General features: G+C 44.7%; 46 protein-coding genes and 3 tRNA genes (2 of these 49 running past the window's edge). 22 read left to right on the forward strand and 27 right to left on the reverse strand.

All coding sequences use genetic code 11. From position 1 onward, the window contains the following. Positions 1-244: the end of a 2,3,4,5-tetrahydropyridine-2,6-dicarboxylate N-succinyltransferase gene (dapD, locus tag G3R49_RS14385; RefSeq protein ID WP_130602063.1), read on the forward strand. The gene continues 581 nt to the left of window position 1, outside the view; only the last 244 of its 825 coding nucleotides appear in the window; its start codon lies beyond the left edge, outside the window; its stop codon occupies positions 242-244. A gap of 67 nt (positions 245-311) precedes the next feature. Here dapD and G3R49_RS14390 read toward each other — a convergent pair whose 3' ends face one another. Further along, the gene (locus G3R49_RS14390; RefSeq protein ID WP_167870154.1) at positions 312-2,795 is read right to left on the reverse strand and encodes an ABC transporter permease; all 2,484 of its coding nucleotides are present in this window, start codon (positions 2,793-2,795) and stop codon (positions 312-314) included. Then, positions 2,795-3,550 carry an ABC transporter ATP-binding protein gene (locus G3R49_RS14395; RefSeq protein WP_130602059.1) on the reverse strand — a complete coding sequence of 252 codons (756 nt, stop codon included), beginning with the start codon at positions 3,548-3,550 and terminating at the stop codon, positions 2,795-2,797. Before G3R49_RS14395 ends, G3R49_RS14390 begins: the two co-directional genes overlap by 1 nt. Before the next feature lie 43 nt (positions 3,551-3,593). On the opposite strand from G3R49_RS14395, the gene G3R49_RS14400 reads away from it, so the two are divergent. The 4 genes from G3R49_RS14400 to G3R49_RS14415 all read left to right on the forward strand — a co-directional run bounded on the left by G3R49_RS14400 (position 3,594) and on the right by G3R49_RS14415 (position 9,891). After that, positions 3,594-4,172 carry an arylesterase gene (locus tag G3R49_RS14400; protein WP_130603573.1) on the forward strand — a complete coding sequence of 193 codons (579 nt, stop codon included), beginning with the start codon at positions 3,594-3,596 and terminating at the stop codon, positions 4,170-4,172. 218 nt (positions 4,173-4,390) lie between these two features. After that, positions 4,391-5,458: a DUF3083 family protein gene (locus tag G3R49_RS14405; protein ID WP_130602057.1), complete on the forward strand. Its 1,068-nt coding sequence runs from the start codon at positions 4,391-4,393 to the stop codon at positions 5,456-5,458. 419 nt (positions 5,459-5,877) lie between these two features. Further along, positions 5,878-8,526, forward strand: a complete 2,649-nt coding sequence (locus tag G3R49_RS14410; protein ID WP_167870155.1) for a parallel beta-helix domain-containing protein — start codon at positions 5,878-5,880, stop codon at positions 8,524-8,526. 138 nt (positions 8,527-8,664) lie between these two features. Next, positions 8,665-9,891, forward strand: a complete 1,227-nt coding sequence (locus G3R49_RS14415; RefSeq protein WP_167870156.1) for an SO2930 family diheme c-type cytochrome — start codon at positions 8,665-8,667, stop codon at positions 9,889-9,891. 98 nt (positions 9,892-9,989) lie between these two features. Here G3R49_RS14415 and G3R49_RS14420 read toward each other — a convergent pair whose 3' ends face one another. From G3R49_RS14420 to G3R49_RS14430, 3 genes are all read right to left on the reverse strand, one after another. Further along, entirely contained in the window at positions 9,990-11,006 is a 1,017-nt protein-coding gene (locus tag G3R49_RS14420; protein ID WP_130602051.1) for an AraC family transcriptional regulator, read from the reverse strand. A 64-nt stretch (positions 11,007-11,070) separates the two neighbouring features. After that, on the reverse strand, positions 11,071-12,081 hold the full coding sequence (sohB, locus tag G3R49_RS14425) for a protease SohB (protein ID WP_130602049.1): 1,011 nt from the start codon (positions 12,079-12,081) through the stop codon (positions 11,071-11,073). Between the two features lie 163 nt (positions 12,082-12,244). After that, entirely contained in the window at positions 12,245-14,749 is a 2,505-nt protein-coding gene (locus G3R49_RS14430; protein WP_167870157.1) for a VolA/Pla-1 family phospholipase, read from the reverse strand. A gap of 259 nt (positions 14,750-15,008) precedes the next feature. Here G3R49_RS14430 and G3R49_RS14435 point away from each other — a divergent pair, with 259 nt between their 5' ends. Then, the gene (locus G3R49_RS14435) at positions 15,009-15,746 is read left to right on the forward strand and encodes a YciK family oxidoreductase (protein ID WP_130602047.1); all 738 of its coding nucleotides are present in this window, start codon (positions 15,009-15,011) and stop codon (positions 15,744-15,746) included. A 124-nt stretch (positions 15,747-15,870) separates the two neighbouring features. On the opposite strand, the gene G3R49_RS14440 is transcribed toward G3R49_RS14435, so the two are convergent. The 6 genes from G3R49_RS14440 to pspA all read right to left on the reverse strand — a co-directional run bounded on the left by G3R49_RS14440 (position 15,871) and on the right by pspA (position 20,531). After that, positions 15,871-16,251, reverse strand: a complete 381-nt coding sequence (locus G3R49_RS14440; protein WP_167870158.1) for a helix-hairpin-helix domain-containing protein — start codon at positions 16,249-16,251, stop codon at positions 15,871-15,873. Positions 16,252-16,581: 330 nt separating this feature from the next. Beyond that, positions 16,582-17,727 (reverse strand): TIGR01620 family protein, encoded by a 1,146-nt coding sequence (locus tag G3R49_RS14445; protein ID WP_167870159.1) that lies wholly within the window; start codon positions 17,725-17,727, stop codon positions 16,582-16,584. 8 nt (positions 17,728-17,735) lie between these two features. Then, positions 17,736-19,163, reverse strand: coding sequence for a YcjX family protein (locus G3R49_RS14450; protein WP_167870160.1), 1,428 nt, complete (start codon positions 19,161-19,163; stop codon positions 17,736-17,738). A 48-nt stretch (positions 19,164-19,211) separates the two neighbouring features. After that, on the reverse strand, positions 19,212-19,604 hold the full coding sequence (gene pspC / locus G3R49_RS14455; RefSeq protein WP_130602039.1) for an envelope stress response membrane protein PspC: 393 nt from the start codon (positions 19,602-19,604) through the stop codon (positions 19,212-19,214). Beyond that, positions 19,591-19,830, reverse strand: coding sequence for an envelope stress response membrane protein PspB (gene pspB / locus G3R49_RS14460; RefSeq protein ID WP_130602037.1), 240 nt, complete (start codon positions 19,828-19,830; stop codon positions 19,591-19,593). Before pspB ends, pspC begins: the two co-directional genes overlap by 14 nt. Before the next feature lie 17 nt (positions 19,831-19,847). Next, positions 19,848-20,531 (reverse strand): phage shock protein PspA, encoded by a 684-nt coding sequence (gene pspA / locus G3R49_RS14465; protein WP_167870161.1) that lies wholly within the window; start codon positions 20,529-20,531, stop codon positions 19,848-19,850. Positions 20,532-20,705: 174 nt separating this feature from the next. Between pspA and pspF the strand changes: the two genes are divergently transcribed. From pspF to fabV, 7 genes are all read left to right on the forward strand, one after another. Then, positions 20,706-21,782 (forward strand): phage shock protein operon transcriptional activator, encoded by a 1,077-nt coding sequence (pspF, locus tag G3R49_RS14470; protein ID WP_167870162.1) that lies wholly within the window; start codon positions 20,706-20,708, stop codon positions 21,780-21,782. 180 nt (positions 21,783-21,962) lie between these two features. After that, positions 21,963-23,537, forward strand: a complete 1,575-nt coding sequence (locus G3R49_RS14475; RefSeq protein WP_245335378.1) for an ABC transporter substrate-binding protein — start codon at positions 21,963-21,965, stop codon at positions 23,535-23,537. Then, entirely contained in the window at positions 23,537-24,568 is a 1,032-nt protein-coding gene (locus tag G3R49_RS14480) for an ABC transporter permease (protein ID WP_130602029.1), read from the forward strand. The genes G3R49_RS14475 and G3R49_RS14480 overlap by 1 nt, the downstream gene beginning before the upstream one ends. Next, positions 24,555-25,445 carry an ABC transporter permease subunit gene (locus G3R49_RS14485; RefSeq protein ID WP_130602027.1) on the forward strand — a complete coding sequence of 297 codons (891 nt, stop codon included), beginning with the start codon at positions 24,555-24,557 and terminating at the stop codon, positions 25,443-25,445. Before G3R49_RS14480 ends, G3R49_RS14485 begins: the two co-directional genes overlap by 14 nt. Positions 25,446-25,447: 2 nt before the next feature. After that, entirely contained in the window at positions 25,448-26,458 is a 1,011-nt protein-coding gene (locus G3R49_RS14490) for an oligopeptide/dipeptide ABC transporter ATP-binding protein (RefSeq protein ID WP_167870164.1), read from the forward strand. Continuing rightward, positions 26,439-27,224 (forward strand): ATP-binding cassette domain-containing protein, encoded by a 786-nt coding sequence (locus G3R49_RS14495; protein ID WP_167870165.1) that lies wholly within the window; start codon positions 26,439-26,441, stop codon positions 27,222-27,224. Before G3R49_RS14490 ends, G3R49_RS14495 begins: the two co-directional genes overlap by 20 nt. Positions 27,225-27,330: 106 nt before the next feature. Then, positions 27,331-28,533, forward strand: a complete 1,203-nt coding sequence (gene fabV, locus G3R49_RS14500; protein WP_167870166.1) for an enoyl-ACP reductase FabV — start codon at positions 27,331-27,333, stop codon at positions 28,531-28,533. Positions 28,534-28,644: 111 nt separating this feature from the next. Here fabV and G3R49_RS14505 read toward each other — a convergent pair whose 3' ends face one another. Both G3R49_RS14505 and G3R49_RS14510 read right to left on the reverse strand, forming a co-directional pair. Beyond that, complete coding sequence (locus G3R49_RS14505; RefSeq protein ID WP_130602021.1) at positions 28,645-29,091, reverse strand: tetratricopeptide repeat protein; 447 nt, start codon at positions 29,089-29,091, stop codon at positions 28,645-28,647. 382 nt (positions 29,092-29,473) lie between these two features. Then, on the reverse strand, positions 29,474-31,249 hold the full coding sequence (locus G3R49_RS14510) for a flavocytochrome c (RefSeq protein ID WP_167870167.1): 1,776 nt from the start codon (positions 31,247-31,249) through the stop codon (positions 29,474-29,476). A 369-nt stretch (positions 31,250-31,618) separates the two neighbouring features. Between G3R49_RS14510 and G3R49_RS14515 the strand changes: the two genes are divergently transcribed. From G3R49_RS14515 to G3R49_RS14525, 3 genes are all read left to right on the forward strand, one after another. Next, a complete protein-coding gene (locus tag G3R49_RS14515; RefSeq protein ID WP_167870168.1) occupies positions 31,619-32,692 on the forward strand; it encodes a porin in 1,074 nt (357 codons plus the stop codon). A 223-nt stretch (positions 32,693-32,915) separates the two neighbouring features. Beyond that, complete coding sequence (locus tag G3R49_RS14520; RefSeq protein WP_130602015.1) at positions 32,916-33,821, forward strand: LysR family transcriptional regulator; 906 nt, start codon at positions 32,916-32,918, stop codon at positions 33,819-33,821. Continuing rightward, the gene (locus G3R49_RS14525; RefSeq protein ID WP_167870169.1) at positions 33,818-35,050 is read left to right on the forward strand and encodes a DUF819 family protein; all 1,233 of its coding nucleotides are present in this window, start codon (positions 33,818-33,820) and stop codon (positions 35,048-35,050) included. Before G3R49_RS14520 ends, G3R49_RS14525 begins: the two co-directional genes overlap by 4 nt. A 26-nt stretch (positions 35,051-35,076) precedes the next feature. Here the strand turns inward: G3R49_RS14525 and G3R49_RS14530 are convergent, their stop codons facing one another. From G3R49_RS14530 to G3R49_RS14540, 3 genes are all read right to left on the reverse strand, one after another. Next, complete coding sequence (locus tag G3R49_RS14530; RefSeq protein ID WP_167870170.1) at positions 35,077-36,039, reverse strand: helix-turn-helix domain-containing protein; 963 nt, start codon at positions 36,037-36,039, stop codon at positions 35,077-35,079. A gap of 196 nt (positions 36,040-36,235) precedes the next feature. Further along, positions 36,236-36,847, reverse strand: coding sequence for a hypothetical protein (locus G3R49_RS14535; protein ID WP_167870171.1), 612 nt, complete (start codon positions 36,845-36,847; stop codon positions 36,236-36,238). A gap of 91 nt (positions 36,848-36,938) precedes the next feature. After that, on the reverse strand, positions 36,939-38,909 hold the full coding sequence (locus G3R49_RS14540; RefSeq protein WP_167870172.1) for an alkyl sulfatase dimerization domain-containing protein: 1,971 nt from the start codon (positions 38,907-38,909) through the stop codon (positions 36,939-36,941). A 214-nt stretch (positions 38,910-39,123) separates the two neighbouring features. On the opposite strand from G3R49_RS14540, the gene G3R49_RS14545 reads away from it, so the two are divergent. Then, entirely contained in the window at positions 39,124-40,020 is an 897-nt protein-coding gene (locus G3R49_RS14545) for a LysR family transcriptional regulator (protein WP_167870173.1), read from the forward strand. Positions 40,021-40,261: 241 nt separating this feature from the next. On the opposite strand, the gene G3R49_RS14550 is transcribed toward G3R49_RS14545, so the two are convergent. From G3R49_RS14550 to G3R49_RS14590, 9 genes are all read right to left on the reverse strand, one after another. Then, the gene (locus G3R49_RS14550; RefSeq protein WP_167870174.1) at positions 40,262-42,133 is read right to left on the reverse strand and encodes a SurA N-terminal domain-containing protein; all 1,872 of its coding nucleotides are present in this window, start codon (positions 42,131-42,133) and stop codon (positions 40,262-40,264) included. Positions 42,134-42,339: 206 nt separating this feature from the next. Further along, positions 42,340-42,627, reverse strand: coding sequence for a nucleoid-associated protein HU-beta (gene hupB / locus G3R49_RS14555; RefSeq protein WP_348633934.1), 288 nt, complete (start codon positions 42,625-42,627; stop codon positions 42,340-42,342). 244 nt (positions 42,628-42,871) lie between these two features. Continuing rightward, positions 42,872-45,223 carry an endopeptidase La gene (gene lon / locus G3R49_RS14560; protein WP_167870175.1) on the reverse strand — a complete coding sequence of 784 codons (2,352 nt, stop codon included), beginning with the start codon at positions 45,221-45,223 and terminating at the stop codon, positions 42,872-42,874. Between the two features lie 145 nt (positions 45,224-45,368). After that, positions 45,369-46,646 carry an ATP-dependent protease ATP-binding subunit ClpX gene (gene clpX, locus G3R49_RS14565; protein WP_167870176.1) on the reverse strand — a complete coding sequence of 426 codons (1,278 nt, stop codon included), beginning with the start codon at positions 46,644-46,646 and terminating at the stop codon, positions 45,369-45,371. A 125-nt stretch (positions 46,647-46,771) separates the two neighbouring features. After that, positions 46,772-47,383 carry an ATP-dependent Clp endopeptidase proteolytic subunit ClpP gene (gene clpP / locus G3R49_RS14570; RefSeq protein WP_130601993.1) on the reverse strand — a complete coding sequence of 204 codons (612 nt, stop codon included), beginning with the start codon at positions 47,381-47,383 and terminating at the stop codon, positions 46,772-46,774. Positions 47,384-47,473: 90 nt separating this feature from the next. Next, on the reverse strand, positions 47,474-48,778 hold the full coding sequence (gene tig / locus G3R49_RS14575) for a trigger factor (RefSeq protein ID WP_130601991.1): 1,305 nt from the start codon (positions 48,776-48,778) through the stop codon (positions 47,474-47,476). Between the two features lie 305 nt (positions 48,779-49,083). Further along, a tRNA-His gene (locus tag G3R49_RS14580) sits at positions 49,084-49,159 on the reverse strand. Positions 49,160-49,167: 8 nt separating this feature from the next. Continuing rightward, positions 49,168-49,244: transfer RNA gene (locus G3R49_RS14585), tRNA-Arg, on the reverse strand. A 91-nt stretch (positions 49,245-49,335) separates the two neighbouring features. Next, a tRNA-Pro gene (locus G3R49_RS14590) sits at positions 49,336-49,412 on the reverse strand. A 286-nt stretch (positions 49,413-49,698) separates the two neighbouring features. Between G3R49_RS14590 and folD the strand changes: the two genes are divergently transcribed. Beyond that, entirely contained in the window at positions 49,699-50,553 is an 855-nt protein-coding gene (gene folD / locus G3R49_RS14595) for a bifunctional methylenetetrahydrofolate dehydrogenase/methenyltetrahydrofolate cyclohydrolase FolD (protein ID WP_167870177.1), read from the forward strand. A gap of 414 nt (positions 50,554-50,967) precedes the next feature. Here folD and cysS read toward each other — a convergent pair whose 3' ends face one another. Then, positions 50,968-52,347 (reverse strand): cysteine--tRNA ligase, encoded by a 1,380-nt coding sequence (cysS, locus tag G3R49_RS14600; RefSeq protein WP_167870178.1) that lies wholly within the window; start codon positions 52,345-52,347, stop codon positions 50,968-50,970. 149 nt (positions 52,348-52,496) lie between these two features. Between cysS and G3R49_RS14605 the strand changes: the two genes are divergently transcribed. Together G3R49_RS14605 and G3R49_RS14610 are read left to right on the forward strand one after the other, a co-directional pair. Next, positions 52,497-52,991: a peptidylprolyl isomerase gene (locus G3R49_RS14605; RefSeq protein WP_167870179.1), complete on the forward strand. Its 495-nt coding sequence runs from the start codon at positions 52,497-52,499 to the stop codon at positions 52,989-52,991. 3 nt (positions 52,992-52,994) lie between these two features. Further along, positions 52,995-53,714, forward strand: a complete 720-nt coding sequence (locus tag G3R49_RS14610) for a UDP-2,3-diacylglucosamine diphosphatase (RefSeq protein WP_167870180.1) — start codon at positions 52,995-52,997, stop codon at positions 53,712-53,714. A gap of 3 nt (positions 53,715-53,717) precedes the next feature. On the opposite strand, the gene G3R49_RS14615 is transcribed toward G3R49_RS14610, so the two are convergent. Further along, positions 53,718-54,488, reverse strand: a complete 771-nt coding sequence (locus G3R49_RS14615) for a tRNA-(ms[2]io[6]A)-hydroxylase (RefSeq protein WP_167870181.1) — start codon at positions 54,486-54,488, stop codon at positions 53,718-53,720. Positions 54,489-54,905: 417 nt separating this feature from the next. Here G3R49_RS14615 and G3R49_RS14620 point away from each other — a divergent pair, with 417 nt between their 5' ends. Continuing rightward, positions 54,906-55,502, forward strand: coding sequence for a Yip1 family protein (locus tag G3R49_RS14620; RefSeq protein WP_130601979.1), 597 nt, complete (start codon positions 54,906-54,908; stop codon positions 55,500-55,502). 359 nt (positions 55,503-55,861) lie between these two features. Further along, positions 55,862-57,671, forward strand: the 5' portion of a protein-coding gene (locus G3R49_RS14625) for a TonB-dependent copper receptor (RefSeq protein ID WP_167870182.1). Its footprint extends 197 nt past the window's final position; the window shows 1,810 of its 2,007 coding nt (coding positions 1-1,810); it begins with the start codon at positions 55,862-55,864; its stop codon lies beyond the right edge, outside the window.

Below are 57,671 nucleotides of genomic sequence, written 5' to 3' on the forward strand. Positions count from 1 at the left end.
TGTGGTTGAAGAAGGAAGCGTTATCTCAATGGGCGTATACATTGGTCAAAGCACTAGAATCTTTGACCGTGAAACCGGTGAAATCCACTACGGCCGCGTCCCTGCTGGCTCTGTGGTTGTATCTGGTAACCTACCTTCAGCTTGTGGCACATACAGCTTGTATGCAGCAATCATCGTTAAAAAAGTTGATGCCAAAACGCGCGGTAAAGTTGGCATTAACGAGCTACTGCGTATCGTTGACTAATTAAACCTGCAAAACCAAAAAAGAGGCCAATCGGCCTCTTTTTTAATTTGAATTTTAGATTCAATCGTTAACCCGCTTTTAGCAGATCCGCGCAAGACTGATTAAGCAGTTGGCGACAACGCCACATACCGAGTGTTGCAACAACGATTGCGCCAGCAAGTGGAGAAATCCCCCACCAAGGCCAGTGCATATAAACCACTAGCTCAAACACCTGAGTTTTCAGCATGTACAAGGCAAACTCAGCAACAATCACAGCCAAAAGGCCTGCAATTGCGCCTAGCAGCGCAAACTCAAACCCGGTTGCGGTGCGCAGCAGCCAGCCAGAGCCGCCAAAGGTGCGCAGCACAGCAAGCTCACGTTGACGTGTTGCCATGCCAGCTTCAGTTTGCGCAATCAGTACCAAGGCACTTGCCAGTAATACTAATGCCAATACCAAAGACAATGACAACGATACCTGATCAATAATCTGCCGTAACTGCTCAACCATAGCACCAACATCAATCACAGAAATAGTTGGGAATTGCTGAATAAGCTGCAGTACAACCTGGTTAGCAGTCAACTGACTGCCCTGCGCTGCTAACTTTGCGTCGTCTAAATGAAAGCTCGCCATCGAAGTATATGAAAAATCCTGCAAGGCTTTAGGGCGGAAAATCATAAAGAAATTTGGCTGCAAGGTTTCCCACTGCACTTGACGGAAACTTGCTACTTTAACTTCAACTTTTTGATTTTCTAAGCTGTAGGTCAAAGTATCACCTAGCTTCAAGCCTAAACGTTCTGCAACTTCTGACTCGACTGACACTTCATCATCAGCTTGATTCCACTTACCCTCAACAATGTCATTATTCGGCGGTAAGGTTTCTCTATAGGTAAGATTAAGCTCACGTGAGATCCCCACACGTCCTTCAACACCGTTTTTCTCTTGCTCGCGCGAAATAAGCTCTTCACCATTGATATGGGTTAAGCGTCCGCGGATCACTGGATAAATATCGGTGGCCAATATTTGATGCGAGTCTAAAAACTGGTTTAGCGGCTGAGTATCTTCCGGTGCAATATTAACCAAAAAATAGTTAGGCGCGTTTTCTGGCAGCTGCTTTTGCCACTCATTAAGTAAGTCCTGACGCAGCGCAAGAATTGTCAGTAGCAATACCAATGCACTGCTAAAGCCAACCAGCTGCACAGCATTTTGCCGTGCGCGGCGTCTAAGCCCTGCCAAAGCTAGCTGCAATGGGTTTGTGGTTCGCATGCCCACACCATGCCCAAGCCTAATGAGTGCAAAGCCCAATACACTCAACAATGCGCCTAGCAGCAACACAGCTGAAACTACCGTCATAGTGAGTGGCCAACTTTGCGAGTATAAATACCCAAGTAGCGCCATTGCCGACAAGCTAAGTAACAGATGCAGCCACATGCCCGCCTGAATACCCTCAAGCTGATTTTGCAACACCCGTAGTGGCGGAATGGATAACAGCCTTAGTAACGGATAAGCAGAGAACATAAAGGCGCTAATTAGGCCGGTTGTCACGCCGAGTAACACAGGGCGCAGATAAGGCGGCGAGTAAGCGGCAATTTCTGTAGGCAAGAACCCATTAATGACACTATCAAGAATGAAGCCACCAATTAGACCTAACACCACACCAAGGGCTGTCACCAACAATAAGTGCATGGCAAAAATCTGCCTGATTTGCTTGCCCGATGCACCAAAGGTTTTCAGCATGGCAACCACATCATAATGGCGCTGACAATAACGCTGCGCCGCAATACCAATGGCGGCGCAGGCAAGTGCAATACCCAACAAACTGGCCAGTAATAAGAAGCGCTCAGCGCGTTTAACGGCGCTCGCGATAGGTGAGTCACCACTTTGTACATCGACCCAGCGCTGTGAGTTATTTAGCATCGGCTTAACGGCTGTTTCAAACTCTGCAAGCACCTCGGCATCACCACTAAACTGATAGCGATAAGTTACGCGGCTACCAGGTTGAATAATACCGGTCGCAGCCACGTCGGCTAGGCGAATAAGCAGCACAGGAGAAGACGCAAATGGGTTAAATCCACCGTCAGGCAAACGGCTGATCTCTTCGCTCATAGCAAAGTTGACTTCACCCAGCTCAATTTGTTGTGGGTAACCTAACAGGCCTCCAAGGCGGTTCTCATACCAGGCTTCTAGCTGACCGGGTAAAGCTTGCGTCTCACCTTGAGTAAGTTCAATCGCGCCTTTAAGCGGGTATTTATCTCCTACCGCTTTAATCGTCACTAACTGAAAGTTATCGCCGGCATAAACCATGGAGTTAAACTCCATATTCGTCACATGCTCAAGACCAAGCTCAGTCGCTTTAGTTAAAATGCTCGGGTCAATTTCAATTGGAGAATTAATAATGCGGTCAGCAGCGATAAAGTTCGCCGCTTCGCCATTAATTGCCACCTGCAAACGCTCACTAACGCGAGCGAGCCCGCTTACAGACAATACCGCCAGTGTAATCGCCAGCACAATCAACACTAACTGCCCTTGTGCTAGCTCACGTTTAAATAATCGCCATGCTAATTGCCACGCCATTACACCGCCTCCGCTGCAACAGCTTGCCCTGTCGTATCTTGCTCGTTTGCTGCTTGAGACTCGGTTGTTTCAGTCAGCACGCCGCTATCCATGGTTAGCTGACGAGCACAACGCTTGGCAAGATGTAGATCATGGGTAACCAGTACCAAAGTGGTGTCAGACTCCTGGTTTAATGCAAACAGCATATCGGCAATTTTATCGCCATTAGCGCTATCAAGGTTACCTGTTGGTTCATCGGCAAATAACACCTTAGGCTCGCAAATAAACGCGCGGGCAATTGCCACCCTTTGTTGCTCGCCACCTGAGAGCTGTTTCGGTAAATGGGTTAATCTGTGCCCTAAGCCAACGCGCTCTAGCATTTGCTCAGCTTTAGTTTTGGCATCGTTAACGCCTGCAAGCTCTGCCGGCAGCATCACGTTTTCCAGCGCGGTTAAGGTATCGACCAGCATGAAAGATTGAAAAATGAAACTGACTTTTTGCTTACGCAATGCGGCTTTTTGCTCTTCATTAAGGTTAGAAAGCCCAACACCATCAAGCATAATCTCGCCTTCAGTGGGTGTGTCTAGGGCGGCAAGCAACCCAAGTAAAGTTGACTTGCCAGAACCAGAAGGGCCGAGAATCGCCACACTCTCGCCTTGCTTGACATCCATATTAATGCCCTTGAGGATAGTAAGCTCTCCCTCTTGGGTTTCTACAGATTTTTTGAGGTTAGTAACGCGAATGGCACTTGCAATTAACTCACTGTTAGTCGACATACAATCCTTCTTTGTTTTATCTATTAAGCGTTTAGCGCTGGCTATGGCTGTCATCTTAAGCCTGATAGCTCCAACCCATGCTGCCACGATTTTAATCTTAGGTGATAGCTTAAGTGCTGGATACGGCATCGATGAAGATCAGGGTTGGGTATATTTGTTACAGCAAAACCTACCTCAACATCAAGTCATAAATGGCTCGGTGAGTGGCGAAACAACGGCAGGCGGATTGCGCAGACTGCCTAGCCTGCTTGACTCTAGCCAAGTTGACCTTGTGGTCGTTGAGCTTGGAGGAAATGATGGCCTGCGCGGCTTCAACCCTAAACAACTGAAATCAAATCTTACAAAAATCATTGATACCTCAATTAACGCAGGTGCTGAGGTATTACTTACCGAAATCATGGTGCCGCCAAACTATGGGCCGCGTTACGCTAAAATGTTTAATCAGGTTTATCATCAATTAGCTGATGATTATGACCTAACACTGGCACCATTTTTTATGCAAGAAATAGCACCTAACAAAGATTTAATGCAGCGCGATGGCATCCACCCCAATGCCAGCGCTCAACCGCAAATCACCCAATGGATGCAGCCCTATATCGAGCAGGTACTTGAGGCTAAATAAGCTCAGGTTGTATGCAATTCCCCCTACTTTGCTTGAGTCACTTGCCTTATATTTTGGCCGTGATTCAAGTTTCAATTTTGTCATCAAGTTGTCAATATCTTTACAAAAGTCATATTATTTTAAGGTTAATCCAGTAACATACGCTTAGCTTTTATATTGCTACACAATGTTTCGGCTAACCCTCACGTACAAGGGTCTCACGACTAAAAGGAAATAACATGTCAGTCAGTCGTCAAAAGAAAGTCTATTTACCGACCACGGCGCGAAAGAATCAGTACATTACCGTTGGCTTCCCACTTACCGATGAATTTTTGAGTCACTATAAAAGTATTGATGACTGTTACCGTGAATTCAGCAACCTAGTATTTAGCAAAGCCGAAGAATTTGAGCTCTACAATGTCCACGTTGTGGCAAGCGATAAATTGCCAGTAGTGCGTTTTCATACTGACTCATACTACTTCTCAACCCCTGAGCAGCTCAGGTTGTTTTACAACCCGGCGCACCATGAGGCAAACCGTTTATATACCACGCCAAATCATCGCGCTAAAAAGCTCAAAGTTGTGTTTTTATCAACGGGTGAAGACTTACGTAACAATGCTGCGCGCTTCCACGCGAAAATCCAGCAATTTACTAAAGCACTGATGGCAGAGCTACCAACTGTGCAGCTTGCGACTAAAATCCGAGATCACCAACATATCTCTTATGATTTCTTCGCCAAAAATAAAGGACGTAAAGAAACGTACGCTTACAAGCTTAGAAAGCTCAACAGTCGTTATCAACGCAGAGAATGCCAGCTACCTGAAAGTGTTAGCAGTCTCAACTATGTGATGATTACCCTACCAGTTGACCGTAAAATCAAGCGTCAATTCGTCACCGATAACGTCACTGACTATAACGAAAGCTATCAGCTAGTGAGCGATAAATTTGTAGAAGCAGCCAAGTCAAAACAGCTTAATCGTGTGGCTGTGATAGCCAATGATAAATTCCCGTTAGTTCGTAACAGTAAATACGATGAACTAACTAGCACTGACGAATTGCAAATGATTGGTTTTGATCCAGCTGACAACAACCCTGACCCGGTTTGTCATTGGGACGGTAGCCAGCTCGTTGAAGCGTTACGTTTTGTGATTGTAGCGGGTAAGGATGACGTGATTGATGAAGGTTATGGCCGCTTTATGAATCAGGTTGAAGATGCTCTGCGCAAATTTATTGGCGAATTTGATTTCGACAAAGAGCACATCGACTTAACTGTGCGCTTCCACCAGCATTTAAGTTACAAAGCTTAATCTAATGGCGCAATAGCGCGGGCAACTCAGCCTTTTGGCTAGTCGCGACAAGTTCGTAGCAATACGTTAGTTGCGATAAGAATGTAGTGATAATCTTCGAAGCCGACCTGCACAGGTCGGCTTTTTGTTTGACTATCAGAAGTTTGACAAACGCGGCACGTCACCCATGTTTCCCCCCTCGAGCCCTCTACGATCTTGCAAGCTCCCCCTCACATATTCGCCTGACATTTACCTCCTGACACACAACCCTTACAAAAAGTGTGGCCACTTTTCACATTGATCTAAATCACATTCCCAAGGCATGTTGTTACTTAAGTGTTAAATGGCATTTACCTGTGCCTGCAGCTTTAACATTGTCTCTCTACAAATAAAAACTAAAGCAAAAACAAATAGCAGATAATAAAAAAGCAGGAGATGCTATGTTCAACAATAAATTAGCCTGGCTAATACCTACCATGGTTGCCACGGCTGTCAGTGTGGGGCTGACAGGTTGTGGCTCAGATGATGACGATACGACCAAAGTGGACACCCCTGTGGTTCAGCCACCAGTATCGGGTCCAACTTTCCCTGAAGGTGCAATTATGGTTGACCCTGGCGACAACCTCACCATCAGTATTCAAGAAGCATTGATTAACGCCCAGTCAGGCGATGTTATCGTACTGCCAAAAGGTAACTTCAAGATTGAGTCAACCTTACTGTTTGACGGTGATGTCGACGGTGATGGTACCTTTGCGAAAAACATTACCATTATGGGTTATGGTCAGGATGAGACGATTTTAGACTTCTCCGAGGCAAACTCTGGTGATGGTATCTTTGTGCAAAACGCAGTTAATATCATCATTCAAGACTTATCGGTAAACGAAGCGAAAAACAACGGTATCAAGCTTAAAAATACCAATGGCATTATTCTGCGCCGCCTAGCTACAATTTGGGAAGGTGAGCTTGATCAAGACAATGGCGCGTATGGTCTCTACCCAGTTGAATGTCAAAATATCCTTATTGAAGACACCTATGTACGTGGTAGTGCTGATGCCGGTATCTATGTGGGTCAATCTGAGTACATAGTCGTTAGACGTAATATCGCCAAAGAAAACGTCGCCGGCATTGAAATTGAGAACTCAAAGTACGCCGATGTTTACGACAACGAAGCCATGGGCAATACCGGCGGTATCTTGATTTTTGATCTACCGATTAACAACCATAGATACGGCTCAAGCGTCCGGATATTTAATAACAAGGTTTACGATAACAACACCTTGAACTTTGCTAACGCGTCGTCAAACCCTGCAGGGGTACACATTGTGCCACCGGGAACAGGCGTAATTGTACTATCGACTGATGATGTTGAGATCTTCAACAACGAAATAACTAACCACGACACGGTTGGTCTAACCGTTTCAAGTTTCTTTATTGCTGAGCCTGACATTAGCACCTTTGTCGGTAACTATGGCCAACCAGGTCAAGCCATTGAAGATGGCTGGCGCCCAACACCGCGCAATATCTTTATCCATGACAATAAAATCGAAAACTATGGCAGCAAGCCAAAAGGCTATTTGATTGAAGATGTGATTAAAGCTTACCTGTTTACCCACGGCAGCATGCCAGGCATCTTATATGACGGTCTAGGAGAAATGCTTTCCAATAACGGCACTGCCGCTTACCTTGGCCTACAAGAAATGCCATTTGCGCAAGATGGTAGCGAGAATGTCTGTGCGCAAAACAATGGTGATGTAAGTTATGGTCGCCTGTTTGCCAACAGTAATACTGACATGAACGTGCCTGATACCTTGTATGAGGCAAAGCAAGCAGAAATCATGAACTGCTCGCAAGTTAGCCTTCCTGTTCATACCGTTACCTTCGGAGAGGAGATCTTTGGTTGCGGCGTTGATGATGATACCGAAGGCTGTGATGGTGGCGTACTTATTGGCGGTGGCGGCACCATTGGTGAAGGTGAAGGTGGCCTAGAGGGCGATGGCGACCTAAGCCTTTGTGAAACTACCAGTAGCGAAGTTAATTGGTCAGCACTGACTGGTGCAAACTGCCCGAAATTGTCAGACTACAACCTGTTTGCCGATACGAGCAATCCAACTGCCGCGCCAAACTCAGGTGGCCTACCGTATGATTTGAATAGTCCGCTATTTACCGATCATGCATCTAAGTATCGTTTTGTATACGTACCTAATGGCCAAAAAGCGAGCTTTGACGCAAACGAGGCATTTGACTTCCCAGTTGGTACCGTCATTAGTAAAACATTTGCGTTACCTGCGAATACCAATAATCGCGGTTTTGCTAACGAAGATTTAATTGAAACTCGCTTGCTTATCCGCCGTGAAACAGGCTGGAGCGCATTGCCTTATGTTTGGAATGCTGAAAAGTCAGATGCCATGCTGGCAAAAGCCGGTGCGATTCAAGGTAAAACACTCACGCACAAAGGCGAAACTTTTGACTTTGATTACGTGGTTCCTAGCATGAACCAATGTAAGCAGTGTCATCAGTTCAAAGCCAATGAAGACAGCAATGCTGTGTTTATGCCGCTAGGGCCAAAAGCGCGTCATTTAAATCGCACATATGCCTATAGCGATGGCAGCATGAATCAGCTGAGTAAATGGCAAGCTCATGGGATTTTAGACGGTGTACCTGCGCTAGATACAGTAGATAAAGTACCTGAGTTCCTCGATGACACTATGCTTGATTACGCCTCTATGTCAGATGCAGAGTTAATGAACACAGCTAAAGGTTACCTAGATATCAACTGTGCTCACTGTCACCGCCCAGAGGGTAATGCATCCAACACAGGTCTTAAGCTTGAATACTTTAGAGCTTATGACGAAGATGCAGGTTTCTCTCACGGTACCTGTAAGTCACCAGTTGCATACGGCGGCGGCAGTTTAGGGTTTGATATCGTGCCGGGCAGCCCAGAGGAGTCGATTTTACACTTCCGTATGGCAAGCAATGACCCGGGTGATCGCATGCCAGAGATTGGCCGCAGCCTATCTCATGAAGAAGGCGTAGCGCTCATTGCTGAGTGGATTAAACGCCTACCAGCGGCGTCATGCTCACCGCAATAAAATAAATCACACTTGAGCTGACATAAGTGTTCGCAGCCGCCTTGTTTATCCCAACAAACTTGGCGGCTGCTTTTATCTAATTGCGGTAATTCAACAACCTAACCCATTTCCTCAGCTTGATGCCTTAGGGATCAATATATGCAAAACCTTCAGCTAACTCGTTTTACCCTTTACCTAGTCGCTTTATTCACCCTCTCAATTGTACTCACAGGGTGTGGCGGAGGAGGCGATGGTACTGCTGACACGCCAAGCGCCGTCTCACCGCCAGACAACAGCGCGGGTGACAATAGCGGCGACACAGGTAGTGGCAATAACAGCCTGTGTGATGTGAATGCGACTAGCGTTAACTGGCAAGCGCTGATGCAAGAAGACTGCGACAGTCTTGCAGGCTATGGATTATTTGCAAGCCCCATTGAAGTGACCAAGGCACCTAACGCACCTGGGCTCGCCTACAAGCTCACTACTGAGCTATTTTCCAATTACGCCAGCAAATATCGCTTTATCTTAGTACCAGACGGGCAAAGCATGCAATATTCGCCTAACTCAGTATTTGAGATGCCCCAAGGCACAGTACTCGTTAAGACCTTCGCCCTCCCTTTCGACACCCAAAAACTAGGTGCAGACAATGAGGTCAAAATCGAAACCAGGCTGCTTATTCATCGCGATTCAGGTTGGCAAGCACTGGCATATCAATGGAATCAAGAACAAACTCAGGCCAATCTAACTGTCGCTGGCGCAAATGTCAGCCACACCATGAACCATCAAGGCCAACAACTTAGTTTTGACTACCATATTCCCAGTAAAGCTGAATGTAAGATTTGTCATCAATCTTCTCTGGGCGAGCAAAGTAAAATCATCCCTATTGGCTTAAAAGCACATTTGCTCAATATGAGTCTTGGGAGCAATCAGGAAAACCAGTTACTACACTGGCAACAAACTGGCCTGCTCGAGATGCTTCCTGACATAGCGCAAGTCGCGCAAGCTTACGGACTAGATGATGAGTCAGCCTCGCTAAGTAGTCGCGCAAAAGGCTACCTAGATGTTAACTGCGCCCACTGTCACAACCCAACAGGGTTTGCCAGCATCTCAGGCTTGCGACTGGGCTTTGATGTTGATCATACAAGCTTTGAATATGGCATTTGCAAACAACCTCCAGGCTGGGATGGCGGCCCAGATGGGCTAGCTTATGACATAGTACCCGGCAATGGTAAGCGCTCTATTGTTCATAACCGCCAGGTGTTGTCTGAACCTAAAGATAAAATGCCGCCCCTAGGACGTGAAATCGTGCATACAGAAGGCGTTGACTTAATTGAGCGTTGGATAGACAGTTTGTCGCCGTCACTGGGCAGCTGCGTTGATGGTTAGTGATTTGTAGTAGCATGGCACTAACAGCGTCTTGCTGCTGACATAAAGCGCTGTGCTGCTACCATTAAGCGCTATGTTTTCAGATAACAAAGGTGTGTTTACGAGTTTAGTCTCAAGAAGTGCCCAGGCGGTAATCCGAGCCAGTGTTTGAAGCTTTGACGAAAATGGCTAGGGTCACTATAGCCAAGCAGTTCAGCGATTTGCTCTACCGTGAGTTTATCTTCAAGAATGAGTTTTATCGCTTGCTGGCTTCTGGCTAGGTCAACTAACTTCTGGTAACTGCTACCAGCTTGAGCTAGCTTGCGCCTTAAACTTCGATCGCTCATGTGCAACTCAGTCGCTGCTTCACCTAGCGCAGGTATCGCACTAATATTGCCCTTAATTAAATAGAGCACCTCGTCGATAAGTGATGGCTCAAGCGAAGCTGCTGATTTATCCGGCGAAGCATTAAAGTCATAATTAAGCGGCGTATCTAGGGTGTTCAGCGCGACAGCCCACTCAAAAAACTCACAACCATGCTGCACCCTCGCCCCTGTATAATCCTTAAGAAAGTGATGCTCTAATTCTTGCTGGGCTAAATGAATATCGGTCAACTCGATGGGCACATCAACAAGCTGGCGCGCCAGTGAAAGCAACGAGCACACAGAGTGCTGAAACTGAAACGCAAATGTCTCGGTATCCGCCTTGCCCGTGTTTAACCAGCGACACCAAAGCTTACCTTGCTCGACTCTAACAACATAGTCGCTAAAACTGCCCACAAGCTCTGGGTGCTTGAGTGCAAAACCAAGGCACTCGTTTAAACGGGTAAACCCGCGCAAATGTGGCAACAGTACATCTAAACTTTCAACAGTATTGGCTGCACCAAGCCTAGCGCCAATATCAGTATCTTTACTCAAGGTTCTCAGTGCTTCAAGGGCATACTCAACTTGCCATACATAGACAAAATGCACACTGTTAAGCTCAGCAACGCCTAAACCAATTTGCTGATATACATCAAGTACAGCACTCTCACCAAGCTCGGTTTGAATAAACTGCATCAGATTTCGAAGCTCAAATGCGGGATAACATTGATCGCCAAGCATTTTATTCGCTTGATATCCGGCGGGTACAGGCATGAATAGTTCCTTGAAACTAGGCTGAGCAAGCTCAGCCTAAAGTAGGTAAACAGCACATTCAGACTTAAAGCGTGTTATTACGCTCTGCGAGTCGATTGAAAATGGCATTGATACTTAACGATGCTCCATGAGCAATCTTATCTGCCAGCTTCTTTTTAGTTTGATATTTGATGCGCAGCACTTGATGTGTTTTTGCAAATTTAAGCAATAAGTCGTCACTGGTTGCAATTTCATCCACAAGGCCAAGCTCAATTGCTTGCTGACCATACCAATGCTCACCAGTAGCCACTTTGGCAATGTCCATATCAGGGCGGTATTTACCCACAAACTCTTTAAACAGCACGTGGGTTTCTTCAAGCTCTTGCTGGAATTTGCCGCGACCTTCATCTGTATTCTCACCAAATACCGTTAAGGTGCGTTTAAAATCACCCGCTGTGTGCTGCTCATAGTCAATATCATGCTTTTTCAATAAGCGGTTAAAGTTGGGCAACTGAGCAACCACACCAATAGAACCAACAATGGCAAACGGCGCTGAATAAACCTTGTTAGCCACACAAGCCATCATATAGCCGCCAGATGCTGCTACTTTATCAATACAAATCGACAGTGGAATATCAGCACTACGCAAACGGTCAAGCTGACTTGAAGCAAGACCATAGCCGTGCACCATGCCACCACCACTTTCTACATTAACCAGAACTTCGTCGTCTTTGTCGGCAATGGTCAAAATAGCCGTAACTTCTTCACGCAACGATGCCACTTCGTGAGCATCAATACTGCCTTTAAAATCGACCACAAACAGTTTCTTGCGTGCTTCTTCCTGCTTATCTTGCGCTTTTTGCTCTTCCTTACGCTGTTTTTGGTACGCCTTGAATTGCTTCTTAGTTAATAACTCTTCTTTCAAGCCATCAGTTAACTCTTCAAGCTGCTCTGATACATCAGTGAGCTTCAATTCGCCCTTATCAGACTTTTGCTTAATACTTGATGCTAAAGTCACAATGACTACCGCTAATATAGCTACCACTACAGTCACGGCTTTCGCGAGAAACATGCCGTACTCTGATAAAAATTCCAAACTTGACTCCGTTAACTAATAATCATTTCTAATATCTGAACCAGCCGACATACTAGCAGCTATCACTAGGGACATAAATAATGGATACGTTTTGCAACAAAATAGTACCCTAGACACGAAAAAGCCCAGCATAGCTGGGCTTTTGATTATTGTGTTCTACGCATTAACCGCCACAACTTTGAAGCACGCTAGTATCGCTTACCACAACCGTCGCTGAACCTAAGCCAGCAGTTTGCGCGAAGCGTGAAACTTGCTGCTGCATTTCGATGGTAGCTGCTTCAGCTTTGCCATCTGTGACACCAGGGATTTCACTTGGGCTAACCAGTGAACTATGGTGACCTTTTGCAAAGCGTACTGCGCTTGAACCTGCAGCAGTGCTATCAGCACAACCTAAGCCTAAGCCTGAAATTAATGGCTCAGTACCAGATAGCGGGAAGCCTTCTACGCGATTAGGTAGAACTTGATCTGGTAGGTTAGTTGCATCACCCACTACTTCAATTAAGTGAACAGGAAGGTTAGTTGCCGCTAACTGAGTTGCATGGTTAATTGGATCTGCACCATCTACCGCAGTTTGCACTGCAAGTGCAAATGATGGGATAAAGCCAGCATACACTGCGTTAACCAAGGCTTCGTACTCAGGTGTGCCTGGTTGATAACCGGCAGTATTCGCTTCATCAACCAAAGCTTGGAACTCTGCAGTGCCTAAAACGGTTTGATAAAGGATAGGACCGAAGGTCTCTGAACCGACGAACGTACCTGCAAGGCCACCAGAAGGAGCAACTAATGATGCCGCATTAACTGCGTATGCATTTGGCAGTGCAGTACCCGTCGCAGGGTCAACTAGACCAGTACTTGCATAGGTAGAAGTTGTCGAGCCAACAATTGCACCTAAGCTAAGACCTTGCAGGCTAACTTTACCGATATCAAACATCTGCGGCGCACCGGCTTGCGCTAGTTGCTGATACAGACCTGTTAATAATAAACGTAGGCCTAAGTGATCCATTGTTGCTTGGCGGAAGTTATCACGTACAGTCAGCGTACTTGCGATATTGACGAATACTAGTGGGTTACCATTAGCAAACTCAGCTTCTTTACCAATACTTGCAGCAAACTCTGGTGACGTTGCAGACATTTCATAAATGCCGTCGCCATTAGCATCATAAGAGCGCTCGCCATGAAGCGGCATATCAATAGCAATTGTCGCTATACCTGCTGCTGCATACATACCCGCATAGGCTAGAGACATTTCTTTACCGCCGCCTAAACCGTGCATTGCGATGGTTGCAGGCCAGCCGTTTGTAGGTGCAGTAAATTGCAGGCTATTAGCTGTATTGAACGCCTCAACCTTCGCTGCATTTGGCATAGAGATAAGTACGTTCACTTCTTCGTAGTGAGTCACTTTAGCTACTGGGTTGAATTTAGTCAGATGCTTAGTTGCATCGACTGGATTACCGTCATCTAATTGCCATTCATAACCGACTAACACTGCTGGGTTGGTAAGTGCCTCACTTGGGTCGATACCATAACCCGACGCTTGCTGGATGAAGTTTGACTGTGACAATGTGCCTGCTTCAAGCGCTGACAAAACGGCAATTGGGCTATCACCACGCGCCATCCAACGACCATTTGGTGCAGTTGGCGCACCATCTACAATCGGGATAACACAGTCAGTCGATGAACAATCACCATAAATTGGTAGATTGATTTTCGCTGTATACACATCAGCAAGATCAGACAATACATATGCTAGACCATCAGTTGGTGATAAACCTGCAGCTTGCGCCACGGTAACCACGCCACCAAAGCCGTTGTCCATCGGCATCGGAGGTTGAACAAATGAAGGTGTATAACGTGGATCGCCAGCCATTAGCAACTTAGTGGTTTCATACACATCTGCCACTGCTTGCGTGGTAAATAAACCAGCGTAAGTAATAGATGCTGCATCAACACCATGCGCTGCAGCCATGCCCTTTTCGTAACTGTTTACTAGACCTTGTAAGAACAACTGATCTGGCGTTTCAAGGGGCTTAGTATCGATATCAAGCTTCAACAGGTTATAGGTCGTTGATGGCTCAATTGCGCGGCCAAGCGAATCTTCAATTAAGCGCGTCGTCGCATAGATATAAGATTGATTTGGTTTAAGCGCTTTTAGTGGAATAACGGCAATGGTGTCACCCACAGCTTGCGTCACAAAATCAACGCCAAACTGCAGCTCGGCGCCGACTTTACAAGCTGACACACTCAGAGCGCCGGTACACTCAGGGTCTGTTGACAATGGACCACCAACGGTTGCTTCAAACATACGCACCGCACCTGGCTGTTCAACAGAGGCTTTGCTCAGTGTTAATGGCGTACCGTTATTGTCGGCTAAGTCCAATTCAATAGAGATTGGTGAAGTTGTCGACCAACCGTCAAGCGCGCCAATTGCGAGTAAAGGGTCAAGGTAATCGGTACCATCTTCACCTGGCATGTTAATCGTGCCATCAGTGGTGCCGTTAAAAAGTAGGTCATTTGGAACGGGTAGTTCACTATTGGCAGGATCGAACACCATGTGAGAAGAAGGCACTAAGGTTTCAGTATTATTTCTTGCTTTGTTGAAACTGTCTTCTGAGCAGGCTGTGAGTCCAAGAGCAGATGTTATTGCAACACCCAACATGAGTCTTTTCATCTTTTTTCCCCAAATCTTGTTGTAATTGTTTTGTTTCCCCAAAAAATTGGTCACAATAGTGCAACTCTATGACCAAAAGGACATATTTTTATCCTTATTAGCACTCAAGTTAACGCAAAATTAGCGACTTAGCTACAAGTTTGTTACATAAGAACCGGCTTGCTGTGCTTTTTTATCAGTCATTTGTTTTAAACAGTTGTTTATCGCGATTGTAAATATAGATTTGATGGGCTTTTGAGCCCTTAGGAATGATTTGAAGATGTTGGAATTTCAAGCAACAAAAGATTTGTTAATTAATAAAACGATCCTAGTAACTGGCGCTGGCGACGGTATTGGTAAAGCCGCTGCGCTGAGTTATGCCAAATATGGTGCAACGGTTATCTTGCTAGGTAAAACAGTGAAAAAGCTTGAAACTGTCTACGACCAAATCATCGCTCAAGGCTCACCACAACCGGCAATTATTCCGCTCGATTTAAAAGGCGCAACTGAGCAAAATTATAAAGATATGGCTGAAACAATTGAGGAGCAATTCGGCCATTTAGACGGCGTATTGCATAACGCCTCACTGCTAGGTGCGCTTGGGCCATTTGAGCATCTAGATGCTAAGTCACTAGAAGATATTATGAAGGTCAATGTCACAGCGCCTGCCATTATGACCAAAGCATTACTGCCAGTACTACGTAAAGCGCCAAATGCATCAATTATCTTCACCTCAAGTGGTGTTGGCCGTAAAGGCCGTGCATTTTGGGGGCCATATAGTTTCTCTAAATTTGCCACAGAAGGCATGATGCAAGTACTTGCTGATGAATGTGATGAAACCTCGGTTCGCGTTAACAGCATCAACCCAGGCGCAACCCGCACCGAAATGCGCGCTAAAGCTTACCCAGCTGAAGATCCGATGGCACTAAAAACACCAGAAGACATTATGCGTACTTACTTGTACTTGATGGCAGATGACTCAAAAGCGGTTAACGGTGAGGCGCTAAGCGCTCAGTAACGCATATTCTCCCGCTGCATTTAGCGCTAAATTAAATGTACAAAACATAAAAAAACCGAAGCGATATGCTTCGGTTTTTTACTTGTTGGCAAATATAGTTTGCTTAGCTTAACGCATATGCAAGCTACAAACTGATGCGCTGGGCATTTTGAGCGATGAGTTTCTCACCTATACCTTTCACCTGCGTGAGTTCTTGCTTACTCTTAAACTTACCGTGAGCTTTACGATACTCAACAATCGCTTTGGCTTTCGCTTCCCCAATCCCTTTTAGCGTTTGCAACTGGGCGACACTAGCCTTATTGATATTCACTGATGCAAGCTTTGCATCGTTAACTGCAGACTTCATCTCTTTGCTGGCATTGGCAGGCACTGCTGCTTGAGCTGATTTTTTGAGCTGCGTAGATTGAGTTGCTTGTTTCTCTGAGCCTGCTTGAACGCTGGCCGTATAAGTCATCGCGCAGCTTAAAGCTAAAGCCAGCGCACTAGTGATCAAAAGTGATTTCATTATGTCTCCTAATATCCTTTAGTTAACACTGCTCTGTAATCCTTATCCCTGAGCGGTGCAATTTTTATAGCTCGATAATTTTGAGCCAAAGTGAGTGAGCTGAACTGAAAAGCGTTATATTAAGCAAACACTAATACAAGCCAGCAGCAACTAAAGTTAGACGACATTTTTGAAAGTGCAAATTACCGCACGCCAAACCAAAAAAGATAAAGAACCTACCTTCCAAATAAGGTTGCTTTGCTTTACCCCACAAAAGGGGCCTAGTCTAACTGGCTTAAGTTATCATCTTGAGTTGCAAATTATTAAAGCAGCCATATATGGAAAGCTAAGCTAGCGCGCCAGCTTATCGCTATCAGGCTGCTTGTTATCCACAGAGCTCGTGGCAGATAAACTCTCTTTGGTAAAAGCTTTAAGTTCAGAAAGCAATTGCTGATAAACCTTACGCAGCTTGGGTCTTTTGTTTTCGCTAAACGCTACCGGTCTACACAAGCCCATTGCTTGATAGCCTAAACGCGCGGTAAGCAAGCCGCCACCTATGCCCTGCGCTACTCGCGTAGATAACTTACCAGTGACTTCCATTGACATCATTTGCGTGCCCAAATCGGTGACAACTTCGCTGGCACCCGCGTAAATAATGTTCGTCACAATGGCGCGAATAAGCTTAATACGGCTCCAGTAGCCTAACTCTATGCCATAGATTTGCGCGATTTGACTGATCATTTTCTGGTTGCGCCACAAAATAATTGCCATATCTAGCGCTGCAAGCGGGCTTGCAGCTAACAATACAGCGGCTTCTGCAGCAAAGCGGCTCACCACTTTAGATGCTTTGGCATCTCGTTCTTCAACTACTACTGATTCAAATAACGCGAGTTTTTCCGCATCATTATGCTCCGCAGAAATGCTTGAGGCATATTTGCTTACTGCCACAGACTGGCCATATTGCTTAAGTAAATTATTAATAAACTTATCTGCTTCGCCAGTTTGTACGCTTTGCGATAAACGCTGCGCAACTTGTTGATGTTGGTCGATTTCACGTAGCTGTTTTAGCTTGCGATACTCAATCAAGGCTCCCCTTCCCGCCCAGGCTGAGACAATTGCGAGTACAAAAGCATAAAAGCCAAACAACCAAGGGCTTTGTGAAGCTGCAGTAACAAGCGCCAATACCGTTTGCACCACGACTAAACTGAGTAAGCTCAATAAGGTTAATTTAGTTAGTTTAGATACGCCCTTTACTGGCGTCACCATTTCAGGAGGAATGTGCTTATCTAATGTTTCAATAAGTTGCTGCTCACTGACAAACTCATCGCCAGTAAATGCTTGTTGCGGCTTTAAGCTGTGATTAGTGTCAGCAGCTTCATCGGACATCAAATGACTTTTGCTCTCTGTGGCCGAATTTGAAGAGGCTTTAGCTTTAGTTTCAGCCTCATCTAAAATGACCTGGTCATTGGACTCAAATACTTGTTGTTTTTTAATCATCGCTACACCTATAACAACTTGTCGCCGAGCAGGTACTCAAGTAAATGATCAAGACGAATGTGATCAAAGTGACCGTCGCTGCTAGCTGGCTGCGGGTTAAACTCAGTAAAGTTGAAACCTTGCTGTTGCCAAAAGTCAGTCTTAGGTAACCGACTTGGCACCTCGCCCGGATACACTGTCAAACTTTGGTTATCTCTAGTGAATCCATTCACCACTTCTTGTTGACCATTTGCGGTTTTCACCATGCCATGTTTAGTGGCCTTAATGGCGCTAATCGCCATGGTTTCGACATCGCAACCCTCAAATGTCGCCAGATGATGGCTTTGTTTTAGCATGTCATTGAGAAGCTTGAGCAGATTACCTTGCTGATCGCGCGTCACTCTATCCACCTGACTGGCACAAAAAAGTAACTTATCAATTTTGGGTGAAAACAAACGCCGCAATAGGCTCGATTGACCAAACTGGAAACTTTGTAAAATGTGGTTAAGCGCCTGCCCCATGTCATCAAATTGACCACGACCTTTGTTTAACGCGCTCAAGCAATTGACCAATACCACTTGCCGATCAAACTTTGAAAAATAATCTTGATAAAACGGTTTCACCACCTGTGATACATATTCCTGATATCGCTGTTTAAGCACTTGGTAATAGCTGTCGCTAGCGTATTCATTAGCCTTTTGATGCTCGCTATCGCTTAACGCTAACAATGGAACAAAGGCGAGTAATGGTGTGTTTTCAAACTCTCCCGGTAATAGCATTCTTCCTGGCTGCGCATTATAAAAGCCTTTGTTTCGCACCAGATCCACCAGCAAAGTTTGATACAACTCGGCAAGCTGCTTCAACACTTGTTCATCAGCCTGCTCATTAAGTGGTAATTGACTTGCCTGCTGGGTAAAGGCTTCATAATACTCGCTTTGCTTAAGCAGCTCAGTGCGGCTAGCCTGAGTTAAACACCACTGACTAAAGCTTAGTTGCATCATAGGTAAATCAAGCAACCATTCACCCGGATAATCAATAATGTCAACATACAAAGTCGCGGTATCGGTGAGCTTGGCTAATACCCCTTGCTCTGGGCGATAGCGAATAGCTAAACGCAGCTCAGTAATATTGCGGGTCGATGCCGGCCATGTCGGGTTATCTAACTGCAGACTTGTTAGCGCGCCATGATAATCAAAGCTGGCGATACCTAAATCGGGTTGCAGGGTTTTCTTAACCCCAAGCAGTCGTGACTCACGACTGACTTGCCAAAGCGGTAGCTTATTTTGTGAGGGGCCACAGCTATTAAGCATTTGATTGACAAGGCCAGTAATAAATGCAGTTTTTCCTGCGCCAGAAAGGCCTGTCACCGCAAGGCGCACATGGCGGTCTGTGGTGCGATTGATAAGAGATTGAGTTTGAGCAGTCAGTTTATTTAGCGAGCGGTCAAGCAGACTCATTAAGATACCTATAAAAACAAAGGGCGGATAAACCGCCCATTAGAATGACTATAGATTGTCGATTTGCCGTTTTAGATCAAAGTTGTCTGAGGTGACATGACGCTCCAATCTTTGCAGGCGGATCTCCAACTGTCTGAAATTACGATTAACATCAAACAGCGCTTTCTTTGCTGGTTCACCAGCTTGCCATACCTTCTTTTTTAACTCGATATCTGAAGCTTGCTTTGGCTGCGCCTCAGAGGGTTTGGTATCAAGTATCATCCACAATGCAATATAAATGATAAATACAAAGCCCGAGCCACCTAACAAGAAGATAGAAACAGCTAATACGCGCACTAACCAGGTTTCAAAGTTGAAGTAGTCAGCAATACCTGCGCAAACACCGGCAATCTTCCCTGATGTCGGGTTACGGTAGAGTGTTCTACCATTAGTTGTGCTCATGTTTTGCCCTCCACTCTGGAGACTCAGAATCTAGAATCGCTTCTAATGTCTCAATGCGTTGACCCATTTTATCTGCTTGGTCAATTAGCTCGTTTAACTGTGCAAATTCTTCCTCTGTGAGTCCCTGGCTCACTTGTCGCTTACTGCGATAATGAAGAATCAACCAAATTGGCGCCACAACTACTAGAAAAATGATAATTGGGGCAATAAGTAGATCCAGATCCATAACTCACCTCGAAAAAATTAAGCTTCAGTTTTAGTTGATTTTTTAGATTTCACCTTGGCTTTAAGTGCTGCCAACTCGTCATTGATAGAGTCTTCAGCTTCTAATGCAGCAAACTCATCGGCTAAGGTGTTCTTCTTACCTACATCGTAAGACTCAACTTGCGCTTCTAAACCTTCAACGCGGCGCTCATATTGCTCAAACTTAAGCATCGCATCATCAATTTTGCTTGAATCAAGCTGCTTTTTTACTTCAAGGCGCGAAGTCGCAGTTTGATTACGCATAATGATGGTCTTTTGACGAGCTCGCGCATCATTTAGCTTCTCTTGTAGTTGTGCAACTTCGTCTTTTAGACGCGTGATATGCTCTTCAACTACTTGTAGCTCCATTTCTAATGTTTCAAGCAAGGTTACGGTTTTTTGCTTTTCCATTAGTGCCGCTTTTGCTAAATCTTCACGGTCTTTCGATAGTGCTAGTTCAGCTTTTGATTGCCAGTCTTGAACCTGCTGTTGCACTTTACCAATGCGGCGCAGTAGTTCTTTCTTTTCAGCTAACACTTTTGCTGAAGTTGAACGCACTTCAACTAAGGTGTCTTCCATTTCTTGGATGATAAGGCGAACCATTTTTTCTGGATCTTCAGCCTTATCGAGTAAAGCGCTGATATTTGAATTTACGATATCTGCAAAGCGAGAAAAGATTCCCATAATAAGTTCCTCAGGTTATGTTGATGTCGTAAAACTTAATTCATTAACCGTGCCAAGTTTTAGTATCCAATTAAAATCAACATGTTAGGTGATATTTAAAGTTTTTCTTTCAATTGTACGGTTAGCCATCTATTATGATTTTCACCACTTATTAGCGTAAAAGACTAACACCCAGTGAGTAAACAATTTCAACAAGATAACCTCATCGGCCAGTCCAATGCTCTATTAGAAGTACTAGAGCATGTGTCAAAGATTGCCCCTCTGTCTAAACCCGTTCTAATTATTGGTGAACGTGGTACGGGTAAAGAGCTAATAGCAGAAAGACTACATTATTTATCAGCAAGATGGGATCAAAGTTTTATCAAGCTGAACTGTTCATCATTAAGCGAAAACTTACTTGAAAGTGAGCTATTTGGTCATGAATCAGGTGCGTTTACTGGTGCTAAAGGTAAGCACGAAGGCCGCTTTGAGCGCGCTGATGGCGGCACGTTATTTTTAGATGAATTAGCAAACACGTCTGGTTTGATCCAAGAAAAGCTACTTCGGGTAATCGAGTACGGAGAGTTTGAACGTGTTGGCGGCAGCAAAACAGTGCAAACCGACGTGCGCCTTATATGCGCGGCCAACGAAGACTTGCCGTCACTAGCTGAAAATGGTGAGTTTCGTGCAGACTTACTCGACCGCCTAGCTTTTGATGTGATCACCTTGCCGCCGCTGCGTAATCGCACCGAAGATATTATGGAGCTTGCCGAATACTTCGCAATCAATATGGCACGTCAACTTGGATTAGACTTTTTTGGCGGATTTAGCCCGCTCGCCACTGAGCAGCTAATGATCCACTCCTGGCCTGGCAATATTCGTGAGCTTAAAAACGTCGTTGAACGCAGCGTTTACCGTGAAGGCTCAGAAGGGCAAGAGATCCAAAACATCGTCCTCGACCCTTTTGCCTCACCATATCGACCTAAAAAACGCGTCAAAACCATCGAGCGCCAAGCGCAAGCTCCAGTTGCAGTAACAGAAACCAACGAACCGGCTGCAACAACTCAAGAGCCAAACGAAAAACAACAAGCGCCAGCAGTCAGCTTCCCGCTGAACTTTAAAGAGCACACAGAGCAGCAAGAAATAGACTTACTGCAACAGGCCTTAGCTGAAGGACAATTTAATCAAAAGAAAACTGCCGAGTTACTGGGGCTAAGTTACCACCAGCTGCGCGGGATTTTGAAAAAATACAACTTGCTAGATAAAGCATAACTGTCACTATCTATAACATTACACAACTGCAGCTTTTAACAGCAATAAGCAAATTAATATGGGGGCAATTGCCCCTATGTTGTTTACACTGTTAGAATAACTGCCTTAACGTATACAAAACGCACGCGCATGCTAAAGCTATTCAAACCTTGGTTGTTTTTTATTTCATCTGCCGGCCTGATGCTGACATCTGGCTGTAGTGAACCACAACTTCCTACGGGTATTGTTTATTGCAGTGAAGGTAACCCAGAGAGCTTTAACCCCCAGTTAGTGACCTCAGGTACAACGATTGATGCCACTTCACATCAAATTTATAACCGTTTAATTGGCTACAGCGCAACAACTAAAGAGTTTGAGAGCGAGCTAGCTACGCGCTGGCAAGTGTCAGATGACGGCCTCAGTTACCGCTTCTGGTTAAGAGAAAATGTCACCTTTCATGACAACAATCATTTCTCACCTAGCCGTTACTTCAATGCCGATGATGTCCTATTCTCATTTGAGCGTGTTATCAACTACAACCACCCTTTTCATGATGTGAGCCGCACTGGCTACCCTTATTTTCAAAGTATTAATTTATCTGGCTTAGTCAGCCGCATTGAAAAAGTGAACGACTTTGAGGTGGTGTTTCATTTAAATCGTAGCGATGCCAGCTTTTTGTTTAACCTTGCCACAGATTTTGCGGTGATTCTGTCCGCTGAATATGGTCAATACCTACTGGATAATCAGCGCGCCGAAGAGCTCGATTTTTTCGCCATTGGCACAGGACCGTATAAATTACATCAATACGTTAAGAACGATCATATTCGCTTTAAGCCCCATGTGAGTTTTTGGGGTGAAAAGGTCGCCGCTGAGCAACTGGTGTATGACATCACCACAAATAGCACAGCGAGACTAACCAAGCTAATCACTGGCGATTGTAACGTATCAGCACTGCCCAAACCTGCTGAGCTTGCTGTGTTAAAGCAGCAACAAGATATTCGTGTTGATAGCTCGCCAGGGCTTAATGTAGCGTTTTGGGCATTTAACACCCAAAAGCCGCCGTTTGATGATTTGCGCGTGAGACAAGCATTATCCCATGCTATTGATAAACAAAAAATCCTCGATTTGGTATATAACAACACCGCAGTTGAAGCGACCGGCTTACTGCCACCCGCCTCTTGGGCTTACTCAAAAATATATGAGCCTAATGAGTACAACCCGCAAAAAGCCAAAGCCTTATTAGATGAAGCCAACGTTAAGCAACTTAATATCGATATTTGGGCCATGCCTGTGGCGCGAGCCTATAACCCCAATGCAGTTAAGATGGCAGAGTTAATGCAAGAAGATCTGGCGCAAATTGGCGTGAGCACTAACATCATCAGCTATGACTGGAGTGTATTTACCCAAAAACTCAGCGAGGCTAACTATGATTCTGTGCTGATTGGCTGGAACGCTGACAATAACGACCCAGATAACTTCTTTAGCCCAGTACTGAGCTGCAGCGCCCTGCGCTCTAATAACAACTATTCACGCTGGTGTGACAATGGCTTTGATCACCTGCTATCACTGGCAAGCAGCCTAACCAAGCAGCCAGACCGAAAAGTTTACTTTCAGTCAGCCGAAGCGATTATTGCAGATAGAGTACCGATTGTTCCTATTGCTCACGCGCAAAAAATGGTGCTACACAACAAAAGCATCACTAATTTACAGATAAGACCTTATGGCGGCATTTCGTTTGCCAATGCCTCACAGGACATTGTAGAGGAACAGCAGTAATGTGGCGTTATTTGTTTAGACGCATCAATTTGTTTTTCGCGACTTCGCTAGTATTGCTCGGCGTGTTGTTTGTAGCTACTGGCTTGTTTCCTGTCGAAAAGCCAACTGCATTAAGCGGTATCACTGCACCTAATGCCGTGCAGCTTGAGCAAATAACCCATGACTACCAACTAGAAAGCGGCAGTTTAAACCAATTTATCGCTTACATTTCCCAGCGACTTTCTGGCAACCTTGGAGTGTCGGTTAACTCACAACAAGATGTAGCAGCTGAGCTAATTAGCGTGCTACCCGCTTCGTTTGAGCTTGCTTTTGTTGCCGGCCTCATTGCCATGGTGTTTGGCGTACCGCTGGGTATGTTCGCCGCACTGACCAAAAACAAATTACTGCAAAGATTGATTTTAACCCTTACTTTAACCGGCTACTCAGTGCCGGTGTTTTGGTTAGGTTTAACCCTGCTACTCTGGTTTGGCGTTAACCTTAATTGGCTGCCAACGTCAGGGCAAATCAACTTGCTTTACGATATTCCGCCAGTCACCGGCATCATGCTTATCGACACCTTATTGCTAGATAGCAACTATGCAATGGCGGCATTTAAAGATGCAGTGATGCATCTCATTTTGCCCGCTATCACCTTAGCGGTACTGCCCTTCACTATGGTAACGCGTATCACCCGTCAGGCGCTGAAAACCGTGATGGAGCAACCCTACATTCGCGCAGCCGAGGCTCGAGGCTTACGAACATCACGCATTCTTATTCGCCATGCGCTGCCCAATGCGCTCATTCCGGTACTCAAGAGTATTGGTCTCATGCTAGGCACCTTTGCCAGTTACGGCATTATTGTTGAGATGATTTTCTCTTGGCCTGGGGTTGGCAACTGGCTCATTTCTGGTATTTATCAGCGTGATTATACTGTCATTCAGGCAGGCATTTTGTCGGTATCGCTACTGATTATTGCTATGAGCATTTTGATTGAGTTTATCCATGCGGCGATTAACCCTGTAAGTCGAAAGGAGTTGTATGCGTCTAATTAGTCAACTCCATGAAGAGCGCAAGATGACGCCACTCGGGCGCATTTGGCAAGCCTTCGTTGACAACCCATTTGCACTGGTTGGCTTATGGATTGTTGGGTTTCTTGTTCTACTAACCATACTTGCGCCATTCATTGCGCCATACTCTCCTGAAGCGCAGCACTCACATGCTATTTTGATGCCGCCATCGTGGGACCAAACAGGCTCAGTAGAGTTCTTTTTTGGAACGGATGATTTAGGTCGCGATATTTTTAGCCGCGTATTACACGGTGTGCAGCTAACCTTTGGTATGTCGTTACTCATAGTATTGGTATCACTCACTATAGGCTCCATTATTGGTGCTATTTCAGGCATGATGACCGGGCTTAAGTCGAGTATTTTAGGCCACCTGTTTGATGCACTATTGTCTATTCCATCACTTCTGATGGCGATACTGGTCGTTGCTGTAATGGGACCAGGGTTAACCAATGTGTTTTGGGCTGTGGGAATCGCACTCGTGCCGCAGTTTATCCGCGCAATTCATCAGGCGGTTCATGATGAACTACAAAAAGAGTACGTCACCGCAGCAAGGTTAGATGGTGCCAATACTTTTGAAATATTTTGGTATGTGATTATGCCCAACGTTTGGGACGTACTAATTATTCAAGTCACAATGGCAATCTCAGCGGCGATTTTGGATGTTGCCGCGTTGGGCTTTTTAAGCCTCGGCGCTCAAGCACCAAGCCCTGAATGGGGAGCAATGATGGCACAAGGATTAGATAACCTGTTACTGGCTCCTTGGACGATTACCATTCCAGGGGCTGCGATTTTAATTACCGTATTATCCATTAACCTGGTTGGTGACGGGCTTCGCTCGGCGCTGGCACCTAAAAGAAACTAGTTATGCCACTACTGGATATTCGCAACTTAACCATTGAGCTAGATACCGACGAAGGTGTGGTAAAAGTGCTCGAAAAAGTCAGCCTAACCTTAAACAATGGCGAGGTACATGGACTTGTGGGCGAATCTGGCTCAGGGCGCACCCTTCTCGCTAAAGCGATCCTTGGGGTGCTCAGCCCTAACTGGCGCATTAAAGCTGATCGCATGATGTGGAATGGCAACAATCTCATGGATATGAGCTCAAAAGAGCGCCGTATGCTAATGGGCAGCGAAATCGCTATGATATTTCAAGACCCTGTTGCCAGCCTAGACCCAATTCGCAGTGTTGGCAGTCAGTTACTAGAGGCAATCAAACCCAATAAGGCTCTGCCCTTTTGGAAACGCAGCAAGGATGTGCAACAAACTGCTGAAAAATGGCTGCATAAGGTAGGGATTAAACACACTAAGAAGTTGATGAACCGCTTCCCCTGGGAGTTATCGGACGGCGAATGCCAAAAGGTAATGATTGCCATGGCAGTTGCTAACCGCCCTAAACTGCTGATTGCCGACGAGCCGACCAATTCCATGGAAGTCAGTATGCAGGCGCAGATTTATCGCTTACTGTCACAGCTAAACCAACTGCAAGATGTGTCAATTTTATTGATCAGCCATGAGCTGGAAACGCTGACCAAATGGTGCGACAAACTGACCGTGCTCTATAGTGGTCAGGTAATGGAATCAGGTCCAACACAAGCCATCGTTGAGCAGCCATACCATCCATACACCTATGCGCTACTTAAGAATTTACCTGAGCATACTGGTAAAATGCGCCATAAAGCTCTGCTTCCTAGCTTGCCGGGTTCATCTGCATCGTTGCATCATTTACCCGCAGGATGCCGATTAGGACCTCGCTGCCCTGAAGCCCAGCGCAAGTGTGTGCAGCAACCTTACTTAAGCCATCAAAAAGATCGCTACTTTGCCTGCCACTATCCGTTAAACAACGAGCGTGATGAATATGACCAGCCCCTTACTTAAAGTCACTAACCTTAGCAAACAGTTTTGTACCGGGTTTAAGTGGTTTAAACGTCAGCACTATCAGGCACTTGAGCCAATCTCTTTTGAGCTTGGTCGCGGTGAAACCTTGGCAATTGTCGGTGAAGTAGGCTCAGGTAAAAGCACGCTGGCACGCATTTTAGTTGGCGCCGAGCAGCGCACCAGTGGTGAAATTGTATTTGAAGATGAGTCATTAGGCTCACGCGATCTCAAGCAGCGCTGCCGCTTAATTCGGATGATCTTCCAAGACCCAAACACATCGCTCAATCCTAAACTGACGATTGGTGACTTACTTGATGAGCCACTGAGGTTTAATACTGAGCTCAATGTGGCTGAGCGCCGCAAGCAGGTTATCGAAACCCTGCGTAAAGTAGGGTTGCTACCAGAGCATGCCGACTTCTACCCGCACATGATTTCCGAAGGACAAAAGCAGCGCGTAGCAGTAGCAAGAGCATTGATGCTCAACCCTAAAATCATCATTGCCGATGAAGCTTTAACCGCGCTGGATTTATCGGTGCGCTCACAAATTATTAATCTACTACTTAAGCTGCAAAAAGACCTCGGTCTGTCATACATTTTCGTATCGCATAACCTCAGTATTATTCGCCATATTAGCGATAAAGTGATGGTGCTAAAAAATGGCGAGCTAGTCGAGAAAGCGCCAACAGAGCAGCTTTTTACCAATCCGCAGCATGAGTACACCCAAAAGCTTATTTTTGAGCAGACCCAGCGCTTACAAAGCCGATAAACTGCTCCAACCACTCATGGAAACGGCTTGAAAAATCAAAAATTAGTGCCATTTATGTCACTAATTGCTTAACCTAGAGCCAATTTTAACGGGAACACTAAAAACTATGATTATTAAACCTCGCATTCGTGGCTTTATTTGTACCACAACGCATCCATTAGGCTGTGAAGCCAACGTTAAACAACAAATTGAAACCACCAAAGCGAAAGGCAAAATCGCTAACGGCCCTAAGAAAGTACTGGTTATCGGCTCATCTAGTGGCTATGGTCTTTCTTCTCGTATTGCTGCGGCATACGGCAGCGATGCAGCCACTATCGGTGTGTTCTTTGAAAAACCTGGCACAGAGAAAAAGCCAGGCACAGCTGGTTGGTATAACTCAGCTTACTTCGACAAGTTTGCAAAAGCTGACGGCCTATATTCTAAAAGCATCAACTGTGATGCATTCAGCCATGAAGCCAAAGACAAGGTTATTGAGCTAATCAAGCAAGACCTAGGTCAAGTTGATATGGTGGTGTACTCACTAGCATCGCCAGTGCGTAAAATGCCTGACTCAGGTGAAGTGATCCGCTCATCACTAAAACCAATTGGTGATAAGTACACAGCAACAGCGGTAGACACCAACAAAGATACAATTATCGAAACCTCTGTTGAGCCTGCAACGGAGCAAGAAATTGCCGATACCGTTACCGTAATGGGCGGCCAGGATTGGGAATTATGGATGTCAGCCCTAAGCGATGCTGGCGTATTAACCGACAACTGTAAAACCGTTGCTTACAGCTACATCGGCACAGAGATCACTTGGCCTATCTACTGGCACGGCGCACTAGGCAAAGCCAAAATGGACTTAGACCGCGCCGCAAATGCGTTAAATGATAAGCTAAGCAAAACTGGCGGCAGTGCCAATGTAGCAGTGCTTAAGAGTGTTGTGACTCAAGCAAGCTCGGCTATTCCTGTTATGCCATTGTACATTGCGATGGTATTTAAGAAGATGCGTGAAGAAGGCCTACACGAAGGTTGTATGGAGCAAATCTATCGCATGTTCAATGAGCGCTTATACCGCGGTGACGGTCAAGCGGCAGAGGTTGATGATAGCAACCGCCTACGCCTTGATGACTGGGAGCTACGCGATAATATTCAGCAACATTGCCGCGACCTATGGCCACAAGTTAACACTGAGAACCTAAGTGAGTTAACCGATTACGTAGAGTACAAAGAAGAGTTCCTACGCTTATTCGGCTTTGGTGTAGAAGGTGTTGATTACGAAGCTGACGTTAACCCAGAAGTGGATTTCGACGTAATTTCGCTGTAAAGTTGAGTGTTATGAATACAAAAACCAAGTGCTTGCACTTGGTTTTTTATTGCTTGTTGGTCAGAGAAGCGCATAGGCTCAACTAAATGACTTCTGTTAAGTAAAACACATCTAAATAATAAACTTTTCTAACGATTCTTTGGACTCAGCCATCTCATTTTTTGCAGATTCAATATAGTCTAGATAAACATCGACACTTTGTTGCCAATGTGGATTTAGCTTTATTGTCTTTAAAAAATACTCTTTTGCTTTCTCATATCTAGATTTATGGTAATAACATAAGCCTATATACCAATGTGCCTCAGCATTATTAGGCCGTTTTTTTAAAAGTCTACGGCAATTTCGAAACAGCTTTTCATATTCAGCCTGCTCAACCAATACATCTGCATCCTCAAGCTCCGCAGGAACACAGTCTTTACCAAAGAACGATTTCTTCAGCATGGCAAAAACAACCGAAAAATACGTCCAACAAAGAAAAATGGTTATGTATGTCATCCATTTAGATAAACTCTCTACAGCCTCAACAAGAGCAGATAAATCACTTGATTCCACGCCCATCAAACACCCCTAGTTATAAACATAAGTTATTGATATAAAATAATTAGCAGTATCTACCAACGTTAATAAGTTATCAATACTGTAAAAAGCCAGAATGATGAGTTCTGGCTTTGCAGGAATATATGTATGGGTGAAACTCTTGAGGAAAAAGCGCCAGCTGATGAGGCTGGCCCTTTTGGGAGCAGGTTAAGCTAAGTAGATGAAGACTCAACTTAACCAAAACCTGTTGCCAGGTTAAAAACGATGTGACACTACAATCCATTGTAGGTTTTAGTTTGAGACTGTAACTCATTTTGTATAACGATTTGGCTGACACCATTTGTATAGGGGATAGATAAACAGTGCCAGCCCTATCGTTAAACCTTTACACTCGTTTCCGAGCTTACTTCTTCTCTAGTGCGAACTTAGCGGCGTTTTCACCGGCTTTACGGCCAAATACCACCGTATCTGCAATGGCGTTGCCACCTAAGCGGTTGTAACCGTGTAAACCACCCGTTACCTCACCTGCAGCGTATAAACCGTCCATTTTCCAGCTTTGTAGGTTTAATACGTTAGCGTCAGTATCAACTGCGACACCGCCCATAGTGTGGTGAATACCAGGAGCCACTTTCACTGCGTAGTACGGAGGCTTACTTAAGTTCAGCGGCATGTCTTCACGACCAAAAGCTTCATCTTTACCCGCAGCTTGATACTTGTTGTATGCAGCAGCGGTTTTCGGTAAGTCTTTCATGTTAGTGATTTTAGCTAGCTCTTCGATAGTGTTGGCTTTGCTTAGCATGCCTAAGTGCTCATAACCACGTACCATCTTTTTCTTCTTAACTAGCTGCTCATCAAACACTAACCAAGCATATTGATCTTTTTGCTTCAAGATAGCGTCAGATGCACGGTCACGGGTGGTTAGCTCACTGATAAAGCGCTGACCATCAGTGTTCACCATGATTGCGCCTACACCACGTACGGTTTCAGAGATAAGAATACGACTGTCTTTACCAATAGTTGGGTGGGCTTGTACCCAGTCAATATCAGTCATCGACGCGCCAATTTCTTTGGCAAGTAACACACCGTCACCGGTTGCAGTTACGTTGTTAGAACTTGTCATGTCTTTCATTGTTGGGCGGTAGTAAGCAACCATTTGCTTATTCATACCGTAGCCGCCTGTCGCAAGTACTACAGAGTCAGCAGCTACCATGTTGTAGCCAGAGTGGCGACCGTGAACAACAACACCCGCAATAGACTTATCGTCGTTTAACACAATTTTCTCAACGCGAGAGTTAACGCGTACAGGGATATCACGTTTGTCTGCCGCTTTACGCAAAGTATCGATAATGTGTGGGCCTACAGATGCGCCGCCAGATGGACGGTGAGTACGCTCAACACGTGCACCACCTGAACGTTTCAAGTCATCCATGTTGGCGCCTAAAGACTCTAACCAAGCCACAGCCTCAGCTGATTCTTCAGCAAGAATTTGCACAAGTTTAGGGTCATTTTGGTAACGACCACCTTTCATTGCATCTTCAGCGTACCATTCAACCTTATCTTCAATGCCTTTCTTCTTCTGTTGTGGTGTACCTACTGCGTTGATACCACCAGCAGCTAGCATTGAGTTACCACCTGTGTAAGGTGCCTTTTCAAATAGCACTACGTTGGCGCCAGCCTCTTTGGCACTGATTGCAGCATTAAAACCAGCTGAACCACCACCAACAACAATCACATCAACGGTTTCAACAGGGCCGCGCTCAATTGCTTTACGAATTTGTTCTTGGTTCCAGTCACCGTCCCACTTTTTCTTCGCTTTGCTATTAGCAAATGGCATTTCCATTTCGAAGTTATGGCAGTTGTTACAGGTCAACTCAGGCTTAGCGTGAGCTGTATGACAAGAAGTACAGTTGATTTCGCCAAGGTGAGATGTGTGCGGGTCAAAATGCAGTTTGTCATTCGCAAGCTCGCTATAACCGCCATGACAATCACGGCACTGCGCGTTTTCGTGAGTTTGGCTGTCAGTAATTGTCTTTTTAATATCTTTTAGCTTGCCTTCAACGTGACACGATTGGCAGTCGCCCATATCGCTGTGGAATTTAGCTAGGTTAACGTCTTTCGCCATTGCACCACCTGATAACAGTACGGCGGCAATTGCTGACACTAAGTATGCTTTTCTCATATTGTGTGTTCCTTTGCTCATCAAAATAAAATTAGTTTTATTGTTCTTCGATGGCGGAAAGGTTACTCACAAAGGAGTATCAAAACTTGGGTGTAAATCACATTCGCCTTGTGGTTCAGCTTTTATGAAACAGTCTTAAAATATCCTTAAAACGGTACGATATCCGTTTTCGTGTGACACATGTTCAAAATATTTTTTCCATACATCTCTAACATTTACCCCAACAAACGCATCGAGCTTCCTGTCACCAGTGACAAGCCCAAAAGCGCTAAGGGAAACCATTTCTCTAGCCGTTGATGCAAAACACAAGACTTAAAACAAAAGGATCCTCATTAAGGGGTAATCCAATTTTTCAAAGTGGAGATGAGTATGAACAAATCAATTAATCGAGTAGCGATTGCAGTAATTGGAGCGTTAAGTGCTTTTTCAGGTGCAGCAATGGCAGACTCACCACAAATTTATGGCCGCATGGAAATTGCGGTCACCAATTCAGACAATGGCTTTACTACACAAAATGGTAAGTCGGGGACTGTGTTAGAAAACAACTTCTCGCGTCTTGGTGTCAAAGGCAGCGAAAAAATCTCCGATGGTTTAGAAGTGCTATATCGCATGGAATTTCAAGTAAATAGCGCGCACTTAGAAGGTGACAGCAAGGTATTTAAACCGCGTAACACCTATGTTGGATTAAAATCTGATGCAGGTACGGTCTTAATTGGTCGCAACGACACTGTGATGAAAACATCAAAAGGCACTGCTGAAGCATTTGCTTTAACCAACGCTGCTTACAACCGTATGATCGCAGGTCAAGACCGCAAAGCAGACGGCATTACCTATTACTCACCAAAAATTGCTGATCTTATTACCATTAATGCCACCTACTTGATGGATGATAACTACGCAGAATATGATGACAACGGCGCTCGTACTGATGTAAATGAAAAGCAATATGCTGTGAGCTTGGTTGGCGGTGACAAAAAGCTTAAAAAGCAACCGTACTACTTCGCTGCAGCTTATAACACAATTGGCGGCGTGGACGCATACCGTGGTGTTGCCCAGTACAAAATTGGTCAGCTAAAGCTCGGTGGTTTGTTCCAAAATACTAAAAGTCAAACCGTTGAAACTAAAGAAGGTAACTCTTACTTCTTTAGCGCAGTTTACAACCTTAATGGCGTTAACCTTAAAGCTGAAATCGGTAAAGATGAAGCAGGTTTTGGTAAGTACTTCAAAAACAATACCGCAACGACTAGTACCCAATATAACAATGCAACCGACGTAGACATTAACTCATTGGTGATTGGTGCAGACTACCGTATTGCGAAATCGACCATGATATTTGGTCACTATGCTCAATATGACGGTGAATATCGTGATACCAACACAGGCAATATGATTGAGCTAAAAGACGACAAAACCTTCACTGTTGGCGTACGTTACGACTTTTAAACCTAAGTCTATAGCCTCAGCCATTGTAGTGCTTAAAGACTTGCTGCTAGGCGGCAAGTCTTTCTGTTACTACTTTTTGTCACTACTTTCTGTCACGAATAGTACCAAAGCCTTAGTTTATTTACGTTTAATGACCTGGATTACAAAAATCCACATCCAATTACAGTTTGACTGCACCTTAGCGCTAAAATATTAACAACTCATAAAGTTAGCCATACAGCCCATGAAACTGACACTGAAACAACTTTCAATATTTAAAGCTATTCACCAGCACGGCCAAATATCAAAAGCAGCCAAAAGCTTGCATCTTTCGGTACCTGCGGTAAGCATGGCATTAAAAGAGCTTGAAGGGTTTCTTGGCTGTCGGTTGTTTGAGCGTAACAGTAATGGCCTAACGATAAATGACAATGGTGCAGTTATGCTGCCCTACGCCAATGAGATGTTATCCAAAGGCTCGCAAATTGAGCAAATGTTTGCAAAGGGGCAAACCATCAGTGGCAGCATAAAAGTGGGGTGTAGTAAAACCGCAGGCAACTATGTGCTATCGCGCAAGATCCCTCAGTTCAAAAAGCGTCACCCATCGGTTGATATTAAGCTACACATACATCACAGCATTGATGTGGAGAAAATGGTTTCCGAAAGAGAGCTTGATTTGGGCTTTGTCGATGCCAAACCTGGACTTAAAAACTTGGCTCATGAGCACTGGATTGAAGATAGACTGTGTATTGTCACCAGCTGCGATAGTCCGCTTGTGTCAGAAAACATCACGCCAGAGCTGCTTTCGCAAGAACTGTGGGTGATGGACGAAACGATTTCAGTATCAAGACTGCGTAATATTCAACTGCTTCGCAGCGCAAAAATTACCATTAACCAAGAGCTGTCAATGAACACCATGGGCGCGATAAAACGTGCTATCGGCACAGGTATTGGCGTCAGCGTGCTACCTTACATCGCAGTGAAAGAAGAGATTAAACGCGGTGAGTTAGTTGAGCTAAAAGTCAATAATTGGGACTTTAAGCGTAAATACTGGTCGATTACTCGTGACGACGAGGCAAAATCTGAATTGCTTGAACAATTTATCCGCTTTTGCCAGCAAGAAGCCATTAACGAAACAAACGATATATCGTGATTACACAAGACCCTATTATTGTTGGCTTACTCGCAGCCTTAATTGGCGCAGTTTTTTACGCCAGTAAGTCCACTCATCCATACCTAGTCAAGTTCTTTAAAATCTTTCCTGTGATGGTGGTGTGTTATGTCCTACCTTCACTGCTAAATACCTTCGAAGTAGTCGACAGCTCAAACAGCTCACTCAATCAAGTGTCATCCAACTATTTAATGCCAGCCTGCTTGACCTTGTTAATTATTAGCGTTGATTTAAAAGCTATCTTACTGCTTGGGCCTAAGATTGTTGCCTTGTTTCTAATTGGTAGTTTTGGGGTCATTATTGGTGGCCCATTAACCCTATGGATAATGTCTCATATCGCGCCAGAGCACTTGCAGTGGCAAGGTGCAGGCGCTGCCTGGAAAGGCATGGCAACCCTTGCAGGTAACTGGGTAGGGGGCACTGCAAACCAACTGGCAATGAAGCAGGTTTATCAAGTTGATGACGGCATTTTTGCTATTATGATTTCGGTGAATGTGTTGTTCTCAGCTATTTGGATGTCAATCCTACTTACCTTGTCTAAGCACAGTAATCGCCTTGACCATCAGCTCAAACTGGACTCCCAAAGCCTACAACGACTGATCAATAAAACTGAACTGCAAGCGCCTAAAGCCAGTGTGATTCCTGAGCTTAATCACTACATCTATATCTTCGCGGTAGCTTTTGGCGTGACTGGCGTTAGTCATTTTCTCGCAGATAAACTGGCACCTTTTATTGCCAACCATTACCCACACTTGAGTAAATTCAGTTTGACGTCTGAGTTTTTCTGGGTGGTGATTAGTGTTACGACCCTATCGCTGCTGCTATCGACAACTAGGCTACGTAACCTGGAACACGCCGGCGCATCTAAAGTTGCTAGTATTATGCTGTACTTTCTCATTGCCAATATGGGATTGCAGATGGATCTCGCCATGATAGATGACTTCCCTATCTACTTTTTGCTGGGTTTTATCTGGCTAAGTATTCATATCGCATTTGTGGTCATTGCAGGGCTAATAATGCGCGCACCGATCGCCTACATGGCGCTTAGCAGTCAATGTTGTATTGGCGGCGCAGCTTCATCGCCAGTGGTCGCGCTTGCATTTCACCGCTCGTTGGCACCAGTGGCTATTTTGTTTTCGGTATTCGGCTACGCCTGGGCAACCTATATGGCATGGTTATGTGCCGAGATGATGCGCCCTATCTCTCCATAAACAAAAATTCCCTAGAAAAAAGCGCCCTAGACAATTGGCAACATAATGCGAACTAGCTGCTGAGCAACAGACTGACTCGGCTCTGCCGGAGCAAGCTGTTTCTCAATTCGCTGCCTCTCAATTAATAAGGGCAAGTTTGCCAGTTGGCCGTGCTTAGACACCTCTTTATACAAACAAGCAATCTTGGCGTGCAACAATTGCGGCTGAGAGTCATCCCAAACATGATCAATTGCTAAAGCTCTTGTTGCTGGAATACTGCTTTTGAAAAACGGCGCAGTGATATCAATATTGTGCTCAACTAGCGAGGCTAAGTCATAATCTGCCATTGATGAAAACTGCGGTTCGCGCCGTAAACATTCACTTTGTTCGGCAGTGACACTCGCGGCAATATCCACTTGATAAGCGTCGCTATGAACTAACGGCATTTGATAGCAAAAATTGAATGTACGACTCAGTGGCAGCAAAACCTGATGTTGTTTACGCCAGGCAACCATGGCATTAACGGTTTGAGCAACAAACTCTGACGGGCCTTGATGGCGAATAGCAACCACTGCAAGTGCTTCTATCTCAACCACATTTATCTCAGCACTGTAGTCATATGCTTGATGACCATTTTTAAGCGTTTCTAAGGGTTGTTGACGCGCAAAAAAACTTGCCCAATCAGGCTTTGCTCGAAAATCGCTAACGCTTTGACCTATCGCTTTAACAAAGGCTTGTTCAAAACACTTTTCATCTTGATAACCTGCCTCACTAGCAATTTGAGCATTGGTTAAACTTGGCTCGAAGGCGAGTTTCTGCGCTACATCCAATAGCCTTAACAGCGCAATATAATCTTCAACCTGGGTGTGAAATAAAGCGTAAAACAAGATATTAAAATGGCACTTAGGAATGTTAGCTAGGCGCGAGAGTAACCTAATATCAACTGGCTTATCTAGGTTATCGTCAATATAGGCTAAAGCGGGTTCAAATTGGGTTTCGAGTGAGGCCACTGCATATCCTTGAAACTGATTTCATGCAGCTAATCTAACATTAAACTTAGTGTAATTGGCACTGTTAGATGCGTAGTTATCGTTCGAACAGGAGTGGCGCAAAGCAAGCAGTAGACAGTGAATAACAAAGTGCTGGTGACGGAGTATTATTGTCAAAGTGCCAATAGCAAATGAGGAATGTGAACCACCCTAATGGTTAAATCGATGATTTTGCCAATAAAGCCTGATACTTCTCCTGAGCATCTTGCTCACCATTGATGGTCATCAAACCTAGCTCATCAACTTGCTGCCAACTAAGCTGGCGCGAAGCAATTGCTTGCAATACGCTTAACTCAGTGATCACGGTGACTTTAGCCTGTGACTGCAACTGAGCGCGACTCGACCAACGTGATGACAATTGACTTGCCTTTGCCACAGCATCGTCACTGCTTAACTGATGCTGGTGCTGACTCAAGCGATAAGTAAGCTCACCACTGCGGATACTAACATCTAGATAACGGCCTTGAATTGGCTCAAATAAGCGCACGCTTATTCCACTATCAGCAAGATTTAATGCATTGGCATCAAGCTTACCTTTGTTGAGCATCTCGGTTTCGACTGGCATTCCTGTTTCAACTAGCGTTCCATTTTTTCGAGCTTTAACGATATTAGCAAGCACAGTAAGCGAGCCTGGTTCACTACTTAATGAAAAACCAGTTTGCTGATGCACGCCGCAAGCAATAGCACTTAAGCTCACACTAGCTGACGCAAATAGCATGATGCCTGCGCTCAATGCTGAAGTGGTTATTGTTTTAAGATATTTTCTCATTAGCCTGACCTCTTCAAACAGCAATTCTGTAATTTAGAGAAACTATCAAAGGGGCAAAATGCCCCTTTGAAGTATTACTCATCGACCTGTATTAGCGCACGATTAGCATTAATTGCTCTGGCGTCATTGGCGTGTCAAAGTAGCTCATGAATCGACCGAAGTCTTTCATTTCACCTTGCGCAAAGCCAAACTCGTCAGCAACCATTTTCTCAGCAATCACCTTCTGCGCATTCGGACCGGCCATCAAGATTTGATTAAGTACAGCTCGACTTGTTTCAATCTTAACGTCAGCGCAGTCTAACGCCTGCTCGTGTAACTGCACAATGCCGTTACGAATTTCCAGCGTAAACGCCTCTTTGGTGTCGCTAAACTGATAGCTCATCGCCATATTTACATCAAGGGTTTTCTCTGCCACTAACGTTGATGTCATCATGTCGAAAATCTGCTTGCTAGGCAGCGCAGTTAATACATCGACTGATGCAAAGCTAATCATGTTAGAGAAATCACGTGTACCTTCTAGCTCAGCTGCAGCATTAAGCGCCCAGTTACGCCAGTTAATATTCACCTGCGCAGCAGCCCAAGCTTTATATGCGTCAGCTTTTAACTCGCGAGCCTGCATGTCTTGTTTGTTTACCGTAATTGGGTAAGACAAGATTTCTGCAGCAAAAGTGAAATTATCAGCTTCAATTGCAGCTTTTGCGGTTTTAAGAATGTTGTCACGACCGCCCATGATTTCAACAAAAGCTTTTGCTCGCTGCTCATACGCCATCGGCTCTAGTTGCCAAGGGTCGCCTTCGAAGAATCCGTTGTAACCTACATAGATCTGTCTAACAGCGTGTGCGACTGTACCATAGTGCTCACCTAACCAAGGGTGACTAGCTAGATGCTTAGGCAATTTCACTACTTCAACTAACTCATCAGGTGTCATCCCTTTATTCATGTAGCGGATTGTTTGGTCATGAGTAAATTGAATCGCATCACGGTATGCCGTGAGTACATTATCTACTGCCGCTTTACCTTCAACCGGACGACCATGAGAGTTAATCATCACTTCAGTGTCGAACTGACGCATCACATCAATACCTTTAAACCACATCGATGGGTCGCGGAATTTGGTGCCTCGAATGGTGTGCAAGTTAGGGAAATTCTCACCTTGCAATACTTCTGCTGCATGAAGAATTTTTTGCTCTGGCAGATAAACGACGACTTCATCTTTAGTTTCAGACGGTACGTTAACAATCTGCATTGGCACACCGGCAATCGTAATGTCGAGACGGTCTTTCAGAGTCACGTTTGGCTCAATGAACGAGATATCGCCTTGCATAAAGCGCGGACCTAAGCCGTCATTGACCGTGCCGTGTTCACCCTCTTCTACATGCTTAGCACCAGTGTAAGACGTGCGATGACCAAACAAAGTACCAAGGTTTGATGACCAGTTAGCCACTGCCGCTGTTAAGCCTTCTTGTGCAATGATTTTGATTTCACCTGATGCGACTTGCTCATCTGTCGCCCAAGCACGAACACCTGAAATATGGTCGATATGGTTGTGCGAATAAATAATCGCTTTTACTGGTTTGTTGGTGATCTGTCTGAATTGCTGCTTAACCACTTCAGCCATTTGTACAGACTCACCCGGATCAACGATGATGATGCCATCATCGCCTTCAATCATTACTGGTGTATCGAGACCAAAGCCGTAGCCAAGGTAAACATTATGGTCAACTTTGATGATGGCTTGCGCCATCTTGCGACCGTGTTTAGTCAAAGCCGGATGCACATGGTCTGATTCCTGGGTGTAAGCTAAGGTTTCACCAGTCGTTGATAAAACCTTAATGCGCTTACCTTCACCCCAAAATAGGTTTGATTCGTGCTCAAACAAGGTTGAAGACGTGTAACGTTGCTCAAGCTGAATATTTTGATATTGAGCCGCCGCGCTGGTTTGCAGCTCTTGCCCAACAGTAGATTGCGCCTGAGTAGTAGGTGTTGCAAGTGCATAACCTGAAGTAAATAAGGCTACTGATACCGCAAGACCTAGGCTTAATGGTTTAAATTGACTAATCATAATTTGCTCCCAACGGGTGACATCATTTGTTGATTAATAGATTAATCGCCATTAACATCGTAAAAAACTAGGCTTTACGATAATTAAGTATCGAATTTACGATAACACTTTGCAGCGCAGAATGACTTAGTCGCTTGGCTTGTAGTGACTAGCCCTTGCGAATTATGTGGTGCACGGAAGGCAAAGCCAGCGTAGATGAAAGGTGGGACAAGAGATGACACAAAAACCGACACTCAACCAACTTGGCGTATTTAGCGCGGTGATGTCTAGTGGCAGCTTCAGCCGCGCTGCAGAGCAGCTCAACACTAATCAATCAACAATCAGTACAAGTATTGCAAAACTTAAACAGGACCTTGGACAAGAGTTGTTCATCCGTCAAGGTCGCGGCATTGCACCAACGCGATTTGCCCAAAGCCTTTATGAGCAAATTAAACTGCCACTGGCACAATTAGACGATACTCTGCATAACATGAGTGAGTTTGACCCAAACCAGGGGCAGCATAAGTTTGTCATTACCGCGCCAGAGCATATGCACTGGTTGCTACTCAATAAATTTAGTGAGCTAAAACCCCACAATATTGAGATTTTTGACCAGCCAGATACAGATGAAGCACTATTAGATGGCCTGAACTCTCAGCGTTTTGATGCCATGATTGATATCATGCCACCCAGTAGTTCTGCAGTAGAAAGCTGTCGGTTATTTGATAGTGATTTTGTGATTGTTTGCAGCCAAGACCACCCGCGTGTGCAACAAAGCATTAGTCACCAACAATTTAATAGTGAGTCTCATGCTGTACTGGAGCGCACCCGCCAGCATTTACGCAGCCTACATCACTTTACCAATATCGACTTAAGCCAACGTAAGGTGGCTTATCATGGGCGCTCGCTATTCAGTAATATGTTACTGTGCAGCCAAACTGAGTTGATCACCGCAATACCAGAGTTTTTAGCAAGGCAGTTCCAGTCGCAACTAAACTTGCAACTATTACCGCCGCCATTTTCGTGCAAGCCCATCACCAACTATTTGATCTGGCTTAAAAAGCATCACCATGACCCTGCGCAAAAGTGGCTGCGTTCACAGCTCATTGAGGCAACCCAGAGTTTTACTTAACTAGATCTTTAAGAGGAATTTCTATCACTCTGTGTTGTTCATAATTAAAAAGCTCTAGTTAACGTTTTGCTTCAGTCAAATAACAAATTGACTCCAATAAAAAACCCTCAATGCTCAAGTATAAGGAGCAATGAGGGTTTATTTTTAACTGAATCTCTTTGTTCTAAGGGCTTAAACAACCCCTTGGCTTGAGCTATTCAGTTTTAGCTATTTCTTAACTAGTGCTTAGTTACTTTAGCAACTACTCGGCAACTGGGTATTCGACTGTCGCCTTAGCTTTCAGAGCACCAATCACAGATAAGTAATCGGCTTGGCTATACTGTGACTCTAAACGTTGCTTAAGGCCAGCAACAAGCTCGTCAGTGATGCCAGTAGCTGCATTAACTGCATCAACCAACACTACCGCATAACCTTGTGCTAGCTCTGCAGTATCAATTGATACGCCGCCGTCAGCAGGTTTAGGCATCTTAAATGCTTTATCTACAATCGCTGGGTCAGTTTCTTGAGTGAAACGAGGTAATGCAGTCACTGTCGTAAGCTCAACGTCAACGCTGCCACCATCTTTAAGGGCAACCATAAACTCAGTCGCTTTAACTTTAGCAACCTGGTTGGCTTTGTCTTGCTTAAGACGTGCAACAATACCATCTTTCACTTCGGCGAAATCCATAGTGCCTGCAGCTTTGTGCTCTTTTAAGCGTACAACGACTACATGGTTTGGACCTAGCTCAACAACGTCACTGTTCATGCCATCACTGATCACTTGCTCTGAAAACGCTGCGCGGATGAAATCTGCAGTGTTAAACGGTGCAGGTACATTGTTACGGCTAAATAGCTCGGTAGTCTTAACAGGTACATTCACCGCTTCTGACGTTTCAGCTAACGTATCAGGAATTTCATAGCTAGTGTCAGCAAGTTGTGACTGCAGACCAAAGAACACATCTAGTGCTTTCTTTTCTTGCAGCTCAGCTAAAATCTCAGCTTTCGCATCTTCAAAGCTTTGTACACCGCCTTCTTGTACATCAACAAACTTAACGATGTGGTAACCAAAGCTGGTTTTAACAAGATCTGAAGTTGCGCCTTTTTCAAGGGCAAACAGTGCAGTATCGAACTCACCTTCCATTACACCAGGCTCGAACCAATCTAGCTCGCCACCTTGCTCAGCGCTGAACTGATCATCAGAGTCTGACTTAGCTACAGCTTCAAAGCTCTCGCCAGCAGCAAGTTTAGCTAATGCAGCTTCACCGCGTGCTCTATCTGCATCTTCATCACCAGAGTCGTTGATAAGAATATGCGCAGCTAGACGCTTCTCAGCAGTGCGATATTGCTGCTGGTTCTCATCATAGAAAGTACGTGCTTCTTCATCGCTAACCGCTTCAGTGTTAGCCATATCTGCAGCGTTTAACTCAACGTACTCAAGGCTCACCATTTCTGGGCTGCTAAAGCGAACTAGGTTTGCTTCATAGTATTCATTGGCTTCTTCATCAGATACATTCGCCTCGGCAACAAACGGCGTAGCATCAACCGTTAGGTAGCGAATATCACGAGTTTGACCTTGAAGCTCAGCAAGCTCGTTAGCTTCACCTGGTAGAACAAACTCACTACCCACTAATGCCATCACTAGCTGACGACGTGTCATGTCAACGCGCATCATGTTTCTAAATGCAGCAGTTTGGTAACCAAGTTGACGCAGTACTGCTAAATAGCGCTCGTTATCGAACTGACCATCGGTGTGGAATGCAGGCTCGTTAACAATCGCTTGTTTAATCTGTTCATCAGATACGCGTAAACCAAGCTCGGCAGCGGCTTGGTCAACTAATTTCTCGGCAACTAAACGTTCTAGAACGTCTTTTCTGATCCCGGCCATGTAACTTTCATCAGCACTTAGGGCATCAAACATTTCACCAAATTGTTGTTGTAAGCGACCTACTTCATTTTGCAGAGATTGCTCTAATTGTTCATTGGTAATTTCGTCACCATTGACGATAGCCGCTGGAGTACCCGTGTTTGAGCCTAAATAGCTACTCACACCAGCAAATGCAAATGAAAGGATAACAAGGACTAAGATCGACTTAGCGATAATACCTTGTGAGCCTTCACGAATTTTTTCTAACATCAGAATTCTCGCTAGTTGCGATGGATAAAAATAAAAAGACGCATCACAGTTTGGATGCGCCTTTTTTTGTAATTACTTTAGAGTTTCAAAAAGCTTTGGCTTTACTGTCACTCCCAATACCTCAAATGGTATTGCTTGCCGTAAAAAGCACTGCTATTGCAGTGCTTATCTTACGAGTGCCTTACAAAGGCAACGCTAACTAATTCTTAGTTAACAGCGTCTTTTAGCGCTTTACCAGCTTTGAACGCAGGAATGTTCGCAGCAGCAATCTTAATTTCTTTACCAGTTTGTGGGTTACGTCCAGTGCGCTCTGCACGTTGACGAACTTCAAAAGTACCGAAACCAACTAGAGAAATTTTTTCGCCTTCTTTAAGACCTTCAGTCACAGCAGCGATAAAAGAATCTAATGCACGGCCAGCTGCAGCTTTAGAAATGTCAGCACCAGTAGCGATTTTCTCGATTAGTTCAGATTTGTTCATGTCTTCCCCTTGAATGTTATTGTAGCGCCGTAACCATTTCCGTGTTTAGAGCGGTCGGCGGAGGCTTTTTAAAAAAGCTAGGTATCTGTCCTAGCCAAATATGAAACCAAATAAAATTGGATACAGCTCGAAGTCAATCACGCCAAAGGGCTTGGTGTGACTGACTCTCCACAAAACCTAGGCTACCACAGGATTGCGGTTTGTTAAGCCCTTTTTTGCAGTTTTTTTCGGATATAGAGCACTTTTTTTCACTATTTAGCTACTTTTTAACCACTTCAAAACCTTCTACAGGTCTTTCTAAGGCTAATTTGAGCACTTCATCAACCCAGCGTACCGCATGGATTTGCAAGTCGGCAATCACACTTGCTGGAATTTCTTCCAGGTCTCGCTCGTTCTCTTTAGGAATAAGCACATGTTTAATGCCGCCGCGATGCGCTGCTAACAGTTTCTCTTTTAAGCCGCCAATTGGTAGTACTTCACCGCGCAGAGTGATTTCACCTGTCATGGCAACGTCACTACGCACTGGATTACCCGTTAAGCTAGACACTAACGCAGTGCACATAGCCGCGCCTGCTGATGGACCATCTTTTGGTGTTGCGCCTTCTGGTACATGCACGTGAATATCACGCTTTTCATAGAAGTCGCTGTTAATACCAAGTTGATCTGCGCGGGCGCGAACCACTGTCATCGCTGCTTGAATCGACTCTTGCATAACATCACCAAGCGAACCTGTATAAGCAAGCTTGCCTTTACCGGCAACTGATGTAGCTTCAATCGTTAGTAAGTCGCCACCGACTTGTGTCCAGGCAAGGCCAGTAACCTGACCAATCTGGTTATTTGAGTCTGCTTTACCAAAATCATGGCGCTGCACGCCAAGGAATGACTTAAGGTTGTCGGCGTTGACTTCAACAGACTTAACCGATTTATCAAGCAGAATCTGTTTAACCACTTTACGGCAAATCTTAGACAACTCACGCTCTAATGAACGTACGCCCGCTTCGCGAGTGTAGTAGCGGATAATGCCTAAGATAGCACCGTCATCCACACTAATTTCTTTGGCTTTTAGACCATTGCGCTCAACCTGCTTAGGCAATAAGTGTTGCTTAGCAATATTAAGTTTCTCATCTTCGGTATAACCCGATAGACGAATGACCTCCATACGGTCTAGCAGTGGCCCTGGAATATCCATTGAGTTAGACGTAGCGACGAACATCACATCTGACAAGTCATAATCAACTTCGAGATAATGATCGTTAAACGCTGAATTTTGCTCAGGATCTAACACCTCAAGTAATGCCGACGATGGGTCGCCGCGCATATCTGAGCTCATTTTGTCGATTTCATCCAATAGGAATAATGGGTTTTTAACGCCCACTTTCGACATTTTTTGGATAACCTTGCCTGGCATAGAGCCAATATAAGTACGGCGATGACCACGGATTTCCGCTTCATCACGCACGCCACCTAAAGCTACGCGCACATACTTACGGCCAGTTGCTTTTGCAATAGACTGACCCAGCGAGGTTTTACCCACACCTGGTGGTCCCACTAAACAAAGAATTGGCCCTTTGAGCTGCTTAACTCGGCTTTGTACCGCTAGGTATTCAAGAATGCGCTCTTTAACTCTCTCTAACCCATGGTGGTCAGTATCAAGCACATCTTGCGCTTTCGATAAATCACGCTTGATTTTAGAGCGCTGCTTCCAAGGTACTGAAGTCATCCAGTCTACATAACTACGCACAACGGTAGCTTCTGCCGACATCGGTGACATCATTTTTAGTTTATTTAGTTCAGCACTGGCTTTTTCTTTGGCATCTGCCGGCATGCCTGCGTCTTCAATCTTTTTGGCCAGTACTTCAAATTCATCATGGCTTTCGTCAATGTCGCCAAGCTCTTTTTGAATAGCCTTCATTTGCTCATTCAAATAGTACTCGCGCTGGCTCTTTTCCATTTGCTTTTTAACGCGGCTACGAATGCGTTTTTCAACTTGCAGTAAGTCGATTTCCGCTTCCATCATCGCCATCAAATACTCAAGGCGCTCGCCAACGTTGACCATCTCAAGCACAGACTGTTTGTCTTCAAGCTTTAGCGGCATGTGCGCGGCCATAGTGTCGGCTAGGCGCGCAGCTTCTTCGATACCCGTTAGCGAAGTTAGCACTTCAGGTGGGATCTTCTTGTTTAACTTGATGTAACCTTCAAACTGCCCAATTGCGCTGCGAACAAGGACTTCTTCTTCCTTGTCAGTAAGTGGCGTTGAAGTTAAGTATTCGGCCTTAGCGACGAAGAAGTCTTCATCTTGGGTATACTGGCCGATCTTAGCGCGCTGACCACCTTCGACTAACACCTTTACAGTGCCATCAGGCAGTTTGAGCAATTGTAAGATTGAGGCAACGGTGCCGATTTCGAAAATGTCGTCTTTAGTCGGCTCGTCAAGATCTGCATCGCGCTGGGCGACGAGAAGAATTTGTTTGTCTTGCTCCATTGCTGATTCTAAACAACGGATTGATTTTTCCCTTCCGACGAAAAGTGGAATTACCATATGGGGATAGACCACTACGTCTCTCAGTGGTAATACGGGGAGTTCGATCTGCGCTTCACGCTCTTGTGTCATGGCTCGATTCCGTTTGATGAAAAGACATATAAAAAGGCTTGTACCTGAGTATATTGGGGCAGTGTTGAAAGTTTCAATGGTCAATACGAAAAAAGGAGCCCATTGGACTCCTTATTTAATTTTTGCAGTGCTAACAGATGATTAATTAATCGCCTGATGCCGCTTGTTGATCGTTGTTTTCGTAAATCAAGATTGGATCTGACTCACCTTTAACAACTGACTCATCAACAACCGCTTTAACAACACCTTCAACTGACGGTAGGTCGTACATGGTATCAAGCAAAATGCTTTCTACAATTGAGCGCAAACCACGGGCACCTGTTTTACGTACCATCGCCTTATTAGCAATCGCTTTAAGCGCATCTTCGCGGAACTCTAACTCAACCTCTTCCATCTCAAACAAAGCAGCATACTGCTTAGTTAGTGCGTTTTTAGGCTGAGACAGAATTTGCACCAGTGCAGCTTCATCTAACTCAGTAAGTGTAGCAACTACAGGTAGGCGGCCGATAAATTCAGGAATAAGACCAAACTTAACTAAATCACCTGGTTCAACTTTACCTAGCGTTTGTGAAATCGTTTCTTTGTCATCTTCACCTTTGACTTCAGCGCCAAAACCGATACCAGTACCAACATGAGCACGCTGCTCAATCACCTTCTCTAGGCCAGCAAATGCACCGCCACAGATGAATAGGATTTTCGAAGTATCGACTTGCAAGAACTCTTGCTGAGGATGCTTACGACCACCTTGAGGCGGCACAGATGCTACAGTGCCCTCAATTAATTTAAGTAGAGCTTGCTGCACGCCCTCACCTGAAACATCACGAGTAATCGATGGGTTGTCAGACTTACGGCTAATTTTATCGATTTCATCAATGTAAACGATACCGCGCTCAGCCTTCTCTACGTCGTAATCACACTTCTGCAGTAGTTTTTGGATGATGTTCTCAACGTCTTCACCAACGTAACCGGCTTCAGTTAGCGTAGTCGCGTCAGCCATGGTGAACGGCACATTTAATGAGCGCGCTAATGTCTCAGCAAGTAGCGTTTTACCACTACCTGTAGGGCCAATAAGCAAGATGTTACTCTTACCTAATTCGATGCCATCTTTAGGGGTACCGTTACGTAACCGTTTATAATGGTTGTAAACCGCAACCGAAAGCACTTTTTTGGCTTTATCTTGACCAATGACATAATCATCAAGGTGCTCACGAAGCTCGTGAGGCGTTGGCAATTTATTGTCGTCTTGTTTTGGCGAAATCTCTTTGATTTCTTCTCGAATAATGTCGTTACATAACTCGACACATTCATCACATACATATACCGATGGGCCAGCAATCAGTTTTCTTACTTCGTGCTGACTTTTTCCGCAAAAAGAGCAGTACAGCAGCTTACCGCTGTCACCGTTATTTTTGTTATCGCCCATTATTTTACCTCTGTTGGCAGCCTGCGCTACATCTTATGCTTTGACTTTTGTGTCTTACTACAAAGCATAGGCTACAAATTGAATTGCTACACAATAACCTAATGTAGCCTAAAGATCAGCAATGTTTAGCCACGCGTTGTTAACACTGAGTCAACCAAACCGTACTCAACGGCTTGTTCAGCGCTCATAAAGTTGTCACGATCAGTATCACGTTCAACAACTTCAAGCGGCTGCCCTGTATGATCAGCTAACATTTGATTCAATTTATTCTTAATACCAAGGATTTCTTGTGCGTGGATTTGAATATCAGACGCTTGACCTTGGAAGCCACCAAGTGGCTGATGGATCATCACTCGTGAATTAGGTAAACAATGACGCTTGCCCTTTTCACCGCCAGCTAGTAGGAATGCACCCATACTTGCTGCTTGACCAATACATACCGTGCTCACATTTGGCTTAATGAACTTCATAGTGTCATAAATTGCCATACCAGCAGTAACTGAACCACCAGGTGAGTTGATGTATAGGTAAATATCTTTATCTGGGCTTTCTGACTCTAAGAACAATAGCTGCGCCACGATTAAATTAGCCATGTGCTCTTCCACTTGACCAACTAAGAAAATGACACGTTCTTTTAACAGGCGAGAATAGATATCGTAAGAACGCTCACCTTTAGCTGTTTGTTCAACCACCATAGGTACAAGAGCATTTAAAACTGATTCTGGCGCTTTATGCATTATTCAATTCCCTAAAATAAAAATGGCCCGCATGAGGAGCCTCATACGAGCCATTATAAATGGCTAAGTGCCATTTAAGTCAAGCTATGCTTACTGCTGAGCTTGCGCCTTGTTCATAAAATCTTCAAATTCAACGTCTTTAGTTGTAACTTTTGCAGATTTTAGTAGCTCTTCAACAGCTTGCTCTTCTAATGCAACATTACGCATGTTTTGCATTAGTTCTTTATTGCCGTTGTAGTACTCAACAACTTCGCTTGGATCTTCGTAAGCTGAAGCCATAGAAGTGATTAGTGTTTGTACACGCTCATCTTCAGCTTCTAGCTTGTTAGCTTTGATAACTTCGCCAAGTAGCAAGCCTACTTTAACGCGACGCTCTGCTTGCTCAGTGAATAAGTCAGCTGGTAACTCAGGCATGTTTTCAGTTTGGCCACCGAAACGCTGCATTGCTTGTTGACGAAGTACGTTCACTTCACCGTCAATTAGTGCTTTAGGGATTTCGATTTCGTTAGCAGCTAAAAGACCTGTGATAACTTGCTCTTTTACGTTAGCTTTTAACGCTTGTTCAAGTTCACGAGTCATGTTCTTACGGATTTCAGCTTTAAGCGCGTCTAAACCGCCTTCAGCGATACCAAATAGTGAAGCAAACTCATCGTTAACTTCTGGTAGGTTAGCAGCTTGAACTTCGTTTAATGTGATAACGAACTTAGCAGCTTTACCTTTTAGGTTTTCAGCGTGGTAGTCTTCTGGGAAGTTAACTTCGATTTCGAACTCTTCACCAGCTTTGTGACCTTGGATACCAGTTTCGAAACCAGGGATCATACGGTTGCTACCTAGTTGTAGTTCGAAGTCTTCAGCTTTGCCGCCTTCAAACTCTTCACCGTCTACGCTACCTACGAAGTTAACTTTAACTTTGTCACCTTCAGCAGCTTCGCGCTCAGCAACTTCATAAGTCGCGTGTTGCTTACGTAGCGTTTCGATCATGTTGTCAACGTCAGCATCGTTTACTTCAGCTTGAGGTTGCTCAACTTCAATTGCGTCTAGACCAGTTAGTTCTACTTCTGGGTAGATTTCGAAAGTAGCGACAAACTCAAAGTTTTCACCTTCTACTTTACCTGGAGCAAAAGTTGGCGCACCTGCTGGGTTTAATTTCTCAGCCATGATTGCTTCAACAAAGTTGCGTTGCATTACTTCACCAGTCACATCTTGACGGATAGCAGCACCGTAACGCTTGTTGATTACAGATACAGGTACTTTACCAGGACGGAAACCCGGAAGACGAGCACGCTTAGCTTCACGTGATAAACTGTCTTTTACTAATTTCTCAATTTGTTCCGCAGGAACAGAAATAGTAAGGCGACGCTCTAGGCCTTGAGTTGTTTCAACAGAAACTTGCATTGTTTTACCTCGAAATATGTCTAACGTCCTTTCTAATAGTCGATTGGTTCAACTATTTAATTATTCGTTTCTTGATCATTGATTTTGACTAGGGTGTCCAACATAGCGAGAAAGAATAAAGACGCTTAATGGAACTAGCAACTCTAATGGTTATTTATCAAGACGCGACATTATAGCCACCGTTTTTAATAGAGTCGAGCATCAATAGTGGGATTTCAGGCATAAAAAAAGCGACCTAAGGTCGCTTTTCTATTGATTGGCGTTTTTTTCGCAATCAACTTCCTCAAAATCTTGAGGGGAATGAGTGGGGTGACTGACGGGGATTGAACCCGCGACAACCGGAATCACAATCCGGGACTCTACCAACTGAGCTACAGTCACCACAAAAATGGTACGCCCGGCAGGATTCGAACCTGCGACCATCCGCTTAGAAGGCGGATGCTCTATCCAACTGAGCTACGGGCGCATGGCACAGCGTCAATGCTGTTCCTGTCTGGCTATGTGAGCTTACCTGCTCACTATTACTCGCTATCTTATGATAGCCAATAATTTAAATTTGGTCGGTGATAGAGGATTCGAACCTCTGACCCTCTGCTCCCAAAGCAGATGCGCTACCGGGCTGCGCTAATCACCGAGAGTGTTTCAAACAATAATTCTAAATTAACCGTGTTGCTTGAGAACGGGGCGCATATTAGCGAGTCACTTTGTCCTCGTCAACGGTTTTTTTGATGATATTAGTTATATGACGATTTTAACAGCGGTTCTGTCAGATTATCACCCATTTATGAATAGAATATTTCTATATAGCGTTAAGCTTGAGCAATGACACTAATCGCCTTGCCTGTTAGAATAGCGCCCGAAAAAATCACTCACGGCCTAAACCTTCTTCTAGGCTCGCATGTAAAGGAACTCCTACTGTTATGACAGCTCACATTATTGATGGCAAGGCAATCGCCCAATCAATTCGCAGCAATCTTAAACAACAAGTCGCCGAGCGCAAACAAAATGGTCAACGTGTACCAGGCTTAGCGGTAATCTTAGTGGGAAGCGACCCTGCATCTCAAGTCTACGTAGGTAGCAAACGCCGCGCATGTGAAGAGGTCGGTTTTGAATCAAAGTCATTTGACCTTGAAACCACCACTACCGAAGAAGAGTTACTAGCCCTAATTGATAAGTGTAATGAAGACCCTAGTATCGACGGTATTTTGGTGCAACTGCCACTGCCTGAGCATATTGAAGACTCAAAAGTCATTGAACGTATTCGCCCAGATAAAGATGTAGACGGCTTCCACCCATACAATGTTGGCCGCCTTGCCCAGCGTATTCCTGTCCTTCGCTCATGCACGCCAAAAGGTATCATGACACTTATTCGCTCTACCGGTATCGATACCTACGGTCTAGATGCAACTATTGTTGGCGCATCAAACATTGTTGGTCGCCCAATGACGCTTGAGCTACTACTGGCTGGCTGCACAACTACCACCTGTCACCGCTTCACCAAAGACTTAGAGTCTAAAGTTCGTCAAGCTGACTTGGTCGTAGTTGCAGTAGGTAAACCAGGGTTTATTCCAGGAGAGTGGATAAAACCAGGTGCTATCGTCATTGACGTGGGGATCAATCGTCTAGAAGATGGCAGCCTAGTTGGTGATGTCGAATACCAAGCAGCAGCTGAGCGTGCAGCCCATATTACACCTGTACCCGGCGGCGTTGGTCCTATGACAATCGCAAGCTTATTAGAGAATACGCTGTACGCAGCTGAAGAATACCACGACTAAGCGCCTAGCGACTCGTATTCCAGAATGATGGAGCCTACCTAGTTGTAGGCTTTTTTATGCATTTTGTTTGAACAGAATAAAGTATTAGCCAACTAGGCTTTGTGTTAACTCTCTAGAAGGAAGCCTAGCCTAAACAGCCAAAGTTAAAGCATGTAGTTGCAATGACATTTAAAGCCGTTGAAAACATGGATGTTTTCATCGAGTCCACAAGGAAGTGTTCACGACGTGCTTTAAATTTCAATGCAACGTGAGCAAATTTAAGAAAGTTACCTGATCTGACGAACATTAGAAATTACAGGCAAAGCCTATTCGATGGTAACCTCCTACTGAAGTTGGTGGTTTAGGGGTTGAAACAAAAACGGCAACCACTTTGGTTGCCGTTTGTTAATCAGCTTGCTTGCGCGTTTAAGTTAATTACTTTTTACGCCAAGTAGTACCGTTTGCGCCATCTTCTAAAATAACACCTAGCTCATTTAAACGATCACGTGCTACATCCGCTGCCGCCCAATCTTTTTCAGCACGAGCGCGGTTACGTTCAACAATTAACGCTTCAATCTCCGCTACTTCATCATCGCTACCTTCACCTTTAAAGAAAGCATCGACATCTTGACTTGCGATACCTAGCACGTCACAAAGCGCTTTTAAGCTAACACCAAGCGCCGAAGCAGCGGCCATGTCAGTACCTTTAAGTCGGTTAATCTCACGCACCATATCAAACAGCACTGAGTACGCTTCAGGCGTGTTGAAGTCATCATTCATCGCGTCTTTAAATTTAGCGACAAATTCAGTGGCATCAGCTGCCTCAACGGTTAAGTCGAGATCTTTAAGCGCAGTATAGATACGCTCAAGTGCCGCGCGTGACTGCTTCAAGTTATCTTCAGAGTAGTTCAGCTGACTACGATAATGGCCTGACAGCAGGAAGTAACGCACAGTCTCAGCATCATAGTGCTGTAGCACGTCGCGAATGGTAAAGAAGTTACCTAAAGACTTTGACATCTTTTCACGGTCAACCATCACCATGCCGGTGTGCATCCAGTAGTTAACGTACTGGGTGTCGTGGGCACAGCAAGATTGCGCGATTTCATTCTCATGGTGTGGGAACTGTAAGTCAGAGCCACCGCCATGAATATCAAAATGATTACCTAAATGCTTGCTGTTCATCGCTGAACATTCAATGTGCCAGCCAGGACGGCCTGGGCCCCATGGTGATTCCCACGTTGGCTCACCCGGTTTAGACATTTTCCACAGTACAAAGTCCATTGGGTTGCGTTTTGATTCTTCAACGTCGACACGCGCACCCGCTTGCAGTTGTTCAAGGTTTTGACCTGAAAGCTTACCGTAGTCAGCATAAGAGGTAACGCTGAACAATACGTCACCATTATCAGCCACATAAGCGTGCTCACGTTCAATAAGTCGCTCAACCAGCTCGATAATTTCTGCAATATGTAAAGTTGCGCGTGGCTCGAAGCTAGGACGCACCATATTTAGAGCATCAAAATCCGCATGCATTTCACCAATTAGGCGTTCAGTTAATGCTTCGCAAGATTCGTTGTTTTCAGCAGCACGCTTAATGATCTTATCATCAACATCGGTAATGTTACGTTGGAAGTTAACGTCATAGCCTATGTACCGCAGGTAACGGACAATCATGTCGAAAGATACAAAGGTACGACCGTGGCCAATGTGACACAAATCGTAAATGGTTACACCGCAAACATACATGCCGACTTTGCCGGGATTAATAGGTTTAAACTCTTGCTTTTCGCGGGTAACGCTATTGTAAATCTTCAACATTGATACTTCTCTTTGGAACTATTAATAAAGGTATATAAACAGTCGCTGAGTCTAGCATGACCTTAGGTGTTTTGAATACAACACTTTATGAAGCAATTTAGATAAGTTAAAATCCCGCCACGATTTTAGATCAACGCAAGGTAATGACCATGATCACACTACACACCAACCACGGCGATATTACGTTAGAGCTTAACGCTGAAAAAGCCCCTATCACTGTTGAAAACTTCATGAAGTACGTTAACGACGGTTTCTTTGACGGCACTATCTTCCACCGTGTTATCGATGGTTTCATGATCCAAGGTGGTGGTTTCACATCTGACATGACTCAGAAAACCACTAACGCAACCATCAAAAACGAAGCAAACAATGGTCTGTCTAACGAAATTGGTACTATCGCAATGGCGCGTACCTCAGACCCACATTCTGCGACAGCACAATTCTTCATCAACGTTAGCAACAACACCTTCCTTGACTTCAAGAATGAGTCAACTCAAGGTTGGGGCTACTGTGTATTTGGTAAAGTAAGCGCTGGTATGGACATTGTTGAGAAGATTAAAGGTGTTAGCACGGGTAACTATGGTATGCACCAGGATGTACCATTAGAAGCTGTTATTATCGAAAGTGTCACTGTTGCAGAATAATCTGTGAGTACAGTTTTTATAGGCGATCTTCATTTAAGTGAAGATCGCCACGACATCTCCAACGCCTTTATTCACTTCCTACAATCAGGACTTGATGATGTAGATTCGCTATACATCATAGGAGACTTGTTCGAAGTTTGGGTTGGAGATGATATCGCCCCGCCCTTTGCACTCGATATTGCGCGCCATATCGCTGCTGCAGCCAAAAAAACACCTGTTTACTTCATTCACGGTAACCGTGACTTCATGCTCGGCAAACAATATTGCAAACTTGCTGACATGCAAATCTTGCCCGAAGTGCACAAAATCAGCCTTTACGGTAAACCTACGGTAGTACTTCACGGTGACAGCCTATGCACCTTAGACAAGGCATACCAGAGATTTCGCAAGTTTCGTAGTATTGGTCTGTTTAGGTGGTTATATGCTTGCTTACCGAAACAGAAGCGTCTTAATATCGCAGCGAATATTCGTGGAAAAAGCGTTAAAGATAATCAGCGCAAAAGCTATCAAATCATGGATGTGGAACAAAGCGCGGTCGACGCCTTATTTGCTAACACTGATAGCGTGCAGATGATCCACGGCCATACTCATCGCCCTAATATCCATACTCAAGCCGATGGCAATTGCCGCATTGTAGTGGGAGATTGGTACGATCAAGGCAGCGTACTTGTTGTTGATGAAGCTGGCGCGAAGCTGCAAAACCTCCCTTTAATGCCAGCTTGATTTTTATGCAGCAATAGGCACGCCACTGTGAAAACAAAACGCCTCGTCAGGGCTAAGGATCAGTTGCGACTCAACATCTTTGAAATACGCCACCCGCTCATCAATATTCTCAGGCGAGACAGCTTGAGCAAGCGTTAAATAATCCTGGTAATGTCTGGCTTCTGAACGCAGCAGTGAAGTGTAAAAGCGCGCTAACTCGTCATCCAAAAACGGTGCTAACTTAGCAAAACGTTCACACGAACGTGCTTCAATAAACGCACCGATAATGAGTTTATCGACTAATGCATGAGGCTCAAAAGTGCGAACATGTTTCATTAAGCCTTTGGCATAACGACCTGCACGGCGGTTCTCGTAGAGAATACCCCGTTTGTGCATTATTTCCAGCACCTGCTCAAAGTGATGAAACTCCTCTTTCACCAAGCGCACCATTTTATCGATTAGATCATCAGCTATAGCGAGTTGACCATTACTCGTTAGCTGACCTGCGAGCTCATTCTTTTTACCACTATTGGCAATAAATGATGCGATATCTGCCTGCTTGTTATAAACAAAGTCAACATAAGGCTGTGACCATGCAAGCAAGCGCTCGCCACTCTGTTTATCGACAGCATATTTACGGGTTAAAAATATCGCAGTCTGGGCGGCTTTCAACTCGCAGTTGCAATGGTCTATTAGCAAATCATTTAACTTATCTCGAGATGCCGCGAGCCTGATCCAACTATCTGGAGTTTCACAGCCAAGGAATTGATTAATAGGCGATAACAGTTCTTTCATAACTACAGAATATTAAAAATACTGCGGATATTGTAACTGCTATCACCATCATTAAGTAGGTTTAATCAGGGATTACACTTGACGAACAGACATATTTGTTCAATAAATAACTTAACACCTTTTTAACTTTGGGGTTATTTGCTAGGCAAGAATGCCAAATAGCAATGATAAAAGGGTGCACAATCACCTTAAGTGGATAAACTCTAGCGTTATAGAGTAAGTACTTAAACTGGGGTTAGGTAGCTCAACAATTAAGAGCGCAGATTTAAAATGACTTACAACCAGTCACTGACAAACTGCAATCACCACCCATTTTTAATAAGTACCTGTGGGACTGATTAAGGCGATTGACATGCTGCAGTCAGTTCGTCGTTGTTTGGCGAGCTAGTCATATTTTGCTAAACAAGGATAATTATAATGATTTTGAATCACTTAATGGGGCTATACACTCATCCAAAACAAGAGTGGCAAACAATTGAACGTAACCATGAAGCACTGCGCAGCAGTTTAAGCCATGTGTTACTTATTGCTCTCATCCCTGCTGTGTGCTCATACATAGCAACTGCACATATAGGTTGGAATCCGGGTGCGGGCGATCCTCTCTACTTAACCAGTCAAAGCGCTATGTTCATGTCAGTAGGTATGTATTTTGGCCTCATCGGTGGCGTGATGGCATTGGCATATCTCGCATTTTGGATGGGCAAAACCTTTGATGCCAACCCAACTTTCACCCAAGCATTAGAGCTCGCGTCCTATACGGCTACACCATTATTTATGGTTGGTTTTGCAGCTTTATACCCAGTGCTTTGGTTTATCATGCTAGTTGGCTTAGCGGGGCTCGCCTACTCAGTGTATCTGCTTTACGCAGGGGTACCGATTATTATGAACATACCTGAAGAAAAAGGCTTTATTTACGCAAGCTCAGTAGTAACTGCAGGTTTAGTGCTACTTGTAGCACTAATGGCATCTAGCGTTATTCTGTGGAGTTTAGGTTTTGGTCCTATGATGCAGTAACTTTAAGCGCCAAACCTTTGCCGTTGAACAATAGAACGTTGACCTATTAAGCGTAGAATAGTGGAACGTTGAACAGTGAAACGCTGAGCAGCTCGATAATTAAGTGATACTAACCCCAACAACTTTAAGAGCTAATTTAAAGCACTCATACAGAACAAGCCATTTAACAACCAAACTAAAAGCGAGCTATAGGCTCGCTTTTTTATATGCTAACTGCGAGACCTTTGTTATATGTATGGTTTATCGTGACGAAAATCACGCGCGCATGTGACACATTGTCGCACTATGATGTTAATAGCTTGGCGGTATTAAGGAAGTTTGAGAAAAAGGCGTCAGAATAAAGAAGTAGGACGCTCAGGATGAACCTAAACAAAACTTTGATTGCGACATTTGTCACAGTCGCACTAACAAACCTAACTGCAATCTACGCAACTGCCGCTGAACAAAAACAGTGTGATACTCAGGCATGCGATGACTATATCGTGGTGACTGGTGAAGTCATGCGCGAGCCAAGCAAGGTCAACACAGATCCCAAGAAACCCCGCCTGCCCTTACCCGCTTATGACGGCTCAGGCTATTTAAAAACAATTCCGGGCTTTAGCGTTGGGCGTAAAGGCGGCGCAGGTGGTGACCCAAGCCTTCGAGGACTCGGGGGTTCACGGGTTAGTATTGTAGATGATGGTCAGCATGTTTATGGCACCTGCGGCGGACGTATGGACCCACCTACCGCCTATATTTCCCCTGAATCTTACGACAATATTAGCGTGATCAAAGGGCCACAAACCGTAAAATACGGCCCTGTTGGATCAGCGGGCACCGTGCTGTTTGAAAAGGAGCGTCAGCAATTCACCGAAAGTGACGTAACTGGCAGAGCCAGCGCCACTGGTGGTAGCTTCGGTAGACAAGACTATTTAGTTGAACTATCTGGCGGTGATGAGAATCACTATATCGACTTTGATGCCAACAAATCACAAAGCGATCATTACAGTGATGGGGACGGTAATAAGGTTCAATCCAGTTACGATCGCAGTAACTTCAATTTAGCGCTTGGGTGGACCCCAGATGAAGATACTCTGTTAGAGATTGCCTATGGTACATCCGACGGCAGCGCAGAATATGCCGACCGAGCTAACAAAGCCCGCGAAATAAACAATGAAAATCTCACCTTACTTAGTCAATTTGTATTAGATGGCGACCTAATCACTAATATTGAGTTTCAAGTTTACGCCAATGAAAACGACCACATAATGGATCAGTTTGACCAGGGCAAAAATTCTGGCGTCAATGTGCGGCGCGCGACAGCCGGCGGTCATCTATGGCTTGATATGAGTATAACTGACGACTGGAATGCAACCTTGGGCACTGACTATATGTTTAGTAAACATAAAGGCCGCTCAATTTACCCAACTGTGGACCATGGCTTAGATGACTTACTCAATAAACCTTTTAACGATAACCTGCAATACAACAACCTAGGTGTATTTATTGATTCAGATTTTAAGCTTGATGCTACCGAAAAATCATCAAGTAAGTTGATGAGTGGTTTACGAGTGGATCAGTGGCAAACAGAATTATTTGTTGCCGAAAAAGGCAAGCGAGATGACACCTTAATCAGCGGCTTTGCTCGTTACGAATACAACCGCAACAATAGCCAGTACTACATCGGCGGTGGACACTCGCAGCGAATGCCCGACTATTGGGAGATAATGAAAGCATCTAGCGCAGATTTATCTCAAAAAGCGTTTGATTTAAAAGCAGAGAAAACTTCGCAAATCGACTTAGGGTGGATTTACCAAAATGACATCGAGTTTTCTGCCTCAGTTTACTTTGGCAAGGTACGAGACTACATCTTGATAGATGCTAACTTTGACAAAACTGTCGCTTACAATGTAGATGCCACCATTTGGGGTGGCGAGGCAGCCTTGAACTACCCGTTTAACGATAACTGGTCCACGCAAACCACAGTCAGCTATAGTCATGGTCATAACGACACTCAAGATGTCGCCTTAGGTCAGGTTTCACCACTTGAAGGTCGTATTTCGATTAACTATGAAAACGATAACTGGACTGCAGGTTTGTTCTGGCGTTTAGTAGCAGCGCAAGATCGCGTGTCGATTGGTCAAGGTAATATTTCTGGGCAAGATTTGTCTGAGTCGAGTGGTTTTGGTA

It is taken from the genome of Shewanella sp. WXL01, from assembly GCF_012263345.1.
GTDB classification, from domain to species: Bacteria; Pseudomonadota; Gammaproteobacteria; order Enterobacterales; family Shewanellaceae; genus Shewanella; species Shewanella maritima.

Excerpts from the sequence above, each read along its gene's own strand:
- G3R49_RS14505 (WP_130602021.1), bottom strand. The coding sequence starts at position 29,091 with ATGGGCGTGGAATCAAGTGATTTATCTGCTCTTGTTGAGGCTGTAGAG.
- folD (WP_167870177.1), top strand. The coding sequence starts at position 49,699 with ATGACAGCTCACATTATTGATGGCAAGGCAATCGCCCAATCAATTCGC.
- G3R49_RS14420 (WP_130602051.1), bottom strand. The coding sequence starts at position 11,006 with ATGCCTGTACCCGCCGGATATCAAGCGAATAAAATGCTTGGCGATCAA.
- pspA (WP_167870161.1), bottom strand. The coding sequence starts at position 20,531 with ATGGGAATCTTTTCTCGCTTTGCAGATATCGTAAATTCAAATATCAGC.
- G3R49_RS14430 (WP_167870157.1), bottom strand. The coding sequence starts at position 14,749 with ATGAAAAGACTCATGTTGGGTGTTGCAATAACATCTGCTCTTGGACTC.
- G3R49_RS14445 (WP_167870159.1), bottom strand. The coding sequence starts at position 17,727 with ATGATTAAAAAACAACAAGTATTTGAGTCCAATGACCAGGTCATTTTA.
- G3R49_RS14480 (WP_130602029.1), top strand. The coding sequence starts at position 23,537 with ATGTGGCGTTATTTGTTTAGACGCATCAATTTGTTTTTCGCGACTTCG.
- G3R49_RS14620 (WP_130601979.1), top strand. The coding sequence starts at position 54,906 with ATGATTTTGAATCACTTAATGGGGCTATACACTCATCCAAAACAAGAG.
- G3R49_RS14515 (WP_167870168.1), top strand. The coding sequence starts at position 31,619 with ATGAACAAATCAATTAATCGAGTAGCGATTGCAGTAATTGGAGCGTTA.
- G3R49_RS14435 (WP_130602047.1), top strand. The coding sequence starts at position 15,009 with ATGTTGGAATTTCAAGCAACAAAAGATTTGTTAATTAATAAAACGATC.
- G3R49_RS14405 (WP_130602057.1), top strand. The coding sequence starts at position 4,391 with ATGTCAGTCAGTCGTCAAAAGAAAGTCTATTTACCGACCACGGCGCGA.
- G3R49_RS14400 (WP_130603573.1), top strand. The coding sequence starts at position 3,594 with ATGGCTGTCATCTTAAGCCTGATAGCTCCAACCCATGCTGCCACGATT.
- G3R49_RS14450 (WP_167870160.1), bottom strand. The coding sequence starts at position 19,163 with ATGAGTCTGCTTGACCGCTCGCTAAATAAACTGACTGCTCAAACTCAA.
- G3R49_RS14440 (WP_167870158.1), bottom strand. The coding sequence starts at position 16,251 with ATGAAATCACTTTTGATCACTAGTGCGCTGGCTTTAGCTTTAAGCTGC.
- G3R49_RS14615 (WP_167870181.1), bottom strand. The coding sequence starts at position 54,488 with ATGAAAGAACTGTTATCGCCTATTAATCAATTCCTTGGCTGTGAAACT.
- G3R49_RS14485 (WP_130602027.1), top strand. The coding sequence starts at position 24,555 with ATGCGTCTAATTAGTCAACTCCATGAAGAGCGCAAGATGACGCCACTC.
- fabV (WP_167870166.1), top strand. The coding sequence starts at position 27,331 with ATGATTATTAAACCTCGCATTCGTGGCTTTATTTGTACCACAACGCAT.
- G3R49_RS14490 (WP_167870164.1), top strand. The coding sequence starts at position 25,448 with ATGCCACTACTGGATATTCGCAACTTAACCATTGAGCTAGATACCGAC.
- G3R49_RS14510 (WP_167870167.1), bottom strand. The coding sequence starts at position 31,249 with ATGAGAAAAGCATACTTAGTGTCAGCAATTGCCGCCGTACTGTTATCA.
- cysS (WP_167870178.1), bottom strand. The coding sequence starts at position 52,347 with ATGTTGAAGATTTACAATAGCGTTACCCGCGAAAAGCAAGAGTTTAAA.
- G3R49_RS14390 (WP_167870154.1), bottom strand. The coding sequence starts at position 2,795 with ATGGCGTGGCAATTAGCATGGCGATTATTTAAACGTGAGCTAGCACAA.
- G3R49_RS14540 (WP_167870172.1), bottom strand. The coding sequence starts at position 38,909 with ATGATTAGTCAATTTAAACCATTAAGCCTAGGTCTTGCGGTATCAGTA.
- clpX (WP_167870176.1), bottom strand. The coding sequence starts at position 46,646 with ATGGGCGATAACAAAAATAACGGTGACAGCGGTAAGCTGCTGTACTGC.
- G3R49_RS14605 (WP_167870179.1), top strand. The coding sequence starts at position 52,497 with ATGATCACACTACACACCAACCACGGCGATATTACGTTAGAGCTTAAC.
- G3R49_RS14520 (WP_130602015.1), top strand. The coding sequence starts at position 32,916 with ATGAAACTGACACTGAAACAACTTTCAATATTTAAAGCTATTCACCAG.
- G3R49_RS14410 (WP_167870155.1), top strand. The coding sequence starts at position 5,878 with ATGTTCAACAATAAATTAGCCTGGCTAATACCTACCATGGTTGCCACG.
- tig (WP_130601991.1), bottom strand. The coding sequence starts at position 48,778 with ATGCAAGTTTCTGTTGAAACAACTCAAGGCCTAGAGCGTCGCCTTACT.
- G3R49_RS14415 (WP_167870156.1), top strand. The coding sequence starts at position 8,665 with ATGCAAAACCTTCAGCTAACTCGTTTTACCCTTTACCTAGTCGCTTTA.
- G3R49_RS14550 (WP_167870174.1), bottom strand. The coding sequence starts at position 42,133 with ATGTTAGAAAAAATTCGTGAAGGCTCACAAGGTATTATCGCTAAGTCG.
- G3R49_RS14395 (WP_130602059.1), bottom strand. The coding sequence starts at position 3,550 with ATGTCGACTAACAGTGAGTTAATTGCAAGTGCCATTCGCGTTACTAAC.
- G3R49_RS14545 (WP_167870173.1), top strand. The coding sequence starts at position 39,124 with ATGACACAAAAACCGACACTCAACCAACTTGGCGTATTTAGCGCGGTG.
- pspB (WP_130602037.1), bottom strand. The coding sequence starts at position 19,830 with ATGGATCTGGATCTACTTATTGCCCCAATTATCATTTTTCTAGTAGTT.
- G3R49_RS14535 (WP_167870171.1), bottom strand. The coding sequence starts at position 36,847 with ATGAGAAAATATCTTAAAACAATAACCACTTCAGCATTGAGCGCAGGC.
- G3R49_RS14475 (WP_245335378.1), top strand. The coding sequence starts at position 21,963 with ATGCTGACATCTGGCTGTAGTGAACCACAACTTCCTACGGGTATTGTT.
- lon (WP_167870175.1), bottom strand. The coding sequence starts at position 45,223 with ATGACACAAGAGCGTGAAGCGCAGATCGAACTCCCCGTATTACCACTG.
- G3R49_RS14495 (WP_167870165.1), top strand. The coding sequence starts at position 26,439 with ATGACCAGCCCCTTACTTAAAGTCACTAACCTTAGCAAACAGTTTTGT.
- pspC (WP_130602039.1), bottom strand. The coding sequence starts at position 19,604 with ATGAGCACAACTAATGGTAGAACACTCTACCGTAACCCGACATCAGGG.
- clpP (WP_130601993.1), bottom strand. The coding sequence starts at position 47,383 with ATGCATAAAGCGCCAGAATCAGTTTTAAATGCTCTTGTACCTATGGTG.